General features: G+C 40.7%; 59 protein-coding genes and 2 other annotated features (1 of these 61 running past the window's edge). Of the genes, 52 read left to right on the plus strand and 7 right to left on the minus strand.

The genetic code is table 11. The annotated features are described in order from the left end of the window. The 6 genes from LXM54_RS00005 to minD form a co-directional block, all read left to right on the plus strand. The coding region (locus LXM54_RS00005; RefSeq protein WP_325169551.1) for a JAB domain-containing protein at window positions 1–141 on the plus strand (141 nt) is incomplete at its 5' end. Between the two features lie 154 nt (window positions 142–295). Continuing rightward, the gene (locus LXM54_RS00010; protein WP_233313003.1) at window positions 296–1,318 is read left to right on the plus strand and encodes a rod shape-determining protein; all 1,023 of its coding nucleotides are present in this window, start codon (window positions 296–298) and stop codon (window positions 1,316–1,318) included. Window positions 1,319–1,339: 21 nt separating this feature from the next. Next, window positions 1,340–2,218, plus strand: coding sequence for a rod shape-determining protein MreC (mreC, locus tag LXM54_RS00015; protein ID WP_233313004.1), 879 nt, complete (start codon window positions 1,340–1,342; stop codon window positions 2,216–2,218). Continuing rightward, window positions 2,215–2,727, plus strand: a complete 513-nt coding sequence (gene mreD / locus LXM54_RS00020) for a rod shape-determining protein MreD (RefSeq protein WP_233313005.1) — start codon at window positions 2,215–2,217, stop codon at window positions 2,725–2,727. Before mreC ends, mreD begins: the two co-directional genes overlap by 4 nt. A 232-nt stretch (window positions 2,728–2,959) precedes the next feature. Beyond that, window positions 2,960–3,646, plus strand: a complete 687-nt coding sequence (gene minC / locus LXM54_RS00025; protein ID WP_233313006.1) for a septum site-determining protein MinC — start codon at window positions 2,960–2,962, stop codon at window positions 3,644–3,646. Continuing rightward, complete coding sequence (gene minD, locus LXM54_RS00030) at window positions 3,639–4,442, plus strand: septum site-determining protein MinD (RefSeq protein WP_233313007.1); 804 nt, start codon at window positions 3,639–3,641, stop codon at window positions 4,440–4,442. The genes minC and minD overlap by 8 nt, the downstream gene beginning before the upstream one ends. A 72-nt stretch (window positions 4,443–4,514) precedes the next feature. Here the strand turns inward: minD and LXM54_RS00035 are convergent, their stop codons facing one another. The 3 genes from LXM54_RS00035 to LXM54_RS00045 all read right to left on the minus strand — a co-directional run bounded on the left by LXM54_RS00035 (window position 4,515) and on the right by LXM54_RS00045 (window position 5,990). Continuing rightward, on the minus strand, window positions 4,515–4,829 hold the full coding sequence (locus LXM54_RS00035; RefSeq protein WP_233313008.1) for a DUF3892 domain-containing protein: 315 nt from the start codon (window positions 4,827–4,829) through the stop codon (window positions 4,515–4,517). A 101-nt stretch (window positions 4,830–4,930) separates the two neighbouring features. Next, window positions 4,931–5,302 carry an iron chaperone gene (locus tag LXM54_RS00040; protein WP_233313009.1) on the minus strand — a complete coding sequence of 124 codons (372 nt, stop codon included), beginning with the start codon at window positions 5,300–5,302 and terminating at the stop codon, window positions 4,931–4,933. Between the two features lie 76 nt (window positions 5,303–5,378). After that, window positions 5,379–5,990: a DedA family protein gene (locus tag LXM54_RS00045; protein WP_233313010.1), complete on the minus strand. Its 612-nt coding sequence runs from the start codon at window positions 5,988–5,990 to the stop codon at window positions 5,379–5,381. A 242-nt stretch (window positions 5,991–6,232) separates the two neighbouring features. Here LXM54_RS00045 and LXM54_RS00050 point away from each other — a divergent pair, with 242 nt between their 5' ends. The 10 genes from LXM54_RS00050 (at window position 6,233) to pheA (ending at window position 14,156) form a co-directional block, all read left to right on the plus strand. After that, window positions 6,233–7,009: a M23 family metallopeptidase gene (locus tag LXM54_RS00050; protein ID WP_233313011.1), complete on the plus strand. Its 777-nt coding sequence runs from the start codon at window positions 6,233–6,235 to the stop codon at window positions 7,007–7,009. Continuing rightward, entirely contained in the window at window positions 7,002–7,862 is an 861-nt protein-coding gene (locus tag LXM54_RS00055; RefSeq protein ID WP_233313012.1) for a M50 family metallopeptidase, read from the plus strand. Before LXM54_RS00050 ends, LXM54_RS00055 begins: the two co-directional genes overlap by 8 nt. 8 nt (window positions 7,863–7,870) lie before the next feature. Continuing rightward, on the plus strand, window positions 7,871–9,412 hold the full coding sequence (locus tag LXM54_RS00060) for an Rne/Rng family ribonuclease (protein WP_233313013.1): 1,542 nt from the start codon (window positions 7,871–7,873) through the stop codon (window positions 9,410–9,412). A 75-nt stretch (window positions 9,413–9,487) separates the two neighbouring features. After that, window positions 9,488–9,570 (plus strand) — a sequence feature (ribosomal protein L21 leader region). Window positions 9,571–9,585: 15 nt separating this feature from the next. Beyond that, window positions 9,586–9,894, plus strand: a complete 309-nt coding sequence (gene rplU, locus LXM54_RS00065; protein ID WP_127737291.1) for a 50S ribosomal protein L21 — start codon at window positions 9,586–9,588, stop codon at window positions 9,892–9,894. A gap of 9 nt (window positions 9,895–9,903) precedes the next feature. Beyond that, a complete protein-coding gene (locus LXM54_RS00070; protein WP_233313014.1) occupies window positions 9,904–10,236 on the plus strand; it encodes a ribosomal-processing cysteine protease Prp in 333 nt (110 codons plus the stop codon). Between the two features lie 16 nt (window positions 10,237–10,252). Further along, complete coding sequence (gene rpmA / locus LXM54_RS00075; protein ID WP_016201696.1) at window positions 10,253–10,543, plus strand: 50S ribosomal protein L27; 291 nt, start codon at window positions 10,253–10,255, stop codon at window positions 10,541–10,543. Between the two features lie 213 nt (window positions 10,544–10,756). Next, window positions 10,757–11,299 carry a Spo0B C-terminal domain-containing protein gene (locus tag LXM54_RS00080; protein ID WP_233313015.1) on the plus strand — a complete coding sequence of 181 codons (543 nt, stop codon included), beginning with the start codon at window positions 10,757–10,759 and terminating at the stop codon, window positions 11,297–11,299. A 64-nt stretch (window positions 11,300–11,363) separates the two neighbouring features. After that, window positions 11,364–12,653: a GTPase ObgE gene (obgE, locus tag LXM54_RS00085; protein WP_233313016.1), complete on the plus strand. Its 1,290-nt coding sequence runs from the start codon at window positions 11,364–11,366 to the stop codon at window positions 12,651–12,653. 93 nt (window positions 12,654–12,746) lie between these two features. Then, on the plus strand, window positions 12,747–13,202 hold the full coding sequence (locus tag LXM54_RS00090; protein ID WP_127737300.1) for an ACT domain-containing protein: 456 nt from the start codon (window positions 12,747–12,749) through the stop codon (window positions 13,200–13,202). Window positions 13,203–13,298: 96 nt separating this feature from the next. Next, on the plus strand, window positions 13,299–14,156 hold the full coding sequence (pheA, locus tag LXM54_RS00095) for a prephenate dehydratase (RefSeq protein ID WP_233313017.1): 858 nt from the start codon (window positions 13,299–13,301) through the stop codon (window positions 14,154–14,156). A 36-nt stretch (window positions 14,157–14,192) separates the two neighbouring features. Here the strand turns inward: pheA and LXM54_RS00100 are convergent, their stop codons facing one another. Next, window positions 14,193–14,726, minus strand: coding sequence for a transcription repressor NadR (locus LXM54_RS00100; RefSeq protein WP_233313018.1), 534 nt, complete (start codon window positions 14,724–14,726; stop codon window positions 14,193–14,195). Between the two features lie 297 nt (window positions 14,727–15,023). On the opposite strand from LXM54_RS00100, the gene safA reads away from it, so the two are divergent. The 10 genes from safA (at window position 15,024) to yajC (ending at window position 24,875) form a co-directional block, all read left to right on the plus strand. Next, entirely contained in the window at window positions 15,024–16,925 is a 1,902-nt protein-coding gene (gene safA, locus LXM54_RS00105; RefSeq protein WP_233313019.1) for a SafA/ExsA family spore coat assembly protein, read from the plus strand. Next, window positions 16,915–17,895 carry a phosphotransferase gene (locus LXM54_RS00110; protein WP_233313020.1) on the plus strand — a complete coding sequence of 327 codons (981 nt, stop codon included), beginning with the start codon at window positions 16,915–16,917 and terminating at the stop codon, window positions 17,893–17,895. Before safA ends, LXM54_RS00110 begins: the two co-directional genes overlap by 11 nt. A 122-nt stretch (window positions 17,896–18,017) precedes the next feature. Then, window positions 18,018–18,638 (plus strand): YhcN/YlaJ family sporulation lipoprotein, encoded by a 621-nt coding sequence (locus tag LXM54_RS00115; RefSeq protein WP_233313021.1) that lies wholly within the window; start codon window positions 18,018–18,020, stop codon window positions 18,636–18,638. 244 nt (window positions 18,639–18,882) lie between these two features. Beyond that, on the plus strand, window positions 18,883–19,788 hold the full coding sequence (locus LXM54_RS00120; RefSeq protein ID WP_233313022.1) for an NAD-dependent epimerase/dehydratase family protein: 906 nt from the start codon (window positions 18,883–18,885) through the stop codon (window positions 19,786–19,788). Between the two features lie 104 nt (window positions 19,789–19,892). Next, a complete protein-coding gene (locus LXM54_RS00125; RefSeq protein ID WP_233313023.1) occupies window positions 19,893–20,399 on the plus strand; it encodes an intercompartmental signaling factor BofC in 507 nt (168 codons plus the stop codon). A gap of 219 nt (window positions 20,400–20,618) precedes the next feature. Next, window positions 20,619–21,227 (plus strand): Holliday junction branch migration protein RuvA, encoded by a 609-nt coding sequence (gene ruvA, locus LXM54_RS00130; protein WP_233313024.1) that lies wholly within the window; start codon window positions 20,619–20,621, stop codon window positions 21,225–21,227. A 35-nt stretch (window positions 21,228–21,262) separates the two neighbouring features. After that, complete coding sequence (ruvB, locus tag LXM54_RS00135) at window positions 21,263–22,261, plus strand: Holliday junction branch migration DNA helicase RuvB (RefSeq protein ID WP_233314697.1); 999 nt, start codon at window positions 21,263–21,265, stop codon at window positions 22,259–22,261. Between the two features lie 77 nt (window positions 22,262–22,338). Next, window positions 22,339–23,367 (plus strand): tRNA preQ1(34) S-adenosylmethionine ribosyltransferase-isomerase QueA, encoded by a 1,029-nt coding sequence (gene queA / locus LXM54_RS00140; protein WP_233313025.1) that lies wholly within the window; start codon window positions 22,339–22,341, stop codon window positions 23,365–23,367. A gap of 55 nt (window positions 23,368–23,422) precedes the next feature. Then, window positions 23,423–24,562, plus strand: coding sequence for a tRNA guanosine(34) transglycosylase Tgt (gene tgt, locus LXM54_RS00145; protein WP_233313026.1), 1,140 nt, complete (start codon window positions 23,423–23,425; stop codon window positions 24,560–24,562). A 28-nt stretch (window positions 24,563–24,590) separates the two neighbouring features. Next, window positions 24,591–24,875, plus strand: a complete 285-nt coding sequence (gene yajC / locus LXM54_RS00150; protein WP_233313027.1) for a preprotein translocase subunit YajC — start codon at window positions 24,591–24,593, stop codon at window positions 24,873–24,875. A gap of 59 nt (window positions 24,876–24,934) precedes the next feature. Here the strand turns inward: yajC and LXM54_RS00155 are convergent, their stop codons facing one another. Next, entirely contained in the window at window positions 24,935–25,312 is a 378-nt protein-coding gene (locus tag LXM54_RS00155; RefSeq protein ID WP_233314698.1) for a TIGR04086 family membrane protein, read from the minus strand. Between the two features lie 188 nt (window positions 25,313–25,500). On the opposite strand from LXM54_RS00155, the gene LXM54_RS00160 reads away from it, so the two are divergent. After that, window positions 25,501–26,145 (plus strand): DUF421 domain-containing protein, encoded by a 645-nt coding sequence (locus LXM54_RS00160; RefSeq protein ID WP_233313028.1) that lies wholly within the window; start codon window positions 25,501–25,503, stop codon window positions 26,143–26,145. Between the two features lie 21 nt (window positions 26,146–26,166). On the opposite strand, the gene spoVB is transcribed toward LXM54_RS00160, so the two are convergent. Continuing rightward, window positions 26,167–27,717 (minus strand): stage V sporulation protein B, encoded by a 1,551-nt coding sequence (gene spoVB, locus LXM54_RS00165; RefSeq protein ID WP_233313029.1) that lies wholly within the window; start codon window positions 27,715–27,717, stop codon window positions 26,167–26,169. A gap of 206 nt (window positions 27,718–27,923) precedes the next feature. Here spoVB and LXM54_RS00170 point away from each other — a divergent pair, with 206 nt between their 5' ends. The 7 genes from LXM54_RS00170 to dtd all read left to right on the plus strand — a co-directional run bounded on the left by LXM54_RS00170 (window position 27,924) and on the right by dtd (window position 37,081). Beyond that, on the plus strand, window positions 27,924–28,223 hold the full coding sequence (locus LXM54_RS00170) for a post-transcriptional regulator (protein ID WP_233313030.1): 300 nt from the start codon (window positions 27,924–27,926) through the stop codon (window positions 28,221–28,223). A gap of 250 nt (window positions 28,224–28,473) precedes the next feature. Continuing rightward, window positions 28,474–30,720, plus strand: a complete 2,247-nt coding sequence (gene secDF, locus LXM54_RS00175; RefSeq protein WP_233313031.1) for a protein translocase subunit SecDF — start codon at window positions 28,474–28,476, stop codon at window positions 30,718–30,720. Between the two features lie 104 nt (window positions 30,721–30,824). Next, window positions 30,825–31,148, plus strand: a complete 324-nt coding sequence (locus tag LXM54_RS00180) for a LapA family protein (RefSeq protein WP_233313032.1) — start codon at window positions 30,825–30,827, stop codon at window positions 31,146–31,148. A gap of 132 nt (window positions 31,149–31,280) precedes the next feature. Further along, window positions 31,281–33,644: a single-stranded-DNA-specific exonuclease RecJ gene (gene recJ, locus LXM54_RS00185; protein ID WP_233313033.1), complete on the plus strand. Its 2,364-nt coding sequence runs from the start codon at window positions 31,281–31,283 to the stop codon at window positions 33,642–33,644. Further along, the gene (locus LXM54_RS00190) at window positions 33,635–34,147 is read left to right on the plus strand and encodes an adenine phosphoribosyltransferase (protein WP_233313034.1); all 513 of its coding nucleotides are present in this window, start codon (window positions 33,635–33,637) and stop codon (window positions 34,145–34,147) included. The genes recJ and LXM54_RS00190 overlap by 10 nt, the downstream gene beginning before the upstream one ends. Window positions 34,148–34,433: 286 nt before the next feature. Continuing rightward, entirely contained in the window at window positions 34,434–36,629 is a 2,196-nt protein-coding gene (locus LXM54_RS00195) for a RelA/SpoT family protein (RefSeq protein WP_233313035.1), read from the plus strand. A gap of 11 nt (window positions 36,630–36,640) precedes the next feature. Continuing rightward, window positions 36,641–37,081 (plus strand): D-aminoacyl-tRNA deacylase, encoded by a 441-nt coding sequence (gene dtd / locus LXM54_RS00200; protein ID WP_233313036.1) that lies wholly within the window; start codon window positions 36,641–36,643, stop codon window positions 37,079–37,081. A 31-nt stretch (window positions 37,082–37,112) separates the two neighbouring features. Here dtd and LXM54_RS00205 read toward each other — a convergent pair whose 3' ends face one another. After that, entirely contained in the window at window positions 37,113–38,648 is a 1,536-nt protein-coding gene (locus LXM54_RS00205; RefSeq protein WP_233313037.1) for an N-acetylmuramoyl-L-alanine amidase, read from the minus strand. Window positions 38,649–38,844: 196 nt separating this feature from the next. Between LXM54_RS00205 and LXM54_RS00210 the strand changes: the two genes are divergently transcribed. The 18 genes from LXM54_RS00210 to recD2 all read left to right on the plus strand — a co-directional run. Then, window positions 38,845–39,021 carry a hypothetical protein gene (locus LXM54_RS00210; RefSeq protein ID WP_233313038.1) on the plus strand — a complete coding sequence of 59 codons (177 nt, stop codon included), beginning with the start codon at window positions 38,845–38,847 and terminating at the stop codon, window positions 39,019–39,021. Window positions 39,022–39,082: 61 nt separating this feature from the next. Beyond that, window positions 39,083–39,332 (plus strand) — a binding site (T-box leader). Between the two features lie 99 nt (window positions 39,333–39,431). Beyond that, window positions 39,432–40,706, plus strand: a complete 1,275-nt coding sequence (gene hisS, locus LXM54_RS00215; RefSeq protein ID WP_233313039.1) for a histidine--tRNA ligase — start codon at window positions 39,432–39,434, stop codon at window positions 40,704–40,706. A 35-nt stretch (window positions 40,707–40,741) separates the two neighbouring features. Continuing rightward, complete coding sequence (gene aspS, locus LXM54_RS00220; RefSeq protein ID WP_233313040.1) at window positions 40,742–42,520, plus strand: aspartate--tRNA ligase; 1,779 nt, start codon at window positions 40,742–40,744, stop codon at window positions 42,518–42,520. 176 nt (window positions 42,521–42,696) lie between these two features. Continuing rightward, window positions 42,697–43,458, plus strand: a complete 762-nt coding sequence (locus LXM54_RS00225; RefSeq protein WP_233313041.1) for a tRNA threonylcarbamoyladenosine dehydratase — start codon at window positions 42,697–42,699, stop codon at window positions 43,456–43,458. A gap of 147 nt (window positions 43,459–43,605) precedes the next feature. Continuing rightward, on the plus strand, window positions 43,606–44,370 hold the full coding sequence (locus LXM54_RS00230; RefSeq protein ID WP_233313042.1) for a hypothetical protein: 765 nt from the start codon (window positions 43,606–43,608) through the stop codon (window positions 44,368–44,370). A 5-nt stretch (window positions 44,371–44,375) separates the two neighbouring features. Beyond that, window positions 44,376–44,762, plus strand: coding sequence for a GntR family transcriptional regulator (locus LXM54_RS00235; RefSeq protein ID WP_233313043.1), 387 nt, complete (start codon window positions 44,376–44,378; stop codon window positions 44,760–44,762). Next, window positions 44,755–45,450 carry an ABC transporter ATP-binding protein gene (locus LXM54_RS00240; protein ID WP_233313044.1) on the plus strand — a complete coding sequence of 232 codons (696 nt, stop codon included), beginning with the start codon at window positions 44,755–44,757 and terminating at the stop codon, window positions 45,448–45,450. Before LXM54_RS00235 ends, LXM54_RS00240 begins: the two co-directional genes overlap by 8 nt. A gap of 15 nt (window positions 45,451–45,465) precedes the next feature. Continuing rightward, window positions 45,466–46,383 (plus strand): ABC transporter ATP-binding protein, encoded by a 918-nt coding sequence (locus tag LXM54_RS00245; RefSeq protein ID WP_233313045.1) that lies wholly within the window; start codon window positions 45,466–45,468, stop codon window positions 46,381–46,383. Next, window positions 46,383–47,336, plus strand: coding sequence for an ABC transporter permease (locus tag LXM54_RS00250; protein WP_233313046.1), 954 nt, complete (start codon window positions 46,383–46,385; stop codon window positions 47,334–47,336). Before LXM54_RS00245 ends, LXM54_RS00250 begins: the two co-directional genes overlap by 1 nt. 125 nt (window positions 47,337–47,461) lie before the next feature. Then, a complete protein-coding gene (locus LXM54_RS00255) occupies window positions 47,462–48,757 on the plus strand; it encodes a replication-associated recombination protein A (RefSeq protein ID WP_233313047.1) in 1,296 nt (431 codons plus the stop codon). A gap of 41 nt (window positions 48,758–48,798) precedes the next feature. Then, window positions 48,799–49,914 (plus strand): o-succinylbenzoate synthase, encoded by a 1,116-nt coding sequence (gene menC / locus LXM54_RS00260; protein ID WP_233313048.1) that lies wholly within the window; start codon window positions 48,799–48,801, stop codon window positions 49,912–49,914. Window positions 49,915–50,020: 106 nt separating this feature from the next. Further along, window positions 50,021–51,175 carry a M20 peptidase aminoacylase family protein gene (locus LXM54_RS00265; RefSeq protein WP_233313049.1) on the plus strand — a complete coding sequence of 385 codons (1,155 nt, stop codon included), beginning with the start codon at window positions 50,021–50,023 and terminating at the stop codon, window positions 51,173–51,175. 265 nt (window positions 51,176–51,440) lie between these two features. Next, entirely contained in the window at window positions 51,441–52,127 is a 687-nt protein-coding gene (locus tag LXM54_RS00270; protein ID WP_233313050.1) for a YczE/YyaS/YitT family protein, read from the plus strand. Continuing rightward, window positions 52,124–52,543: a cysteine metabolism transcriptional regulator CymR gene (cymR, locus tag LXM54_RS00275; protein WP_233313051.1), complete on the plus strand. Its 420-nt coding sequence runs from the start codon at window positions 52,124–52,126 to the stop codon at window positions 52,541–52,543. Before LXM54_RS00270 ends, cymR begins: the two co-directional genes overlap by 4 nt. A gap of 89 nt (window positions 52,544–52,632) precedes the next feature. After that, the gene (locus LXM54_RS00280; protein ID WP_233313052.1) at window positions 52,633–53,787 is read left to right on the plus strand and encodes a cysteine desulfurase family protein; all 1,155 of its coding nucleotides are present in this window, start codon (window positions 52,633–52,635) and stop codon (window positions 53,785–53,787) included. 58 nt (window positions 53,788–53,845) lie between these two features. Then, window positions 53,846–54,961 carry a tRNA 2-thiouridine(34) synthase MnmA gene (gene mnmA / locus LXM54_RS00285; RefSeq protein WP_233313053.1) on the plus strand — a complete coding sequence of 372 codons (1,116 nt, stop codon included), beginning with the start codon at window positions 53,846–53,848 and terminating at the stop codon, window positions 54,959–54,961. Window positions 54,962–55,106: 145 nt separating this feature from the next. Further along, the gene (locus LXM54_RS00290) at window positions 55,107–55,754 is read left to right on the plus strand and encodes a tetratricopeptide repeat protein (RefSeq protein ID WP_233313054.1); all 648 of its coding nucleotides are present in this window, start codon (window positions 55,107–55,109) and stop codon (window positions 55,752–55,754) included. A gap of 38 nt (window positions 55,755–55,792) precedes the next feature. After that, window positions 55,793–57,671, plus strand: the 5' portion of a protein-coding gene (recD2, locus tag LXM54_RS00295) for an SF1B family DNA helicase RecD2 (protein WP_233313055.1). The gene runs 536 nt beyond the window's last position; only the first 1,879 of its 2,415 coding nucleotides appear in the window; it begins with the start codon at window positions 55,793–55,795; its stop codon lies beyond the right edge, outside the window.

A 57,671-nucleotide genomic window follows, 5' to 3' on the forward strand; every position in this document is an offset into this window, starting at 1 on the left:
AAAGTTTCTCCAAGCAGGGAGGATGTGGAGGTAACAAGGAGACTGGCGGAAAGCGGAAAAATCATCGGGATAGATTTGCTCGATCATATCATTATTGGGGAAAATAAATTTGTTAGTCTAAAGGAAAAAGGATATATATGAGACTGTTCTTTTATCCATATTTAAGATATAATATTGTTTATGATTTTTTTGCCTAAATATGTCTGAATATGACAAAAAATATATGATTATGATAACAAGGAGAAAATCTACCTGCTTAAAAAATAGCATTTAGTTTCAGAAAGGGAGATACAATATGTTTGGAATTGGAACAAGAGACCTTGGAATTGATTTAGGAACAGCGAACACATTAGTTTATGTAAAAGGGAAGGGGATTGTTGTAAGAGAGCCATCTGTTGTCGCACTGCAAACAGATACGAAAAGCATCGTTGCAGTCGGAAATGATGCAAAGAACATGATCGGAAGAACACCTGGAAATGTGGTTGCACTTCGACCAATGAAAGATGGAGTTATTGCTGATTACGAAACAACAGCTACAATGATGAAGTACTATATTAAACAAGCTACAAAAAACAAAGGGTATTTCTCTGGAAAACCTTATGTGATGGTTTGTGTGCCTTCAGGCATCACAGCAGTAGAAGAAAGGGCTGTTATCGACGCGACACGCCAAGCGGGAGCCCGAGATGCATATACAATCGAAGAGCCGTTTGCAGCAGCGATTGGAGCTAACCTTCCTGTATGGGAGCCGACAGGTAGCATGGTTGTTGACATTGGTGGAGGTACAACCGAAGTGGCAATCATTTCATTGGGTGGTATCGTAACAAGCCAATCAATCCGTATCGCCGGTGATGAAATGGACGATGCTATTGTGAATTATATCCGCAAAACATATAACTTGATGATCGGTGAAAGAACATCAGAAAGCATCAAAGTGGAAATCGGCAGTGCAGGCAGCCCGGGAGAAATGGAAAACATGGATATCCGCGGCCGAGACTTGCTGACAGGTCTTCCAAAAACAATCAAAATCACGGCAGAAGAAATTGCGATTGCCTTAAAAGACACAGTTGCAGCAATTGTGGACGCAGTGAAGGTAACATTGGAGAAAACTCCTCCAGAACTTGCAGCTGATATTATGGACAGAGGTATCGTCCTTACTGGAGGCGGTGCGCTTCTTCGCAACTTGGATAAGATTATCAGTGAAGAGACAAAAATGCCTGTCGTTATTGCAGAGGATCCACTAGATTGTGTGGCAACCGGAACTGGAAAAGCCCTTGATCACATCCATCTGTTCAAAAACAAAGCAAAAGATTCACGATAATTCCTTTAGAGGTGTTTTGTCATGCCACAGTTTTTTATGAATAAACGATTGATTATTTTGCTTGTTAGCATTATTATTCTCGTGGCATTGATAGGGTTTTCTTTGAGCCGTTCAAAGCTTACCTGGCCGGAACAGTTTATTAAAGACACGACCGGCTGGGTGCAAACCCTAGTTTCAAGGCCTGTCCACTATGTGGCAGGTGTCATTGATAATGTAAAAGACTTGCAAGATACATATCAAGAAAACAAAGAATTAAAAGCAAAGATAGAAGAGTATGGAGTTTTAAAAGCACAGGTGCAGGGTTTGCAAAAGGATAATGAAGAATTGCAGAAGATTGTCGACGAATATCCTTCTTTAAATGACAGTGGTTACCTAAAGGCAACAATCGTCAGCAGAGACCCTTACCAATGGAATGAACTGATTACGATTAACAGAGGGAAAAACGATGGCGTGGAAGCCGATATGGCTGTCATCACATCTGCAGGTTTAATCGGAAAGGTGAAATCTGTCAGTGCTAATACAGCCACTGTCCAGCTGTTAAGTTCGGAAGACCCTTCAAACAGAATCTCTGCCTATATACAAAAGGATGAGAACACAAAAGATAAAAATAAAAAAACATCTGTATTTGGATTAATCGAAGATTATGATAAAGAATCGAAAAACCTTATTATGACATGGGAGGAAGTTCCCGACGGTCTGAAAGTGAAAAAGGGACAAATCGTCTCCACATCAGGTCTTGGCGGAGTATTCCCACCTGATTTAGCAATCGGGAAAGTAGTCAAGGTTGAATCGGACGAATACGGGTTAGCGAAAAAGGCTTATATTGAGCCGTCAGCAGATTTTTATGATATTGAACATGTTCTTGTCGTAAAACGGGAGAGCGGCGAGGAAGACAAATGAGGAAGTTTCGGATCGGATGTCTAATTGCGTTAATGTTCATCCTCGAGAGCATCTTTGTCGAGCTGCTGCCTGGGGAAATTTTATCAAATAAAATTTTAGTGCCGCACTTTTTAATTATTACTATTTTCTTTTTCTCCATTTATGCAAACCGCAACTTGGCCATCATCTATGCATTTGTTTTTGGGTTGCTAGTAGATGTTGTGTATACGGAAGTACTTGGAATCTATTTTTTTGTATTTCCATTCACCATCTATTTGCTCAGCAAAATAATGAAGGTGCTGCATGCCAATTTGCTAGTGGTTTCCGTGATATCTTTATTGGGTATCAGCATATTAGAACTGATTGTATATGAAATGAACTTTCTTATTCATTTGACAAGCATGGAATTTGCTGACTTTCTTAAATTACGCCTTGTCCCAACGTTATTATTAAACGCGATTTTTCTTGTGATTGCAGCATACCCATATAAGCGTATTTTTGAAAAGTATGCTGGGGAAAGCAATGATTAATATTGCATGTTAATGGTACGGAAATAACCCTTTTTCATAAAGCGTTTTTTTGCTTTATGGGAAGGGATTTTTCTAGTATTGCCATCATTTAATGCCTATTTTTCAATTCTTCCTCACCATAAAAGAGGATTTTTATAATGTTTTGTCGAATATATAGCAGGAACAAGACTAATTTTTTTAGATAGACTTAATAAGGATCATTCCTTTTTCTAGCAGAGGTGAACATCTTGAAATGAAAAGAAAGCAGTTAGTAACCATTAAGGGGACAAAAAATGGCTTAAGCCTTCATCTCCATGATAACTGTTCCTATGAAGACATGATGAGGGAGCTTGATGGCAAGCTTCGTGAAAGCTCAAACATGCACGGGGAAAAGCAGAACATTACGGTTAATGTAGAGCTTGGCAATAGATACATAACAGAGGATCAGAAAGAAGAGCTGATTGAGGCGATTCAATCGAAGAAAAATCTCTCTGTCCAAGATATAAACAGCAATATTATCACAAAATCGGAAGCGGAAAAAATGGTTGAAGAGTCGGACATTGTATCCGTTGCCAGCATTGTCCGGTCGGGGCAAGTTTTGGAGGTTCCAGGTGATTTACTGCTGATAGGTGATGTCAATCCTGGCGGGAAAGTAGTAGCAGGAGGCAATATTTATATTATGGGAAGCTTGAAAGGTGTGGCACATGCAGGTGTCAATGGTAATGAGAAAGCGATTGTCGCAGCATCTGTCATGAGGCCCACACAGCTGCGAATTCATAACTTAATTACCCGTGCTCCTGATGAGTATCCTGCTGGTGAAAAGCGGGATATGGAATGCGCTTATGTCGATAACAGTGAAATAATGATTGATAGATTACAAGTGTTGACACACCTAAGGCCGAATTTGACAAAATTGGAAGGGGGACAAAATAATGGGTGAAGCTATCGTTGTAACGTCTGGAAAGGGTGGAGTCGGAAAAACCACCACATCAGCTAATATAGGAACTGCTCTTGCATTGCAAGGAAAAAGAGTGTGTTTAATAGATACAGATATAGGTCTTCGCAATCTTGATGTTGTAATGGGATTGGAAAATAGAATTATTTATGACTTGGTGGATGTTGTGGAGGAAAGATGCAAAATTCATCAAGCGCTGGTTAAAGATAAAAGATTTGATGATTTGCTTTATTTGCTTCCTGCTGCGCAAACAAGTGATAAAACAGCAGTTCAGCCAAAGCAAATGAAGGAGCTTGTCCTTAAATTAAAGCAGGATTATGATTATATAATCATCGATTGTCCGGCAGGGATTGAACAAGGCTATAAAAATGCCGTTGCAGGTGCGGATAAAGCGATCGTTGTTACAACACCGGAAGTATCGTCTGTCCGTGACGCTGACAGGGTTATTGGCCTTTTAGAAAAAGAAGATCATATTGAAAGACCGATGCTTGTTATTAACCGTATTAGAAATCATATGATGAAAAGCGGTGACATGCTTGACATCGATGAAGTAACTTCACATCTTTCCATTGATTTGCTTGGAATAGTAGCAGATGATGATGAAGTCATTAAAGCTTCAAACAGCGGCGAGCCAATCGCACTTAATCCGAACAGCAAATCATCCCTTGCATACCGCAGTATCGCAAGAAGAATTTTAGGGGAAACTGTACCGCTTCAGCACTTAGAAGAAGAATCAAAAGGTGTATTTGCCCGCATTAAAATGTTCTTTGGCGCAAAATAATAAGCTTGCCGACAAACTTAGTTTGTCGGCAGTTTTTTTATTTAGACAATAGCAACTTACAATCATCAGCTGTTAAAAGGAAGGTAACTGATCTAAATTATTTTCCTTAATACCATCAGGTTCACTGCGTATAATATCCCTGCCATACTTATGAAACACGTCGACATGAGCTAACTTTCCTGCTTTTGCTTCATCCAGAGCAGTAAGGTAATCTAATTCTCTTCCGCTGCTTGTTTTAAAAGCGATAATATCATCATCGTCATTCTTCCGAACAGCTACTATTTGTTCTACTCCCGCATTAATCTCTTCAACAACTTCTAATTGGGCTTGTTCTTCTCCTTGGTGTTTATATTCTTTATAAATTTGTTGAAAGTCTTTATTATCCATTAACCCACCTCCAAAACATTCTATTATTATGACCTTCAAGCTATCGTTTTATGAATCCGAATAAGAGCAAAATAAAAACAGCTTTACTCAAAGCTGTTTCATTATTTCCGCCAAAAAGTTGTGCAGTCCGCTTTATCAGCAATATTAAATTCAATTAGTTTTTCAAGCAATGAGTAATCAACTGGACTATCCCACTTCATGCGTATTAATTGGTTTGTGTGATCATAGCCAGACTCTTTAATGTCGTTTGTAAACCGCTCGATAACAACCTTTTCAGGAGCTACCGCCATATGATGCTTTGCAATGCTGAAGCCGATTATAAATGTTTCATGATCCGTAAACATCGGCTGCTTCCATGCTACTTTGGGCACTAAATTTGGATATTTTTCTCCTACCCAATTTAATACTTCTTCTGTGCGCTCCCGATGCTGCGGGTTATCAATATTTGCTAAATATTCGGCGAAAACCTCCATGCTATTCCTCCTCTAAAGTATGTAATTAAATGGATGAATCTTGCCCCCTATTATTACTCAGGGGGCTGTTGCTTTCTTATGATTTTACAAGGCGTTTGCGAATATACAAGAATAGGAAAGCAATGATGGCAATCGCAATAATGGCATAAATGATGTTCGAGTAAATGTCCATATAGCCGACAATTGTTTCCCATGAATCACCTACAGCAGCTCCGATTCTAATCAGCACAAAGTTCCATATCAGTGTACCGAGGGAAGTCAATACAAGGAAGATGGCGAAGTTCATTTTTGCCATTCCTGCCGGCAAAGAAATCAAGCTTCTAATCAGCGGGATAAAACGGCAGAAAAAGACAGTCCAATACCCGTATTTTTCAAACCAGCCGTTTGCTTTATGTACGTCTTCTTTTGTCAGTCTTATAATATGTCCCCATTTATCTACTATACTCTCTATCTTTTCCATGTTTAATAGTGTTCCAACCCAATAAAGAATAACAGCACCAAGCACGGAACCGATTGTGGAGACTGCAACAACTCCTAATACTGTCATATCTGTATAGGTTGTCATGAAACCACCGAATGTCAGAATAATTTCGGACGGAATTGGAGGAAAGATATTTTCCAAAGTTATTAGTAATAGTATCCCGATGTAACCAAATTCCTCCATTGTGTGTGTAATCCAATTGTCCATGAAAGACCTCCTTCTAATTAACGATTATGTAAATTGACGTAAGACATTTACGAATCGCTTGCCTTAGCCATTGAATTCCATAAACAGTTACATTAATAATAACAAAATTGCTTGTGATAATGCCAACATTAACAGATAACTTCATGATTTTAGCTATAGAAAATTATGATTGTCCTGTCATACTCTGTTCAGCCTTTTCATAGAATGGGAGTATTAGGACAAGTGTTAGGGAGGAGAGATTTGTGAGTTCACGGGCAGATGAAATCCGAAGAAGAATCGAAAAGAGAAAGAAAGAACGAGAGAGAATGCAGAAAAATGTGGAGAGAAGGGTTCTTTGGAATGATGAGGAGGAATCTGGCGACCACAATACTTTCTATTTTGAAAACGATAAAAAAGAGGATGATTTTCATCCGCTGTTTCGGAAGGACTTATTTTTATTAAAAATCCTCGGTGCTGCTGTCCTGTTTTTAATAGTGGCAATTGTCGTGAGGAATCAATCTCCTGCCTTTCAAAAAGCTGAAACATCAATAAGGCAGGCAATGAATCAGGAGTTTAATTTTGCGTTTGTTTCTAATTGGTATGAGGATCAGTTTGGAAAGCCGCTTGCTTTTTTACCGTCAACTGCAGAGGATGACTCAACCGGAGAAGAACAATTACAGCAGTATGCCTTGTCGGCGTCTGGGAAAATCCTAGAGGACTTTGCTGACACAGGGCAGAGAGTGGCAATTGAAACAGGCATTGACACAAGCGTTCAGGCTTTGAATGAAGGAACAGTTACTTTTATCGGCGAGAAAGAGGGGTTCGGAAACACCGTGGTTATACAGCATAGTGACAAAAGTGAGTCATGGTATGGAAACTTAGAAGAAGTTGATGTGAATATTTATCAATCTGTCAAAAAGGGGAGCAAGGTTGGGTTAGCTTCCGGGTATGGAACAAATGAGACATTAGGCTTGTTCTACTTTGCGATTAAAAAAGACAATGATTTTATCGATCCTATACAGGTGATTGAGTTTGAATAAGTACCTCCGAGTATTTCAATCCATTTATATACATCCATTCTTATGGGCTGTTATTGGCATAGGCGTCATAACTGCCCATTTTTATGAATTATGTTTGCTGCTGTTCATCATTTTAGTTCATGAACTAGGACACGCAATGGCGGCTGCATCCTTCTCTTGGAGAATTAAACGGATTGCCCTGCTCCCCTTTGGCGGTGTGGCAGAAATGGATGAGCATGGAAACAGACCGTTGAAGGAGGAAGCAATCGTTACAGCAGCAGGTCCAATCCAGCATATATGGATGGTAGGTTTAGGTTATTTGCTTCATGAACAAGGCTTAATGTCTGAATATCTTTTTGACAGCTTTCTAGAATTTAACTTGATGATTTTCTGTTTTAATTTGCTGCCGATCTGGCCTTTGGACGGAGGGAAAATCCTGTTTTTGTTCTTATCTTTAAAGAAGTCATTTCCTGCTGCTCATAAATGGACGCTGCTTTTATCTCTTGCAGGCACTATGCTGTTTTTAGTTTGCGTCCTTTTATTTATGCCCGTCAATCTTAATGCCTGGATCATCCTTTTGTTTCTGTGGTTTTCTATTTTTTATGAATGGAAGCAAAGACGCTATATATTCTTGCGGTTTCTGCTGGAGAGATATTATGGCAAGACAAATGAACTTAGAAAGCTAATGCCGATAGAGGTGAAGGAAGAGGAGCTAGTATTTCATGTGCTAGAACGGTTCCATCGCGGCTGCAAGCATCCGATTATTCTGAAAAAAGGCAAGGTGAGTCACTCCTTAGATGAGAATGAAGTGCTTCATGCTTATTTTGCAGAAAAGCTAGTTACGGCAAAAATCGGGGATTTGCTCTACCGGTAAATAAAGAGATGTCTGGTACAATCCAGACATCTCTTTATGCTGCTTCCTTTCATCTAGCTATTTCAGGTACAATAGAAGAATCATGGAAAAAAAGGATGAATGTATTGAAAAAGGTGTTAGTGAATATGAAAACGAGGGAAAAGCGATTTGCTTATCTCCTTGATACTAGACTAGAAAGATTGTATATTCAGCAGCCCCAGCAAAAGTCAGCTGTTGGCAATATTTATGCGGGCTTCGTAACAAAGGTTATACCTGGCATGAATGCTGCATTTGTCGATATTGGAGAAGAAAAAAATTGCTATTTGCAAAAGGATAAGCTCAGCTCCTATTCTGCGGACGATAGGGCATTAGAAGATAAAAAAGGCAGGAGCATCTCCGCATATGTGAAACAGGGTGAAAAGCTGCTCGTTCAAGTTGTCAAAGATGCGACTGGTACGAAGGGGCCGAAGCTGACAGGCATCATTGAACTGCAGAAGGAAAACCTTGTTTATATGCCGCAAGGACGTTACATAGCTGTTTCAAAAAAAATCGCTGACCCCAAAAAGCAAAAGCAAATGCGGGCAATTGGCAAAAAACTGACATCAGCACCAGAAGGTCTCATTTTCCGAACAAGTGCTGCTGATATGCTAGAAGACCAGCTTGCAGCAGAAGTTGATAGTCTACGACAGGAGCATCTCCGCTTAATGCAGAAAGCTGCCAGCACAAAAAGGCCGGCATTGCTGTTAGAAAAGGATGATTTTACTAAAGAGCTGTTTCGGATTTTTGAGCAGATGGAATCTGGAGAGGTGTTTGTAGATGTTCCAGAAGAAGCAAAAGCATGGAGCACTGCATTTCCCCACTTAAAGTTCCACTATCATGCTGATAAAGAAAGTTTATTTTCTGCCTTTCACGTGGACAAAGATATTCAAGATGCCCTGAAGAGAGTTGTATGGCTTGATAAAGGTGCCTATCTTATTATTGATGAAACAGAGGCAGCGACAGTTATAGATGTCAATACAGGTAAATTTGAAGGTAAGCATGATTTAGAGCAGACGGCTTTTGAGGCAAACCGTTTTGCTGCAATAGAAGCGGCGAGACAGCTGAAAATCAGGGATCTTTCAGGGATTATCTTAATAGATTTTATTGATATGCCAAAGGAAAACCAAAAGAAAATTGAAGAAATCATCAAAAATGAGCTGCAGAAGGATAGCAGACAAACGCGTGTGGTCGGCTTTACAGAGCTTGGCATACTACAAATCACCCGCAAAAAAACAATCATTCCATTAGCGGAAGCAGTTAAGACTAAATGTCCAGTCTGTGATGGTACAGGCTCTGTCATGAGTGCAGAAAGTGTGGCATTTAAGCTTGAGCGTGAATTATGGGAATATCAAAGAAGTGACCATGAAATGGTTGAGATTCAAGCAGGAGCCGAGGTTATCAACGTGTTTGCAGGAGAGAACAATGTCCATTTAAAGCGTTTGGAAGAAGCAATCGGCCTTCATATACACTTGGTCGAAGAAGCCTTCGCTCTTCCTCATTATCATATTAAGTATATCGGTCCCAAAAAATAGAGAGCTAGAAACAAAAACGATTGATTGACAGTATCCAAAAATCATGATAGTATTTTAATGTTGTTTGTAGCACCCGCTACGCTACAACCGCTCGGAACAGGTATACATAAGACTTTGTTCATACAAAGCGCCTGTGATTGGCGAGTCTTAGTCTAACAAGGAGGTGCAGTTTAATGTACGCAATTATTGAAACAGGCGGAAAGCAAATCAAAGTTGAAGAAGGTCAAGCTATCTACATTGAGAAATTAAACAGTGAAGCTGGTGAGACAGTTACTTTCGACCGTGTTCTTTTCGTTGGCGGAGAAAATGTAAAAGTAGGAAGCCCAGTTGTTGAAGGAGCTACTGTTACAGCTAAAGTTGAAAAACAAGGCCGTCAAAAGAAAATCATCGTTTTCAAATACAAAGCGAAGAAAAACTATCATAAAAAGCAAGGTCATCGTCAACCGTACACTAAAGTTGTTATCGAAAAAATCAACGCGTAAGGTGTTTGTATGATCGATATTACGATTAACAAAACAGATTCAGGCTTGATTGAATCATTTACGATAAGCGGTCATGCCTTGTTTGCTAATCACGGGAATGATATTGTCTGCGCTGGAGTCTCAGCTGTCTCCATTGGAGCGATTAATGCTGTAATCTCCATTACAGGCATTACACCTGATATTGAGCAAGGCAAAGATGGGGGATTTTTGAGCTGCAGCATACCTGCACATATCGCGGAAGATACCCGAGAAAGAATTCAGCTTCTTTTAGAGGGTATGGTTGTTTCCTTAGAAACGATTGAACGTGATTATGGCAAGCATGTTGCTATCAAATATAATTAAATAGGAGGTGGAACGAATGTTAAGATTAGATCTTCAGTTTTTTGCATCGAAAAAAGGGGTAGGTTCTACAAAGAACGGTCGTGACTCCATTTCTAAACGTTTAGGTGCTAAACGTGCAGACGGTCAATTAGTAACTGGTGGAAGCATTCTTTACCGTCAACGCGGTACAAAAATCTATCCAGGAGTAAACGTTGGTCGTGGTGGCGATGATACACTATTCGCAAAAGTTGACGGAATCGTTAAATTTGAGCGTCTTGGTCGTGATCGCAAACAAGTTAGCGTATACCCAGTAGCACAAGAAGCATAAGTTTCTTATGAAAAGGCTGGCTCTTTTGGAGTCAGTCTTTTATTTTTTCATTCTATTTCAGCACTTAGACAGACAGCATTTATGCTCTCTGTCTAAGTGCTGAAAGAAAAGATTTGCATTTTTTTGCTATATTTTTACGTGTCGTTTCATTTTTTGTTATACTTACATACGAGAAAGTCTTCTGACACTAAATAACCGTGTAGGAGTACGATAATGAACAAAGACTGGGAAAGAATCGAATTTTTGAGACATGTACGCCATGATTGGCTGAATAAAATCCAATTGATTAAAGGAAATATGGCATTAAACAAAAAAGACCGCGTGGAAGAGATTATTGATGATATTATTTTGGAAGCGCAGCAGGAAGCAAAATTGTCCAATTTGGATATCCCTGCTTTTGCGACAAAAATACTGACTTCCAATTGGGAAAACTATTCATTCCGTCTGGAATACGAAGTGCTGAATGATGAAAAGTGTCGATACATAGAAGACTTGGCATTGACTGGCTGGACAAGCCGATTTTTTTCCATTTTGGATGGCAGCATTAAAAAATATCACGATAATCACCTTTCTGTGTCAATTGAGCCCCAATTGGCGGAAACCCGATTGTTTTTTGATTTTAGCGGAATAATAGAAGAGAAACAGCAGCTTATCCATTTTTTACAGGAAGAGCTGCAAGATGGTTTTTACGTGCAAAACAGTGAAATTTCAGATGAGGAATTAACGATAGAGCTGCTAATAAAGCAGCATCCATAAAATTCCCTACATTACTTGTATTTCGATTCATAGGCATACTGCCTAACTAGGAGGAAGTTGTAAAATGTTTGTTGATCAGGTCAAGATATACGTGAAAGGCGGAGACGGCGGAAATGGAATGGTTGCCTTTCGCAGAGAGAAATATGTTCCTAAAGGCGGACCAGCTGGCGGAGACGGCGGTAACGGCGCAGATGTAATTTTTGAAGTGGAAGAAGGCTTGCGTACATTGATGGATTTCCGTTATAAGCGCCACTTTAAGGCACCCCGCGGAGAGCATGGAATGAGCAAAAACCAGCACGGCAAAAACTCTAAGGATATGATTGTTAAGGTTCCACCGGGCACAGTCGTTGCTGATGCGGAAACAGGAGAAACAATTGCTGATTTGACGAAGCACGGCCAGCAGGCTGTAATTGCCCGCGGCGGACGCGGCGGACGAGGTAACTCACGCTTTGCAAGCCCGTCAAATCCAGCTCCAGAGCTTTCTGAAAACGGCGAGCCGGGACAAGAGCGTGAAGTTACATTAGAGCTTAAAGTATTGGCAGACGTAGGGCTTGTTGGCTTTCCAAGTGTCGGAAAATCAACATTGCTTTCTGTTGTGTCTGCAGCAAAGCCGAAAATCGCTGATTATCATTTCACGACAATCGTCCCAAATTTAGGGATGGTAGAAACAGAAGATAGCAGAAGCTTTGTTATGGCTGATTTGCCAGGACTGATTGAAGGTGCACACTCTGGTGTCGGCCTAGGTCACCAGTTCTTGCGCCATATTGAGCGCACAAGAGTTATTGTCCATGTTGTCGACATGGCGGCAATTGAAGGCAGAGATCCTTTCGAAGATTATATTACGATCAATAAGGAGCTCCAGGAATACAATATGCGTCTTTTAGAAAGACCGCAAATTATTGTAGCTAATAAAATGGACATGCCGGATGCAGAAGAGAACTTGAAGGTCTTCAAGGAAAAACTCGAAGAGGATTATCCAATCTTCCCAGTATCTGCCTTAACGAGAACAGGTTTACGTGATTTGCTGTTTGCAGTAGCTGATAAGTTAGAGCACACACCAGAATTTCCGCTTGAGGAAGTCGAGGAAGAGGCTGGAGTTCACCGCGTATTGTATAAGCATGAAGCAGATGAGCGTCAGTTCTTTATTTCTAGAGACTCTGACGGAAGCTTTGTCCTTACTGGGGAAGGAATTGAAAAGCTGTTCAAGATGACTGACTTCTCTAGAGATGAATCTGTGAACAGATTTGCTCGCCAGTTGAGAGGTATGGGTGTGGATGAAGAGCTAAGACAGCGCGGTGCTAAGGATGGAGACATCGTTAAATTAATGGATTATGAATTCGAGTTCATTGATTAATTTTTCCTTTAAGTTATGTAATAAACTAAATTTGCTGACTCCATGGGAATCTTCCCATGGAGGTTTCCCTTTAGCTTAAGAGAGGTTGAGCGAATGAAACAGAATAAGTTGGACCAGCGTTTTTTTCTTGTCCGTGAGGATGTTCTTTCAGAGGCGATGAAGAAAACATTGGAAGCAAAGGAATTGCTGGAACGGGGCAAGGCAGAATCTGTTTTTGATGCAGTTCAAAAAGTCGATTTAAGCAGAAGTGCCTTTTATAAGTACAGAGATACAATTTTCCCCTTTCATACAGTCGTGAAGGAACGTCTGATTACGTTATTCTTTTATATTGAGGATCGTTCAGGTACGCTTTCTAAACTGTTGAATGTTGTTGCATCAGGAGGATGCAATGTATTGACAATCCATCAGACTATACCGCTGCAGGGACGGGCAAATGTGACCCTTTCCTTAAATACAGCTGAAATGGAAATATCCATTGATGCATTACTCGAAAGACTGCGAATGCTTGAGTTTGTCGAGAAAGTGGAAGTTTTAAGCTCAGGAGCATAATCTGCTCCCTTTTTCTTTTTTGAAAAAAGATGCATTTATACAATGAGAATTCAGAATTATACATAAATAGTGCTTTTAAGTTGGAGGAGAAGGAAATTGAAAGTAGGGTATCTAGGACCGAAAGCAACATTTACGAATATAGCAGTAAATAAAATGTTTCCAAATGCAGAGAAGCTTCCGTATATGACAATCCCGAATTGTATGGATGCTGTAATGAAAGGCGAAGTAGAGGCTGCTCTTGTGCCTGTTGAGAACACATTAGAAGGCTCTGTTAATATCACGCTGGATTATTTAATTCATGAGGTGGACATTCCGATTAAAGGAGAAATTACTGTTCCAATTAAACAGCATTTAATGGTGCATCCAAACTTTAAAGACCGTTGGAAAGATGCAGAGGTTGTATTCAGTCACTCCCATGCGATTGCCCAATGTCACCGGTTTTTGCATGCTGAATGGAATGGAATCAGATGTGAAAATACAACATCAACAGCAGCCGCAGCTCAATACATAAAGGAAAATCCCAACCTCGCTGCTGCATCAATCGGCAATGAATTGACTGCAGCTGAATATGGACTTGAAATAGTCAAACGGAATATCCATGATTTTGATAATAACCATACACGCTTTATCATTATTTCCAAAAAGGATACTGCCTTTCAACCGGTTGACTGCATTCATCTTGGCTATAAAACTAGCTTAATGGTCTCCCTTCCTGCCGATGAGTCTGGTGCTTTGCATCAAGTCTTGTCTGCATTCGCATGGCGCAAGCTGAACTTAGTTAAGATTGAATCAAGACCTACTAAGACTGGTCTTGGCAATTACTTCTTTATTATTGACATTGATCGGGAGCTTGATGATGTCCTCATCCCTGGTGCAATGTCCGAACTAGAAGCGATTGGCTGTGATGTAAAGCTGCTCGGATCATACCCGTTTTATGCAGGAGCAAAAAGTTAAGGAGCCCAAAATTGTTGGGCTCCCTTTTTAAATAAATTAGTCTTCTAGTCCAATTAAGAACCCGGCATTTCGCAATGCAGTTTCGGCATCAATAAGCGCCTCTTTAGAAGGAGCTGTTAATGTGTGTAAATGAATGCCGGACGTCAGCTGTGATAGATAGACAGCATTTGTGCTTTTAATCTTTTTCATAAATTGCTGTACTTCCTTCCGGTTTGACACAAGGATGGAGGCAGTTAAATCACCGTAAACAGGATGTTCGATTTTAACATCTTTTACTGTTACTCCAAAATCCACTATGATATTTAACTCTTCCTCTGTTTTTTCGGGAGGGTGGTTGCAGGCAATGATTTTTTCATGCAGCTCTGGTTTAGATTGCTGCAAATACAAATATCCTTGACTAGTGGCGATAATCGGTTCATTTTTTGCCTTCAGCAAGGTAATATCTCCGACAATAATCTGTCTGCTGACACTTGTCAGCCGTGACAGCTCGCTGCCTGTAAAAGGACGGTTATTTTCTTTAAGCAAGGATAGTATAAAGCTTCTTCTTTCCTCTCCAAGCATTTTTTCCATGTAATTCCTCCTTCATAATCTTTCTTAAATGGATATAAGCTTGCTATATATCGTTTTAAGGCATTTTAAATGATATTTTCAGGTATCTTGTCCTATTTTACCAAACTATTTGCTGTGACCGCCATCAATATCAATTTTTCCTTATAAACACTGATAATGCGGCAATATACTGTCAGGAACATTTCTAAAGACAGCACATAATTACTGAGAAAAGCGCATAAATTTTTCTGAAGAACAATAACACTTTTTCCGCGACAACATAGACTATATGGACATATGCATAGGAGGGAATCTATAGTGAAGATCCATATCGTACAAAAGGGGGATACTCTTTGGGAAATCGCCAAGAAGTATGGCGTTAACTTTGAAGAGTTAAAAATGTTAAATTCCCAGCTAAGTAATCCAGATATGATTATGCCCGGTATGAAAGTTAAAGTTCCGACTGCTGGAGGCAGTATAAAAAAAGAAGCGCCAATAGCAGGTATGAAGAAGGAGCAGCCAATCATAAAGGAACAGCCAATCATAAAGGAACAACCGATAGTGAAAGAGCAGCCAATCATAAAAGAACAGCCAATCATAAAAGAACAGCCTAAAAAAGAAATGCCGAAAAAAGAAAAACCGAAGGAAAAGCCGTATACTCCAAAAATGCCTACACCAATTATTCCAGAAATTGATATTCACAATTATTATTCCATGAATATGACAAATATTGATGTAGAAGTGGATATTGAAGAAAAACCTGTCCCGCCAAAGCCTGTAAATATTGTACCTGTAAAGGAAGAACCAAAGGCAGAGGTCTGTCCGCCGATTATTCCATATCAGCCATATTGTTATGAAATATCGCCAATGATGCCAGGTTCAGGCTTCCCGCCAGGTGTATGCATTCCAGAAGGAGTTCCGATGGATTATTATCCTGTCCAACATGCTAGCATGCCAGGGGCGATGCCGATGCAGGGAATCAAACATAAATGGGAAGAATCTTCATCTTCTTATGCGTCGCCATTCACACCAGCAGCACAACCGTTTCAACATGCAAATATTGGCACAAATCCAGTAGCTGGTCATAAAGAGATGCCAGTCCAGCAGCCGTTTCAACATGGACTTCAGCCAATGCACCATAATCACATGCACTCTTCTTATGATATGCATGAATCGTCTTCTGATTATGCAAATGTTGCTCCAGCATCATACCAAGCACCGGTTCAGCTTCCATATCAGGAGGATTGCGGCTGTGGCGGGCCTGCTGTGCCATACCCAGGTCAAGTTTATGGCAGTGACCAATTCGCTCCTGGTACAGCAGGAATGCAGCAAGGCTTTAATCCAGGAATGGGAATGGGTGGCGAAATGGCATTCGGAGGAATGCCAGGAACGCAACAAGGCTTCGATCCAGGAATGATGGGAGGCCAGCCACCATTTGGAGGAATGCCGGGCGGAGATCAATTCGCTGAAATGCCAGGAATGCAGCAAGGCTTTAACCCAGGAATGATGGGAGGCCAGCCGCCATTTGGAGGAATGCCGGGCGGAGACCAATTCGGAGGAATGCCAGGAACGCAGCAAGGCTTTAACCCAGGAATGATGGGAGGCCAGCCGCCATTTTCGGGAATGCCTGGCGGAGACCAATTCGGAGGAATGCCAGGAGGGCAGCAAGGCTTCAACCCAGGAATGATGGGAGGCCAGCCGCCATTTTCGGGAATGCCTGGCGGAGACCAATTCGGAGGAATGCCAGGAGGGCAGCAAGGCTTTAACCCAGGAATGATGGGAGGCCAGCCGCCATTTTCGGGAATGCCGGGTGGAGACCAATTCGGAGGAATGCCAGGAATGCAGCAAGGCTTCAACCCAGAAATGGGCGGCTTACCAATGACAGGAGGTCCAGGTTATCCATTTGGAGGTACAATGCCTGGTGGCTTTATGCAAGAACCACCATACCCCCAAGGTGCGCTAGGAAACGTGCCAATGCAAAACACTATGGGTGAGATGGGCACTGGAATGCCTGGGATGCAAGGAATGCCAAGCGGAACTGCAGGAGCTCGTGACGTAATGGGATCTCCTATATTTGGACCAGGCGGCAATGCTCCAATCTTTGCACCTCCATTTCAAGGAAATGGTCAGCCCCCATTAGTTCATCCGTATGGAATTAATGAGGTAACTCCATTTGGCATGCCTCGTTATTTAGACGAAAGCAGCGATTATGAAAATTAATAGTAGAGGAGACGATGATTCAGTCTATCGTCTCCTCGCTTTATTACAAAATAAGCTGCCTTATCCAGTAAAGGATTTGAAACGCATCCGCAAACAAGTATATTTGGTAGTGACAGATTATGCTTGGCTAATCCTTAAAGAGTTCCCAAGCTATAAAAAACTAAAAATCCAAGAGGCATTTACAAACTCGCTTCACTATGAAGGATTTCATGCAACCTATCGCTTCTTCTCTTTTGAACAAGATCCTATTATTATTGATAACCGAATATATGGCTGCATTGAATACATACCTGGAAGCCTTAAGCCTTTCTCCTATATGGATAAAGACAGCAGAAACGAGGCTTTATCGTTAATGGGCCATTATTATAATTGCACAGAAAGGCTAGTCGATACTTATCGATATATTTTGCCTGACTTTGATATTTTTGAAAAGTGGTCAGAAAGAGGTAACCAGTTTAAGCTAAACTTGCCTGTTGCCGCCCAATTTTTAAAAGGAGACATTCTCCAAGAATTAAATGGTTGGATAGATTGGTCTCTATATCATTTGGAAAGAGAAAGAGACAATATTAAAAACCAAAAAAAAGTGATTTTGCATGGAGATGTTGCACATCATAACTTTCACCGCGGCCTTAATGGAGAGCTGTATTTAATTGACTTTGACCTTATTAGTATTGGACCTAAAAGCATGGATTATTTACAATATGCCAATCGGATTTTGCCGCTAATTGGGTGGTCACATCATCAGCTTCAAAAAATAAGCTTGCTTCAGCCATTTTTAAATGAAAGATCCTTTTTAATTGGGCTTGCTTTTCCTACAGATGTACTGCGGGAATGGAACAGGATTATTAGACAAAACAAGCTTAATAATGAGCTGGCCAGAAACCATGTAGTAGAGCTTACAGAGCAGCAATTCTCCAAAAGAAGAAAATTTGTGCAAAAAATGATGAAGTTAGCAGACCGCTTTCAATAGCTTTCCCTATCTTGATTAAACGAAAATGCCTATACTTAACAGCATGAAAGGTTCCTGATTCGCAGAAAATAATTTTGAGCTTTATTTGCTCAAAATGAATTGTGAAAGGGAGTATGCGAAGGATGAAGTGGATGAAAGCGGCAGCTCCATTTACGCTGTCTCTCATGCTGTTGACAGGGTGCGCCAATACGGACCAGGATTTAAATAATAGTGAAAATGATATACCCCTAGGCTATTACTCAAACGAAAGACATGAAAAGGAGAGTACAGGGAATGCAAGGGTGTTAGGCAATCAAGATAATGACGGACCTTTGACAGAGGCAATGGACCACACCTTTGGATTAGAAGGGCAGCAAAACCGTGCTAATGCGAGCAATATAAATGATCAAACATCGCTTGGCAATAACGAGGAAAGCTACAATACAGAACTTGCAGACAAGATTAACAATGCTGCCTTAAAAGTAAAAAATGTAAAAGATGTTCGAACTGTTGTTTATAATGATAATGTGTTAGTGGCATTAGAAGTAAATAACAGAAAAACAATCACTACTACTAAAGCAGATGTCAGAAAAAATATAGGCAGTTATATAAAGGGAAAAGAAACATCCATTGTAACAGATAAAGGGATTTTTCTTAATATAGATAGTATTAATAAAGGAATTCGCAAACGTCTTCCTGAAAAAACGATAGACAGGAATAAACGTAATATTATTAAAAAAGCAGATCCAACAAGCAATTTATAAATAAAAAGCTGATTTTAAAAGAAGTTTCTTTTAAAGTCAGCTTTTTTTGTGAAAGTGAGATTTATTAATAAATGTTCTTAATTAATAACATTTTACAGGCAAAAGAGGCAATTGAATCTTATAATTGTTCGATATAATGAAAAAATACAAAGATTTTCCTTTCCATAATGAAATGTTTGCTTTATAATGAAAGAAACATTCGTTATAGAGAACAATTGAAGAACGTAAGGTGGAGGGACAAATCGTGAAGGTACTTGTGACTGGGGGAGCCAGCAATAGCATGGCATTTGAAGTGATCATGAAGCTTATAAAAAAGGGGATAGATGTAGTAATTGCCGATAACTGTGAATGGAAGTTCACATCTCCGTTCCACAGTAATATTACTTATTATCATACAGCGCTTGATAAGGAGCTTTTAACACCTATTTTACAAAAGGAAAAGGTAGAAGTTGCACTACATTTCAAAAGTGAACCTATCACATCAAATAAAATAAAAGACTCCTTCGACCAGTCGGAAGAGAATATTCACACAACGATGCATGTACTCGAAGCTTGTGCGGAAGCTAAAGTGAAAAAGGTGATTTTTCCTAGTACGATCTCTGTTTATGGCAATCAATCAGATGTGGCTGTGGAAGATTCATTTTTAGACCCTATTCTTTTTGAAGGCCTTTCGAAAAAAGTGGAAGAGAAATATGTCATGCATTATCACAAGCTTTACGGCTTGGACTTTTCTATTTTAAGGTTCGCTGATATATATGGAATAGATAATGGCGGATATATAGCAGAAAATATCGAGAGAGCAATAGATGGACATGCACCCCTTATCAATGGAACAGGACAAGAACTGCGAAACTTTCTTTATATCGATGATGCTGTCGATGCTATTTTAGCTGCTTTAACTAGTGGAGATAATCAGGTCATAAATATTGCAGCAGACTCTATGCACAGTTTGGAAGAAGCGGCGGTTTGTGTAAGTGAGACGGTTGGAACGTTAGAGCCGGTTTATGATAGAGAAGAGGAGACATTAGTTTCCACTTGCCCTGTATCGACTCATAAAGCAAAAGAACTATTAGGCTGGGAAGCAAAAATCCCGCTGTGGGAAGGGCTGCAAAAAACCTTAGAGAAAACCGAGGTAAGAAAGCATTTTTAAAGTTTGTTATTTTGTAAAGAAATTTATTCGCATGTTTTTAGATAATATGGTGAGACTAATAGGGAATTTAAGTTTGTTCTAGTAAGTTAAAGAGGTGGTTCATAATGAAAACCAGATTCCTTTTATTGTTCTCTATTCTTCTTATCATTCTATTATCTGCATCTCCCGGGTGGGGAAATGGAGCTCATGCACAGTCTCCGAAGAAGTTTTCTGTTATGTTGCAGAGAGTATATTTGGACGGGGAAGTTAGTGAAGAGTGTGTAGAGGAAACAATATGGTCGATGGAAGATTTCTGGTCTAAATATGAGAATTGGCAGCTGGTGAATATGGATAGTCACCAATTTGTCTTTAGACAGGAAATGGACGATATTTCTCCATTGCTTAAAGCGAATGGCTATTTCGGAGTATCAGCAGAAGGCGTTTTAGGCGTTTATAATGGTAAGCCGAATAAGTCGAATATTATTCAATCCTTCTTCCAAATAGATTTGGAGAAGCTGGAATCAAAGCAGCAAAAAAATCTGCAAAATGGGATTCCGATTAAGAATAAAAACCGCTATGTGGAAGTGCTTGAGACATTTAAAAATCTTGATACAAACAATCAAGCAAATTAACAATGGATAGTCAAACAGGCTAATCGAAAGAATGGGGAAACTTTCGATTGCCTAAAAAGTCTTATTAGGAGCCTTTAAAACCATTATTTTTAAAAGTGGTTTTTTTGTGTTTTATAAAAGCTATTTTTTTGGAATTTTACGAAAATATCTTATATGGTAGTTTTTCTTTATTGTATGCTAAAATAGTCTTTATAGCTTTAATAAGGGAGCGAAAAGGATTTGTACGAATATATTAAAGGGAAAATAGAGTATATTGGACCTGAATACATAGTGGTTGAAAATAATGAAATCGGTTATCAAATTAAGACTCCGAACCCATTCTCTTTTTCTTCCTTATCAAACCAGAAAATCACTGTTTATACGTATCATTATGTAAGAGAAGATATTATAAGCTTATATGGTTTCCGGTCAAAGGATGAAAAGACATTATTTATAAAGCTGCTTAATGTTTCTGGTATCGGACCAAAGGGCGCTCTTGCTATTCTGGCTTCAGGACAGCCGGATCAAGTAATTTCTGCTATTGAAAATGAGGATGAGGCATTTCTTGTGAAGTTTCCTGGTGTCGGCAAAAAGACAGCAAGACAAATGATTCTTGACTTAAAAGGGAAGCTGTCAGATATCATGCCGGATTTCTTTCCAGACTTGTTCAATGTGGAAGAAGTGGAACAGAAAAAAGCTGGCGAGTCTCTTCTTGATGAAGCACTGCTTGCATTGTCTGCGCTCGGATACACGGACAGAGAGGTTAAAAGAGTTATACCACAATTGAAAAAAGAACAGCTTACAACAGACGAATATATCAAACTGGCGTTAAAGCTGCTGCTTAAGTAATCGGAGATATCTTTTAAGGAGAGGAGTGGAATATGTTGGATGATCGCATCGTATCTGGAGAAGCCGATTCATTAGAAGTTTCCTTTGAACAAAGTTTGCGTCCCCTTCAATTAAAAGAGTATATCGGTCAGGATAAAGTCAAAGATAATTTGGAAGTGTTTATTAAAGCTGCTAAATTTAGGGAAGAAGCCCTTGACCATGTCCTTTTATATGGACCGCCAGGCTTAGGGAAAACAACATTGGCAACAATTATCGCTAATGAAATGGGCGTTAATATCAGGACGACTGCCGGACCGGCAATTGAAAGGCCGGGTGATTTGGCCGCCATCCTCACCGCCCTTGAGCCTGGAGATGTTCTTTTTATTGATGAAATACATCGGCTTCCCCGAGCTATCGAAGAGGTACTTTATCCAGCCATGGAAGATTACTGCCTCGATATTGTGATTGGAAAAGGGCCTAGTGCAAGATCTGTGCGCCTTGATCTGCCGCCGTTTACACTAGTTGGTGCAACGACAAGAGCTGGCTCCGTATCTGCGCCGCTGCGAGACCGTTTCGGCGTCTTGAGCAGGCTTGAGTATTATCAAGAGGAACAGCTGAAAAGTATTGTCGTTCGTACGGCACAAGTGCTCCAAGTAGATATACATGACGGGGCTGCATGGGAAATCGCGCGAAGGTCGAGAGGAACACCGAGGATTGCAAACCGATTGCTGAGAAGGGTCAGAGACTTTGCTCAAGTAAAAGGTGATGGAAGTATTACGGAAAAACTTGCCCATGATTCTTTAGAACTTTTGCAAGTCGACCGTTTAGGTTTAGACCATATTGACCATAAATTATTAATAGGTATGATTCATAAATTTAGAGGCGGTCCTGTCGGTTTAGAGACAATTGCAGCGACGATCGGGGAAGAGGCGCACACGATTGAGGATGTGTATGAACCGTATTTACTGCAGATTGGTTTTCTGCAGCGGACACCTCGAGGCCGTGTCGTTACCGATTTAGCCTATGAGCATTTAAATATTACCAAAGAAGTATAACGAATCATGGCACGCTCATTATAGCCATGATTCCAGTTTGAATACAATAGTTTTTAAAAGAGAAAAGGTGAAGTATAGTGAAAGTAGATTTATTTGATTTTCATCTGCCAGAAGAATTGATTGCACAAGTGCCTTTAAAGGATAGGACTAGCAGCAGGCTAATGGTGGTAGATAAGGAAACAGGAAGCTTAGAACACCGTACATTCAAGGATATTATTGAATACATAAACCCAGGAGATTGCCTTGTTCTTAATGACACGAGAGTCTTGCCTGCAAGACTGCACGGAGAAAAGGAAGATACAGGTGCGCATATTGAGGTCCTTCTTCTTAAACAGCAAGAAGGAGAGCAATGGGAAACATTAGTGAAGCCTGCAAAGCGTGTTAAGAAGGGGACAGTTATCTCCTTTGGCGACGGTAAGCTGAGGGCTGTTTGTAAAGAAGAGCTTGAACATGGTGGCAGAATTCTTGAGTTTGTTTATGATGGAATCTTTTACGAAATTCTCGATGAGCTTGGCGAAATGCCGCTGCCTCCATACATAAAAGAAACGCTGGACGATCAAGACAGATATCAAACGGTATATGCTAAGGAAAGAGGATCGGCTGCTGCACCAACTGCCGGCCTTCATTTCACAGAGGAGCTGCTAGAGGAGCTTAAGCAAAAAGGAGTTCATATTGCATTTATCACATTGCATGTTGGTCTTGGCACATTCCGTCCAGTGAATGTGGAAGATATTGATAAACATGAAATGCATGCAGAGTTCTATCAGATTACTGCAGGCACCGCTAAGCTGCTAAATAAGGTGCGGGAAAGTGGCGGGCGTATTTTGTCTGTCGGCACAACTTCCACACGCACATTAGAGACAATTGCCACAGCAAATGACGGTCAATTTGTGGAAAGCAGCGGCTGGACAAGCATTTTTATATACCCAGGATATGAGTTCAAAGGGATTGACGGCATGATCACTAATTTCCATTTGCCAAAATCGACGCTTATCATGCTAGTAAGCGCACTTGCCGGCAGGGAACATATTCTTCATGCATATGAGACTGCTGTTAAAGAACACTACCGCTTCTTCAGCTTTGGAGATGCTATGTTCATCCGCTAAAAAGCAGCAGCTGCAAATTCTTATTGGTGGATTTTTAAATAAAGGAGATTTTACATTGACTGCAATACGTTATGAATTAATTAAGACGTGTAAACAAACAGGAGCAAGGCTTGGTATCGTGCACACTCCGCACGGTTCCTTTGAAACTCCTACATTTATGCCTGTCGGTACATTGGCGACAGTAAAAACGATGGCGCCAGAAGACTTGAAGACTATGGGTGCAAATATTATCTTGAGCAATACGTATCATTTATGGCTCCGCCCTGGTCATGAAATTGTGAAAGAGGCGGGAGGCCTGCACAAATTCATGAATTGGGACAAAGCGATTTTGACTGATTCAGGCGGTTTCCAAGTGTTCTCATTAAGTGATTTCCGCAAAATTGAGGAAGAGGGAGTTCATTTTAGAAATCACCTAAATGGAGATAAGCTGTTCCTTTCACCTGAAAAAGCGATGGAAATCCAAAATGCGTTAGGTTCAGACATTATGATGGCATTTGATGAATGTCCGCCATATCCTGCAGAGTATGACTATATGAAAGCATCGGTAGAGCGTACATCAAGATGGGCTGAGCGTTGTTTGAAAGCACATGGCAGACCAGAGGACCAAGGCTTGTTCGGAATCATCCAAGGTGGAGAATATGAAGAGCTGCGCAAACAGAGTGCAAGAGATCTTGTATCTTTAGACTTCCCAGGCTATGCAGTCGGCGGCCTTTCTGTCGGCGAGCCGAAGGATGTTATGAACCGAGTGCTTGAGTTCACAACACCATTAATGCCGGATAATAAGCCGCGTTACTTAATGGGTGTTGGTTCACCTGATTCCTTAATAGATGGGGCAATCAGAGGGATTGATATGTTTGACTGTGTTCTTCCGACACGCATTGCCCGCAACGGCACATGCATGACAAGCGAGGGCAGACTTGTAGTGAAAAACGCAAAATATGCTAGAGATTTCGGGCCGCTTGACCCGGAATGCGACTGCTATACATGCAAAAACTACAGCCGAGCTTACATCCGTCATTTAATCAGATGTGATGAAACTTTCGGAATAAGACTTACATCTTACCATAATCTCTATTTTCTGTTAAACTTAATGGAGAATGTCAGACAAGCGATTCGTGAAGATCGATTGGGGGACTTCAAAGAAGAGTTTTTCGAGCGCTACGGCTTCAATAAGCCAAATGCTAGAAACTTTTAAATAGAGAATTTGAAAGGAGGGGAAATGAATGCAAAACATTATGGGGCTACTACCATTTATTTTAATGTTTGTTCTATTCTACTTTTTGCTTATCCGTCCGCAGCAAAAGCGTCAAAAAGCGGTAAGGCAAATGCAGAGTGATTTGAAAAAAGGGGACAAGATTGTCACGATTGGCGGACTTCATGGCACAGTCGATGCAATCGATGAAGGCACTGTTGTTCTTAAGTCTCCAGACGGAAGCCGTCTGACTTTTGACCGCAATGCAGTTCGTGAAGTTCTGGAATCTTCCAGCACTGTCCTGGACAAAGCATAATACAAAAAGCTGGAAGCAAGTTTTGCTGCCAGCTTTTTTTAATGTAAAGTTATTCTCCATTAAGATTTCGAAAGATTAACTCCTAATATGCCGCCCATCATCGCGATCAGCGTATAGCAAACATGGTAAATGAACTGCTCGAAAGTAAAGAGCTGATCCAAGCCTAAAAAGCTGAACAAGAACACTATCAGGAAATAAATCAAGCCTGTTATCCCCCCGAGAAACCAGCCCTTTTGCTTACCTTTCCCACCAGATATAAACCCTCCTGCAAACAAAGTAATAAACGACACAGCAGTGATTATGTATTGCAAGGATGCTTCCTGAAGGGAAGTGAATCTCAGCAGCAAGGAAAAGACAATGCTGCTTGTAATAAATAGGGTAAAGATCGCTATCAGGCCATATAATACAGCACTGCCGACATTTTTGCTTTCTTCGATCTTGAACCTCTCCTTTCAACCATTTTCTTTTTTAATGAGACAATCTTGGAGTTTCATACTAGTACAAGCATATTCGCCAACTGTCCTAAATAGAATCATGAATTTGATTACTTCGCATAAAAATCATCGGCGAGAAGAAACTAAAAAGGTTGTTTATTCGAAAAGAAATACTTTTGGGAGGGAATATAATGGAGGAGTATATTGTCATTCTGCTGAGGACTCTATTGCTTTATGCCATCATCGTTCTCGTTTTCCGCATGATGGGTAAACGGGAAATAGGGGAGTTAAGCATTCTTGACTTAGTTGTATATATTATGATTGCAGAAATTGCTGTTGCTGCGATTGAAGATATTAAAACAGAGCTAGTTCCTACTATTTTGCCAATATTTATTCTGCTTCTGATTCAGATTGGTCTGGCAGCTCTTTCCCTTAAAAGTAAAAAAATTAGAGATTTGATTGACGGGAAACCAACCATCATTATCAATAAAGGGAAAATTGATGAAAAAGCAATGCGTTCCCAGCGCTACAATATGGACGATTTACTCCTGCAGCTTCGCGAGAAGGATGTTCGTAATGTTGCTGATGTTGAATTTGCGATATTAGAAACGTCTGGAAAGCTGTCTGTTTTCGAAAAGGAGCCGAACAAATCAGGCGTTACCATTCCTTTAATAATCGATGGGGTCATTCAAGAGGCAAGTCTTAAAGAAATTGGAAAAAGTCATGGCTGGTTACAGCAGGAGCTGAAGAAACAGGGGCATCTAAAGATAGATAAGATATCCTTCTGCAGTTTCCAGGATGATAAATTTTATATTGATTATTTTGACGAAAAATGAGGCAGAGTCAAGACTCTATCCTCATTTTCCTGTCAATATGGGACCGATCCACGGAATCCGTCTAATATCTTCTTTTTTAATGAGCTTAAAAACAAAAAGCAAAATCAGGTACAACAAGCTAATGATAATTGTATCTGCTGCCACCATTAACACAAGGCTGTCTATCCAGCTTAAGTTAGCCAGAAATGCTCCAGCATAGCCGGAAATAAAGATGACAGCAAGCATTTTGGCGTAATCTTTTACATAAATAGAAAATCCTATAGATTTAGTTATAGTAGCGAAATGAAGCAATGTTGTGAGAACAAAGCCGACTATTAAAGCAATGGCTACCCCGTAAATACCGAACTCCGGCCTGCTGGCAAGAAGGAGAATAACGGCTGTTTTCACAGCTGCTCCGATAAAACTGTTTATCATCGCAGCCCTTGCCAAGTTAAGCGCCTGCAGTGCTGCTTGAAGCGGTCCTTGATAGTAGTTCAAGATAAAAAATGGTGCCATCAGCAAAATAAAGGTTGTCCCCTTTGTGCTGCCATACATGACGGTCATTAAAGGCTCTGCCAATGCATACAGCACAATCACAGCAAGTCCGCCTGTCATGAACGTGAACCTTAACGCTTGCTGCAGCAAATAATCTATCGTTTGCTTTTGATTGCTGGCATTGGCTTCACTTATGGCAGGAACAAGCGATGTGGACAGTGATTGTGTGAAAAACGAAGGAAGCATCAAAAGAGGCAGTGCAAATCCTGTTAACACTCCGTATTGCTTCGTAGCATTGACGGCAGTAAGCCCAGCGATAGCCAAGCTTTGTGCCACCACAATAGGCTCTAAAAACCATGCAATACTCCCAATCATTCTGCTTCCTGTAGTAGGAAGGGCAATTTGCATAAGCTCGTTAAAGGTGGTTTTCCCTTTCACTATATACTGCAAGAATTTGTTTCGAAGGGAAAAGCTCTTTTTCCATTTGAAAGAGGCGAGCAAGTAAAGAAGAGAAGCCAATTCTCCAATAACCCCAGCGAGCATCGCTCCTGCAGCAGCATATTCAATTCCCATAGGCAAGAATGCTTTCGTAAGAACAGCTATTAACGTGATGCGGATAACTTGTTCAATTACCTGTGAAACAGCTGCCGGCTTCATCGTTTGTTTCCCTTGGAAATATCCTCTTAGAACAGAAGAGACAGCGATGACAGGAATAATCGGTGCGATGGCCATCATTGGCACTAGTGTTCTTCTGTCATTAAATAATGTTTCAGCCAAATATGGAGCAAGCAAATATAAAAGCGGTGTAAAAACCAATGCAAGTCCAAGTGTCGTTGATAAAGAAACGACAAGTATGGATTTGACTTTGCGCTGATTCCCTTCCGCATATGCTTCTGCCACGTTTTTTGAAATGGCGACAGGCAGTCCAAGTTGAGTGATGGTCACGACTAAAATGAGTGTGGGATATACCATCATGTACAGCCCGACTCCATCTTCCCCTATAAATCGGGCAATAACGATGCGATTGATAAAACCTAAAACTCTAGTGATCAGTCCTGCTGCTAGCAGTATAATGGTGCCTTTCAAAAACTTAGACATTCTATTTCCCTGCCTTCTCAAATAACGAATAATGCTATACAATTAACTATATGCATTCATGTGGACAAAGCATGACAAGTATATAAAGGAATTTGAAAAGAAGCAGAGATTGGATCGAAAAGGAACTATTGCCTTTCATCATGAAAAACGTAAGAGGTTTATGATAAGAGGAAAAGGACCATCATGTTAAAGGAGCTGTTTGAAAGATGCCATCTGAGCATTTGTATGATCATTTTCGCCATCAAGTGAAGCCAGCGCTGAAGAGCAAGCTGGAGGAATTTCATCTACTGGGCTATGACACTATAGATGAGAACGAACTATGGTTCTTCTTAACGAAGAAAAAGTGGAAGAAAACCTCAACGGACTACAGGATTGCAGAAATTGTTCAAGATGTAATGAATGTTAAAGTATTAGACTTCATGAATTTTGCCACAGTGGAAGCCTACAAGGCAGACGACTATTTCTCTGTGCTTTCAGAGGAGGAAAAAAAGGAGCTGCTAAAATAACCTTTACATACAGAGCATTTGTGAATTTTTTGTGAAGAAGTTCGATAATTTTTAGTACAAATTGACAGCACTCATAAACTGTTTCATAATGTTTTATTATAGAAAGAAAATGTTTAATTAACGAAGAATTCATGAACAAATTCTGTAATGAATAGTGCTTGCCGTCCTGTCAAGCTGTCAGGATGGCTTAAGCTTGTCAATAGGTGTAATCATATGTACGCCTTTTTAGAACGAGGAGGAAAAATACATAATGGTAAAGCGGAGCAGAATAGTTGCCTTCCTATTAATTGTAGTTGTCTTTGCAGGATTGATGGGAGGAACAACAAATAATATTTTAAAGGATATTAAACTTGGTCTTGATCTCCAAGGTGGTTTTGAGGTTCTTTATAAAGTAGAACCAATAGATGGGAAAAAGATTAATACGGATATTCTTAACAGTACGGCTCAAGCCTTAGATAAGCGAATCAACGTGCTCGGTGTCAGCGAACCAAGCATTCAAATCGAAGGAAAGGACCGCATCCGTGTACAGCTAGCAGGCATAACTGATCAGAATAAGGCACGGGAATTGCTGTCGACAGAAGCGAACCTGTCGTTCCGTGATGTTAACGATAAAAAGCTGATGGATGGTTCTGACCTAGTGCAAGGCGGAGCTGAACAGGTATTTGATGAATATGGTAAACCTAGTGTTTCCTTAAAGCTGAAGAATGCTGAGAAATTTAAGGACGTAACGACAGAAGTGCTTGGAAATCCGCTTGTCATCTGGCTCGATTATGAAGAAGGCGATTCCTATGCGGAAGAAGCAACTAAAGCTGATCCTAAATTCCTGTCTAACCCAATGGTAAGCAGTGTATTGAACACAGATACCGTTTCGATTACAGGGAACTTTACGATTGAAGAAGCGAAGACATTGGCTGAGCTTCTGGATGCGGGAGCTCTTCCTGTTAAGCTGACTGAGGTTTATTCAACAAGCGTTGGAGCCCAGTTTGGTGACCAGGCTCTTAAAGAAACAGTATTTGCCGGCATTGTTGGTGTTGGACTTGTGTTCTTATTTATGCTGTTCTACTACCGTTTGCCAGGCTTAATTGCAGTCATCACCCTGTCTATATTCGTATACTTAAATCTGCTTGTTATTGATTTAATTAACGGGGTACTGACACTGCCGGGAATTGCCGCCCTAATACTTGGTGTCGGTATGGCGGTTGACGCCAATATCATCACATATGAACGGATTAAGGATGAACTTAAAGTAGGGAAAACACTGAAATCGGCTTACCAAGCTGGTAACAAAAACTCAATATCCACCATTATTGATGCTAACCTTACAACGATTCTTGCGTCCGTTATCTTATTTGCATATGGTACAAGCTCTGTTAGAGGATTTGCGACATTGCTGATTGTCAGTATTCTAGTGAGCTTTATCACGGCAGTATATGGGACAAGATTGTTGCTTGGGCTTATTGTTAACAGCAAAGCATTCAACAAGAGACCGTCATGGTTTGGTGTCAATAAGAAGGATATTAAGCATATTGGCGAAAACTACGATACACTTACATTGCCGACGAAATTTGACCGTATTGACTTTGTAAAATACAAAAACGTATTCTTTGGAATATCAAGCGTGCTTGTTGTTGTAGGTATCATTGTTATTGCTGTGTTTAGACTTAACCTTGGCATCGACTTTGCAGCGGGTTCACGGGTGGAAATAAGCTCTGAGAAACCATTGACAACAGAAGCGGTTCAAGCAGATATGGATGCTCTCGGCATTACAGCAGATGATATCACTATTTCTGGTGAAAATAATGACAGAGCTGCAATCCGCATAAAAGGGGATATGAGTCAAAGCAAAGTCGCAGAACTGAAAACGACTCTGCATGATAAATACGGCTCCGATCCGAATGTCAGCACCGTATCACCTACAGTCGGAAAAGAGCTGGCCAAAAATGCGTTCTATGCCATCATTTTAGCATCACTAGGGATAATACTTTATGTAACAATCCGTTTTGAAATATATATGGCATTAGCAGCTATTATCGCCCTGCTTCATGATGCATTCTTTATTATTGTCATCTTCAGCTTTACAAGGCTTGAAGTTGATATTACATTTATCGCGGCAGTACTTACGATTGTCGGGTATTCTATTAACGACACGATTGTTACGTTCGACCGTATCCGCGAAAACCTTGTGAAAAAGAAAAGAATTACGACTGCGAAGGAAATCAAAGATATTATCAATACAAGTATCCGCCAAACATTTACACGCTCCCTCAATACAGTTCTCACAGTTGTTATCTGTGTAATTGCTTTGTTGATTTTTGGAAGCGAGTCAATCCGAAACTTCTCATTAGCTTTATTGATTGGTTTAATTGGCGGTGCATACTCTTCTATCTTTATCGCATCCCAGTTATGGTTTGTATGGAAGAAAAAAGAGCTTAAGAAAAAAGGCGTTCTGATTACGGTTAAAGAAAAACGTGTAAGTTCAGATGAGCCGCAAGTATAAGTTTGATTTAAGACAGGTCCTTGATTGAAGGACCTGTCTTTTTAGTTTAATACCTGCATATTATGGGAAAGTTATAGGGAAGGACTTAGTATTGGAGGTAGCTTATGAAAATCCAATGGAACTTATTATTTGGCATTGTTTTTGCACTTATAGTAGCTGTTTTTGCTGTGATAAATGTTGATTCTGTTACAGTGAACTATTTATTTGGAACAGGAGAATGGCCGCTCATTCTCGTAATTCTAATCTCCGTATTGCTGGGAGGACTTATGATAGGCTCTGCTGGCTTGATAAAAATTTATTCGTTGCAGAGAAAATGGAAGGCTGCAGTTAAGGAAAACGAGTCACTTCAATTGCGGCTGCAAGAGCTTGAACCAGTACAAGCTGGTGAGGCAGAACCAGTAGAGACAATAACTGCTCCAACAAAATAATTTCACACACAAAAAAGCTTATGCTCAGCAATGGCATAAGCTTTTTTGTGTGTAATCAAAGTCTGTTTCTTCCACTATCAAACATTGAAAGGATTAACTCATACTTGTATAATGATAGATTGAGGTGATAAGATGCTTCATCCTAAATCTAGATGGATTACAGAAAAGAAAAATAATGATAATGCTGCAATACTTGCAGACCAGTTAAAAATCACACCTCTTGTAGCAAGTTTACTCGTAAACAGAGGGTATGATAGCCTTGAAAAGGCAAAAGCATTTTTATACAGCATAGATGAGTTTCATGACCCATTTTTAATGAAGGGCATGGATATAGCAGTAAACCGCATAAAGCATGCCATCGATAAACAAGAGCCAATCCTTATATTTGGCGACTATGACGCAGATGGTGTAACAAGCACCACTGTTATGATGAAAACATTGGAGGATCTAGGCGCCGATGTTCAATTTTATATACCCAATCGTTTTACAGAAGGCTATGGACCGAATGAAGGGGCATTTCGATATGCAGCAAGCATCGGCATTAAGCTGATTGTTACAGTGGATACGGGAATAGCTGCTGTCAAGGAAGCAGATGTGGCGAAAGAGCTAGGGATAGACTATATCGTGACAGACCACCATGAGCCTGGATTAGTTCTTCCAGATGCGCTAGCAATCATTCATCCAAGATTGGATGGGAGCGAGTATCCTTTCCATGAGCTTGCCGGAGTCGGTGTTGCTTTAAAAGTTGCGCATGCGCTATACGGCGAACTCCCAGAGCATCTTCTGCAATTTGCTGCAATTGGGACAATTGCCGACCTTGTATCACTGACAGGGGAAAACCGGATTATCGCCAAACTTGGAATCAAGAAGTTGAAGCAGACTGCTAACATCGGCTTACAGGCATTACTGAAGCAGATGAAGACAGAAGCAAGCGGGATAGATGAGGAAACAATCGGATTTATGATTGCCCCTAGGATAAATGCTGTTGGCCGGCTCGACAGTGCTGACCCTGCCGTTGAACTGCTCTTAACAGATGACCCAGACCTTGCTGCATCTCTTGCAGAAGAGATGGAAGCGATAAATAAAGAACGGCAGGCAATCGTTAACCAAATTACGGAGGAAGCGATTGAACAAGTTGAGACGCTGTATCCGTTGGCCGAAAACCGGGTGATTATCGTCGGTAAAGAGGGATGGAATCCGGGAGTAGTCGGTATTGTGGCTTCAAGGCTAGTCGAGAAATTTTACAGACCTACCATTGTTCTCGGCTTTGATCAGGAAAAAGGTATTGCAAAGGGGTCGGCACGCAGTATTGCCGGATTTGATTTATACCAGAATCTGTCTACATGCAGAGAGATACTTCCCCATTTCGGCGGACATCCGATGGCAGCAGGGATGACACTTGCATTGGAGGATGTGGATCAGCTTCGTCAGCGCTTGAACCAACTCGCTTTTGACAAGCTTGTTCCTGAAGATTTAGTTCCATTAACAGCCGTTGATATGGAGATTGACCTTAAAGATGCGCATTTACAAGCCATTGAGGAAATGCAGCTGCTTGCGCCATTTGGTGTCGATAATGCTAAGCCGCGGATTGTGATGGATTCTGTTGAGATAAGCACTATAAGGAAGATTGGAGCTAACCAGAATCATTTGAAGGTGCAATTTCAGCAGGAAGACACAAGCCTTGATGGAATTGGGTTTGGGATTGGCGAGCTTTATGACCATATATCGCCAAGTGCAAAGGTGTCTGTACTAGGACAGCTTTCTATCAATGAATGGAATAATATAAAAAAGCCGCAAATATTTATTCAGGATATTGCTGTAAAGCATTGGCAGCTTTTCGATTACCGAGGTATTAGAAATTTGGAGAAGCTCGCATCTGCCATACCAGGGAACAGTGCAACATGGATTTTCTTTCACAAGGATTCGGCAACACCTGAGGCTCTTAATTCTATTTCTGATTATAAAATTATTGAAAATCTTGATGATGCAGCATCCTTCCAAACCGAAAATCGCATACTAGTACTGGCAGACTTTCCGCATAGCAAAGATATCGTTCAACAATTGTTAGCTAGTACTGCCCCTGAACGAATATATGCAAGCTTTTTTAAGCAGGACAGCGACTTTTTCAGCACGATGCCGACAAGGGATCACTTTAAATGGTACTACGCTTTTCTTGCAAAGCAAAATGGCTTTGACCTTAAAAAGTACGGCGGAGAGCTTGCGAAACGCCAAGGCTGGAGCAAAGAAACAATTGTTTTTATGTCAAAGGTGTTTTTTGAGCTGAATTTTGTTACAATGAAGGATGGGTTTATTACGCTGAATAAGAATAGCAATAGAAGAGATTTAACAGAGTCTCCTTCTTTTCAACAGAAACAAGCACAATTTTCGCTCGAAAATGAATTAATATACTCGTCTTATGAGCAGTTAAAGAATTGGTTTGATCTTATTCTTCAGAAATCCGTTAAGAATGAGGAGGAAGTGCAAGAATGGATTTAAAACAGTATGTAACAATTGTGGAAGATTGGCCAAAACCGGGCATTCGTTTCAAAGATATTACCACACTTATGGATAATGGTGATGCATATAAATACGCAACAGATAAAATTGTTGAGTACGCTAAAGAAAAGGAAATCGATATTGTTGTCGGACCAGAAGCTCGCGGCTTTATCATCGGCTGTCCTGTTGCTTATTCATTAGGAGTAGGCTTTGCGCCAGTTCGTAAAGAAGGAAAGCTGCCAAGAGAAACAATCAAGGTTTCTTACGGCTTGGAGTACGGCAAGGATGTGCTGACAATCCATAAGGATGCAATTAAGCCTGGCCAAAGAGTCCTAATTACTGATGACTTGCTTGCAACAGGCGGCACAATTGAGGCTACAATCAAGCTTGTAGAAGAATTGGGCGGTGTAGTAGCTGGGATTGCCTTCTTGATTGAATTGTCTTACCTAGAAGGACGCAAAAACCTTGATGGCTATGATATTTTGACATTGATGGAATATTAATAACGAAGAAGAGCGCTGTGATAGCGCTCTTTTTTTTTGCAATAAAAAAGCATCGGGAACTTTCGACTGTTTTCGACAAAAATTCTAATGTTTTGCAAAAAAATTACATGGATTCTCTTTACATTCTCTCTCTTTTTTTTAATAATAGAAATAATCATTCTAAAATTGTTTTAATTCTATTAAAAATTGCATGATGCAATATAAGGAAAAACATATAGCGGGATAGATAAATAGTCGAACTTATGATAAATTCTAATAATACACTCGGAATATGAAAGGTGATTACATGGCGAATGATCAAGTGTTAACCGCCGAACAAGTCATCGATAAGACTAAAGGATATTTAAACGAAGAGCATACAAAATTCATACAAAAAGCCTATGATTTTGCCCAAAATGCTCATCGTGAACAATATAGAAAATCTGGGGAGCCATATATAATCCACCCTATTCAAGTGGCAGGGATTCTTGCTGATTTGCAGATGGATCCGGCTACTGTTGCTGCAGGTTTTCTCCATGATGTTGTTGAAGATACCGATATCACATTAGAGGATATTAGTGACAGCTTTAGCAATGAAGTGGCCATGCTCGTTGACGGCGTTACGAAACTAGGGAAAATCAAATACAAATCCCATGAAGAACAACAAGCAGAGAACCATCGCAAAATGTTTGTCGCAATGGCGCAGGATATACGAGTCATACTGATTAAGCTTGCCGACAGACTTCATAACATGCGAACGCTAAAGCATCTTCCTGCAGAGAAGCAGCGCCGCATTTCAAATGAAACGCTTGAGATTTTCGCTCCATTAGCCCACAGACTAGGGATATCTACAATTAAATGGGAGCTTGAAGATACAGCTCTACGTTATATGAATCCACAGCAATATTATCGAATTGTTAACTTAATGAAGAAAAAGCGCGCTGAGCGTGAACAATATTTAGAAGAAGTTGTTTCCGAAATACGGGAAGGCACGGATGAAGTAAAAATTCAATCTGACATTTCGGGACGTCCAAAGCATATATACAGCATTTACCGCAAGATGGTGCTACAAAACAAGCAGTTCAACGAGATTTATGATCTTTTGGCAGTGCGCATTGTGGTAAACAGCATCAAAGACTGCTATGCCGTGCTTGGAATTATTCATACACGCTGGAAGCCGATGCCAGGACGCTTCAAAGACTATATCGCGATGCCTAAAGCTAATATGTACCAATCCTTGCATACAACAGTGATTGGGCCGAAGGGTGACCCGCTGGAAGTGCAAATACGCACAACAGAAATGCATCGAATTGCAGAGTTCGGGATTGCCGCACACTGGGCATATAAAGAAGGAAAAACAGTTGATGAAGGCTCCTCCTTTGAAGAGAAGCTGTCATGGTTTAGAGAAATTCTCGACTTCCAGGAAGACAGTATTAATGCCGAGGAGTTTATGGAAAGTCTGAAAATCGATTTGTTTTCCGATATGGTATTTGTGTTTACCCCAAAAGGCGATGTATTTGAGTTGCCTTCAGGCTCCGTTCCGATTGACTTTGCTTATCGAATTCACTCGGAAATCGGTAATAAAACAATTGGTGCCAAGGTTAACGGCAAGATGGTTACACTTGATTATAAGTTAAAGACTGGCGATATCGTCGAAATTCATACAAGCAAGCATTCATATGGTCCTAGCCAAGACTGGATCAAGATTGCACAAACCTCACAAGCAAAAAATAAAATCAGGCAGTTCTTCAAAAAGCAGCGCAAAGAGGAGAACGTGGAAAAAGGCAAGGAGCTTGTCGAGAAAGAAATCCGCAATATGGAGTTTGATCTGAAGGAAATTCTTACCCCTGATAATATTAAGACAGTGCTTGAGAAGTTCAATTTTGTTGGTGAAGAGGATATGTATGCTGCTGTCGGTTACAATGGCATAACAGCCCTTCAAGTCGCCAACCGCCTTACAGAGAAATGGCGCAAGAAGCGTGATGCGGAGCAGTCTGCAACAATATCTAATGCTGTTGCTGAATTAAAGTCATTTCCTAGTGCGAAAAAACGTGCTTCTGGAGTGCGGGTAACCGGAATTGACAACCTGCTAATCAGGCTGTCACGCTGCTGTAACCCAGTGCCAGGCGATGAGATTGTCGGCTTCATTACAAAAGGACGAGGCGTTTCTGTTCACCGCTCAGATTGTACTAATATCGATACCGAGGATGCAAAAGCAAGACTGATTCCTGTTGAATGGGAAACAGCGCTGAATGATCGGAAAGAATATAATGTGGAAATTGAGATAAGCGGATATGACAGAAGAGGCCTTTTAAATGAGGTTCTTCAGGCAGTTAACGAATCGCAAACGAATATTTCTGCTGTTTCAGGCAAATCTGACCGCAATAAAATGGCAACCATCACGATGTCTATTCTCATTCTGAATGTCAATCACCTCCATAAAGTGGTGGAGCGGATTAAGCAGATACCTGATGTCTATTCTGTACGTAGAATCATGAACTAAGGAGAAACGGTATGCGTATTGTGTTGCAAAGAGTGAAAGAAGCAAAAGTGGAAGTCGACGGGAAAACCGTTGGACAAATTGATAAGGGCTATATGCTCCTCGTTGGCGTCACACATGATGACACAGCAGAGGATGCAGCCAAGCTTGTAGATAAAATTGCTCATCTGCGAATTTTTGATGATGAGGATGGGAAAATGAATCACAGCATAATGGAGGTTGAAGGCGCTATTTTGTCTGTTTCCCAGTTTACTCTGTATGGAGATACGCGAAAAGGGAGACGGCCGAACTTTATGAATGCCGCTAAACCGGATTATGCAGTAAATCTATACGATCAATTTAATCTTATGCTGAGGGAAAAGGGCTTGCATGTGGAGACAGGTGTTTTCGGTGCCATGATGGATGTCTCATTGGTGAATGATGGCCCTGTTACTCTTATACTCGAAAGCAAATAAAAGAACCGTTCCGATTGGAACGGTTCTTTTATTATTGGAAATAGCTTTCGAGCCCTTCATAAATGGCTGCGGAAACTGTCTCCTGGTATTTTTGGGACGAAACAAGCGCCTCTTCTTGCTGGTTGCTTAAATAACCAAGCTCTAAAAGCGTTGCTGGTTGTGTGTTTTCTCTAAGAACAAAATAATCGTTCTTCCTTACACCTCTGTCCTTTAATTGGGTTGCTTCAATAATGTTTTCATGCAGACTGTTGGCAAGCTCCTTTTGGGAAGAGCTGTAATAATAGCTTGTCATCCCTCGGACGCTGCTGTCCTTTATGCTGTCATAATGGATGCTGATAAAGGCGTCAGCTTTATAGAAGCTGCTCATATTGACACGGTCCTGCAACGAGATAAAAAAGTCATTCTGTCTTGTCATCACCACATTGCTGCCAGCAGCCTGCAGTTTTTCAGCAAGAAGGTTAGCTGTTCGGATTGTCAGCGTTTTTTCCAATGTGCCGACAGCTCCGATCGTTCCGCTGTCTTTACCGCCATGACCAGGATCGATGACAATTGTTTTTCCTTTTAAGTCGCCTGTTTTGTTACTGTCTTGTGAGGAAGGTGCTGTTTGCTTTTCAGCAGATTCTGACACTATCCAGCTGGCTACATAGCCGGCTTGACCGTCTGTCAGCTCAATTTTATACCAGTCGCCAATCTCTTCTGTTGCTTTAAAGGAATCCCCTTCACTTGCAATACTTAAGACTGAGGCTTGTACGGATGCTTCACTCCGAATGTTTGTCCCATCATGAAGAATAGTAACAGATGCATCAATTGGTTTTGCAGAAATGTTTTCTACCTCGCTGTCCTCAGTCAGCAAGGTTTTAGACACCCAGCCAGTATTGCCTGAAAATTGGATTTTAGCCCAATCTCCATCCTCTGCTACTATATGTATTACCGTTCCTTTTGCCAGCTTGCCAATGACTACTCCATTCAAAGAAGCTGTGTCACGAACGTTTATATCATCGTCAGCTACAATCGCAGTTTGGCCGTCTGTTTGTGAGACGTCCGTTGTGTCTGAAGTGTTTTGCGCGCCGCCGATAATATATTGGCTGTTAACCCAGCCTGTTCCGAGCGCTGTTTGGATTTCAGCCCAGTCTCCTTCATTTGAAAGAATGGTGACAGGAGTATCTTTGCTGAGTGTTGTGATAACCTGATACTCGGTTCCAGGTCCTTTGCGCAGTCTTAATCCATTTTCAGAAATGGTTCCTTCTGAAGCTGTGACGCTGTCTGTTTGCGTATTGGGAGCATCATTACTCGAACCTTCAGACTTTGTTACTAAGTAGGCTGCCACCCAGCCGGCTTGACCATTTCCTAAATCGATTTCCAGCCAGTCCCCATTGTCAGTCAGCACTTTATAGCTTGTGCCTATTTCCATTTTCCCAATAATTGAATCATCAAGGCTAGGACCTTCTCTTATATTAAGGACTGTCGTCGATTGCACAGATAGACTGCTTTCCGCTTTAGCTTGGATTGCAGGAATCAGCATTAGCATCATAATGGGAATTATCCATATATGCTGTTTCTTTATCATTTGATAGCTTCTCCTCCCTTCCTTGAAAGAGCATAGTTAGTTGCATTTTAATACATTTCTCTTTCAAGATACAATCTCCTTTGATAACTTTTCTCTTTTTCTTTTCAATTTTAGACAATAAATATAACATATGATGAAAAATTTTTTAACTCATGGGGATAATAATAGAAATTAACAAGAAAAAAGGGTGAAAACAATGAGATTTGGTGAAAAAAGCATAAAAACCCATGATGTAAGCTCGAAATTACTCGGTGTGGACTTTCATGATTTTATCGAAAAGGAAGCTAACTCGACAGCTGTTGAGCTTGCTTCAGAGTTTGGGTTATCTGTAGGCGAAGCAAGAAAACTGAAAAAGCAGGTTGGGAGATATTAAAGGGCTATTGACAATCAATTCATCTCTTATTATTATTAATAAAATAATAAGGGATAAATTAAAAAAGCCAATGAGGGAGAAAAGTAGTTAGGATACACATGAAAAGAGAGGAAATGCCAAAGGCTGGAAGCATTTCTGCATGATGACTTAATGAACGAACACTCCGTAGGTTTTCTTCTGAACATGTTTTTTAACATTACTAGGTATGAAACGTTAGCAGGCGTTAACTGCAAAGTGGAAGATGCATTTCTTTAAAGATGCATTTCTTCAATTAGGGTGGCACCACGGGATTCCAAAATCTCGTCCCTTGTATATTTCTTGATATACAAGGGGCGGGATTTTTTTGTTTGCTTTTTTAAAATTGCCCATCCCTAATTCCGATACATAAGCCAATACAGGAGGATAATAATATGCAAATAAATATTCCAAGAGGAACGCAAGATATTCTGCCAGGCACAGTGGAAAAATGGCAATATATTGAAACACGTATTAAAGAGCTTTGCGACAGATTCCAATATAACGAAATAAGAACACCTATCTTTGAGCATACAGAGCTGTTTTTGCGCAGTGTTGGAGATACAACAGATATTGTCACAAAGGAAATGTACACATTTGAAGACAGAGGAGAAAGAAGCCTGACACTCAGACCAGAGGGTACTGCTTCTGTCGTTCGTTCTTTTGTAGAAAATAAAATGTTCGGGTTGCCATCACAGCCAGTTAAGCTTTTCTATTTAGGACAAATGTTCCGTTATGAGCGTCCACAAGCAGGCCGTTTTCGCCAATTCGTCCAGTTTGGTGTAGAGGCAATCGGCAGCAAGGATCCTGCGATTGATGCGGAAGTAATGGCACTTGCCTATAGTGTATATGAATCACTTGGGCTTTCAAAGCTGAAGCTCGTTGTAAACAGTCTTGGTGATAAAGAAAGCAGACTTGCACACAGAGATGCACTAATCGGCCACTTTAAGCCAAGCATCGGCGAATTCTGCAGTGATTGCCAAAGCCGTCTCGAAAAAAATCCAATGAGAATTTTGGATTGTAAGAAAGATCATGATCACCCGTTAATGAAGTCGGCACCGTCAATCCTAGACTACTTGAATGAAGAGTCTAAACAATACTTTGAGAAAGTGAAAGCATATTTAACTGCCTTAAATATTCCTTTCGTAGTCGATTCAAATCTAGTAAGAGGCTTGGATTACTATAATCACACTGCATTTGAAATCATGAGTGAGGCAGAAGGATTTGGAGCCATTACGACACTTTGCGGAGGCGGTCGTTATAATGGGCTTACAGAAGAGCTTGGCGGACCGGAAGCACCTGGTATCGGGTTTGCGATGAGCTTGGAAAGATTGCTTGCAGCCTTAACAGCAGAAGGAATCGAATTGCCTGTTGAGAAGAAAATCGATTGTTATCTTGTTGCATTGGGAGAAGAAGCAAAGGATTATACGGTCGGACTTTTAAATGATTTGCGCAGAGCAGGCTTATCTGCTGAAAGAGATTATATGGACAGAAAAGTAAAAGCTCAATTTAAAGCTGCCGATCGCCTTCAAGCTAAATTTGTCGCTATTTTAGGCGAGGATGAGCTGAAGGAAAACAAGATTAATGTGAAGAGTCAGGAAACTGGTGAACAAAAACAAGTGAAGCTGGAAAAATTAGCGGCAGCGCTGCAAGATTTTCAAAGCTATTAAAAATAAATAGTAGGGAACTAAAAGGAGGATGAAATATGTTTGGAAGAACGTATTTTTGTGGTGAAGTAACAGAAAAGGCTATTGGCGAAAAAGTCAGCTTAAAGGGCTGGGTTCAAAAACGCCGTGATTTGGGAGGACTTATTTTCATTGATTTGCGTGACCGTACTGGCATTGTTCAAGTCGTGTTTAATCCAGAAATAAATAAAGAAGCAATTGAAATTGCAGAAAAAGTAAGAAATGAATTTGTTCTAGATATTAAAGGAACGGTTGTGGCAAGGCAGGAAGGAACAATCAATGAAAACCTGCAAACAGGTAAAATTGAGATTGTTGTAGACGAAATTATCATTCTGAACGAAGCAAAAACACCGCCGTTTGCTATCTCTGATAAAACAGACGTAGCAGAAGATGTTCGCTTAAAATATCGCTATTTAGATTTCAGAAGACCAGTTATGTTTGAAACATTAAAAATGCGTCATCAAGTAACAAAGATTATGAGAGATTATTTAGACAGCGAAGGCTTCTTGGATATCGAAACACCAATCCTTACAAAAAGCACGCCTGAAGGAGCAAGGGATTATCTTGTGCCAAGCCGTGTTCATCCAAATGAATTTTATGCATTGCCGCAGTCTCCGCAGCTTTTCAAACAGCTGCTGATGGTAGGCGGAATTGAGCGCTATTACCAAATTGCCCGCTGCTTCCGTGATGAAGACTTGCGTGCAGACCGTCAGCCTGAATTTACACAGCTTGATATTGAAACAAGCTTCTTAAGTCAGGAAGACATCATGAAAATGATGGAAAACATGATGGTGACAATTATGCGTGAAGTGAAAGGAATCGATGTTCCTTCACCATTCCCAAGAATGCCTTATGATGAAGCAATGGCACGCTACGGATCGGATAAGCCAGACACAAGATTTGAAATGGAGCTTACAGATCTGTCTGAAATTGTTAAAGACTCCAGCTTTAAAGTGTTTGCAGCTGCTGTTGAATCAGGCGGCCAAGTAAAAGCAATTAATGTGAAGCAAGCAAATGATAAATATTCTCGTAAAGATATTGATGCTTTGACAGAATTCGTGAAAGTTTATGGCGCGAAAGGCTTAGCATGGTTGAAGGCAGAAGAGGATGGATTAAAAGGTCCGATAGCAAAATTCATCTCAGAGGAAGAGCAAAAAGCGTTTGAAGCAGCACTTGCTATTGAACCAGGTGATCTGCTGCTGTTTGTTGCAGATAAAGCAAGCGTTGTTGCAGACTCATTAGGTGCACTTCGCCTTAAATTAGCAAAAGAGTTGAACTTAATAGACCCAGAGAAATTCAACTTCCTATGGGTGACAGACTGGCCGTTGTTTGAATTTGATGAAGAAGAGAACCGTTTCTATGCAGCTCACCATCCGTTCACAATGCCAAAACGAGAAGATATTGAACTGCTTGATTCCAATCCTAAGGCAGTTAAAGCACAAGCGTATGATATTGTATTGAATGGTTATGAGCTTGGCGGAGGATCACTTCGTATTTTCGAAAAAGATATTCAGGAAAAAATGTTCGGACGGCTTGGTTTCTCTAAAGAAGAAGCTTATGAGCAATTTGGTTTCCTGCTGGAAGCATTCGAATATGGAACACCTCCGCATGGCGGAATTGCAATCGGCTTAGACAGACTGATTATGCTTCTGTCTGGCAGAACAAACCTGCGTGATACAATCGCATTCCCGAAAACAGCAAGTGCAAGCTGTCTGTTGACAGATGCACCAGGCGAGGTTTCTCAAAGCCAGCTTGATGATTTGCATCTAGCACTTAAATCACCGAAAAAAAATGACTGATAAAAGAGGGCTGTCTAAAAGTGACAGCCTTTTTTTCCTGTCAACAGTCCTGAGGACAAGGGCTAGAACCTGTCAATAATTTATGTTATAGTACAAAAGGGTTTAAGAGTATAATACTAGAAAACATATGTATAATTCCTATTAACGTAAATCTAATAATGGAGTTGAAGAAATAGATGTTGCACCAGTTTTCAAGAAATGAATTAGCGATCGGTACAGATGGATTAGAAAAGTTAAAAAACAGCACGGTGGCAGTGCTAGGAATTGGCGGGGTCGGCTCCTTTTCTGCTGAAGCTCTGGCTCGTTCAGGAGTCGGAAAATTAATATTGATTGACAAGGATGATGTTGATATTACCAACGTCAATCGCCAAGTGATTGCATTATTGTCAACTGTCGGTCGTCCGAAAGTTGATATCATGAAAGAGCGCATTGCAGATATCAATCCAGATTGTGAAGTAATCGCACTGAAAATGTTTTATACAGAAGAAACTTATGAGGAAATCTTTGCATACGGCTTGGACTATGTTGTGGATGCATCTGATACTATTTCCTATAAAATTCACTTAATGAAGGAATGTTTACAAAGAAATATTCCTATTATTTCAAGTATGGGTGCAGCGAATAAGATGGATCCGACTCGTTTCCAAATTGCTGATATCAGCAAAACACATACAGATCCAATTGCTAAAGTTATTCGTCTTCGTCTGCGAAAAGAGGGAATCCGTAAAGGAATTAAAGTAGTCTTTTCAGATGAAAGCCCGATCGTAATCAGAGAAGATGTCCGCAAAGTGGTTGGGAAAGAAGATGCGCCGATTCGCAAGGCAAAAATGCCGCCTTCTTCCAATGCCTTTGTTCCATCTGTTGCCGGTTTAATTATGGCAAGCCATGTGGTAAAGGAATTACTGGGGGACATTAAAATTAAGCGTGTAAATGACTAATATAAACGAAAGATCCTAGGCTATCGGCCTAGGATCTTTTTTTAGAGTAAAAATACTGGTTTAAATTTACAAATAACCTATTGCAGGCATTGGTGTATTAGTGTACTATCTACTTAGTACACTAATATAAAGTTTTGGAGGAAGAATATGAAAGCATTTAAAGGCTTGTTGAGGAAGGACTTAAAAATAACCATCGGCTATTTTTATACGATATTAATTTTTATGGCAATCGCCTATGCGGCTGGCTGGTTCCTTTCTGGTTATTACAGCACTAGCATGCTGGCAGGAACCATTTCGATTGCTTTAATTATTGCCCATGTTATTTATTTACCAGGGTCTTTGCTGACATCACTTAATTTGGAAGGCAAAACGCAATTGTGGCTCCATAATCCAGCAAGCAGTGTGCAATTATTGCTGTCAAAGCTTACGGCCTGTTCGATATTATCGTTATGCTCCGCTGTCCTTATAACCATTATTACCATTTTAAGTCTTTTGCCGATAGCAGAATTTCAAGAAATGTTTACTGCATTTGATATTGTATTTATGGCTGCGGCAATATGGTTAATCTCTTTTTACTTGAGCATCTGGGTCATCTTTTATTGGACTGTCTACCACAGTTTAGGAGCCATCCTATGGTTGAAGAAATTTCGCTGGATTATCCTCATTGCCTTTTTCTATGGATGGGAACTGTTAAAAGAACAGTTTGGGAAAATCAGCTTTATTAAAGATTTAAAAGAAATAGGGATGTTTAATTTAGGTAGAGCTTTTCAGATGGAAACAGGTATGAATTCCTTTCAAGCTACCTTTGAAGCAACAGACATTTCCGTGTTTGTCCTAGCAGGCTATTGTCTGACAGCTCTTGTTATTTTTTGGGTTTCGTCTTGGCTGTTAGATAAGAAAGTAGAGGTGTAAGCTGCATGGCAGATGACTACAAGCAATCACGGCCGATTTATATGCAAATTGTTGATCGGATTATGCGGCAGATTGCAAGACAGGAATTAAAGGTTGGCCAAAAGCTGCCTTCTGTACGGGAAATGGCCATTGATTCAGGAGTGAACCCAAACACAATTCAAAGAACCTATAGTGAATTGGAGAGGATGAATATCGTGGAAACGAGAAGAGGGCAAGGGACATTCATTACCGAAAAGAAGGAAGTGCTAGAGGAAGTGAAGAAAAAATTGCAGCTTGAACTTGTTGGCAGGTTTGTCGAGAGTATGAAGGAACTCGGAATATCAGAAGAGGAAATGATTGCAGAACTAAAAGCTGCATTTAAGCAGGGGGAGGAGGCTGAAAAGATTGATTAAATTAGAGAAAGTTACAAAAAAGTATGGCAAAGAAACAGCTTTAGAAGATGTTGATTTCTCTTTTCTGCCAGGGAAAATCTACGGCTTAGTCGGTGCTAATGGCAGCGGAAAATCAACAACCTTAAAACTTATTGCAGGACTCGTTCAGCCTTCCTCTGGAACTGTCACTGTAAATGGCAAACAGGTTAATCGAAAAATAGCAGCAGATGTATCGTATTTGACGGAATTAGATATGTTCTACGATGGTTTTACTGTTGCTGACATGATCAGCTTTTCTGCCTCGCAGTTTCAGGATTTAAACCTTGAGACGGCAACGGAGCTACTTCATTTCATGGAGCTTGATAAGGCCAAGAAAATTAAAGAGTTGTCAAAGGGCAACAGAGGAAGATTGAAGCTGGTTCTCTCTTTAAGCAGGCAGGTTCCAGTTCTGTTGCTGGATGAGCCGTTTTCCGGACTAGACCCGATGGTAAGAGATTCGATCGTTAAGGGGTTGCTCCATTATATTGATTTTGAAAAGCAGACAGTTATTATTGCTACACATGAGATTGCTGAAATAGAGCCAATTTTGGATGATGTTGTTGTTATCAATAAGGGACATTTAGCGGCGCATTTTCATGTTGACCAGCTGAAAGAAGAGCAAGGGTTGTCTATTGTGGAGTGGATGAAGAACAATATCAAACATTCATAAAAAAGGGGAGATAAAATGGGAAGCATTGTTGAACTGAAAAATGTTTCAAAGGTGATTAAAGGCAGGAAAATCATTGATAATTTAAGCTTTAATGTAGAAGCAGGTGAAGTGTTTGGATTTCTTGGCCCAAATGGTGCCGGAAAAACAACGACCATTCGAATGATTGTTGGCCTAATAAACATTTCAGCCGGTGATATTTTAATAAGCGGAAAAAGCATTACCAAGGAATTTGAAAAGGCTGTGCAGCATGTCGGTGCAATCGTAGAAAACCCAGAAATGTATAAATTCCTGTCAGGTTACGATAATCTAGTCCATTATGCTCGGATGACAAGAGGAGTAAGCAAGGAGAAGATTAATGAGGTGGTTGAGCTTGTCGGCCTGACAGATAGAATACGTGACAAGGTTAAAACCTATTCTCTTGGGATGAGACAGAGACTTGGACTTGCTCAAAGCTTATTGCATGATCCAAAAGTTCTAATATTGGATGAGCCGACAAACGGCTTAGATCCAGCAGGAATAAGAGAAATTCGCGACCATTTAAGAATGCTCGCCAGAGACAGAGGGATGGCCGTAATAGTTTCCAGCCATCTGTTGTCGGAAATGGAAATGATGTGTGACCGGATTGGTATTATCCAGCAAGGCAAACTGGTGGATGTCCAATTGGTGAAGGACTTTGTCAACAACACAGAAAAGCTCTATGAAGTGGAAATAGACCGTAGCGACGAAGCTTTAAGTGTTGTACGTGAGTATATGCCTGGCATAGAGGTGTCCAAAAGTGCTGCAGGCATAGAAATCCCAGTAACGAAAGAGCAGATTCCAGCATTGGTAAAACTTCTTTCGGGTCAGGATTTCTCCATTTATGGAATTAAAGAAGTTTCTAAGACACTCGAAGACAGATTCTTAGAAGTAACAAATGAGAAGGGGGAATTGTAATGCTGCAGCTGTTGCAAAATGAATGGATGAAGATATGGAAGCGTGCAGCCACACACGTAATGGTTGTCCTTTTGCTTCTAAGTGTAATCGCTATTGGAGCCATTACGAAATATCAGGAAAATGGATTATCTGTTCCTGACAATGAAAATTGGCGCCAAGGTTTAGAGATGGAAAACAAGGAATATCAAAAACAGCTCGATGAAGGAACAGTCTCCCCTGATTTAATTGAATATACAAGGTCACAGATTGCCATTAATGAATATCGATTAGAGCATGATATTACTACAAATGTGGATTACTCTGTGTGGGATTTTATATCAGATAGTTCAGAACTCATCTCCTTTGCCGGCTTGTTTACCATTATCATTGCAGCTGGCATAGTTGCAAACGAGTTTGCATGGGGTACGGTAAAGCTGTTGCTAATACGCCCGATTGGAAGAGCCAAAATACTGCTTTCTAAGTATTTGTCCGTAATATTGTTTGGGGTATGTTTAATTTTGGTTCTATTTGGTTTTGCTTTATTGCTGGGCGCCATATTGTTCGGATTCCCAGAGAGCAGCACTCCCTATTTAAATTATCATGACGGAAAAGTGACAGAACAAAGTATGATTCTCCATCTGTTAATAACATATGGACTGAATTCAATCGATCTGCTGATGATTACGACAATGGCGTTTATGATTTCGAGTGTATTCCGCAACAGTTCACTTGCTGTTGGAATCTCGATATTCTTAATGTTTATGGGCGGCACAGTGACCTACATGCTGTCGACAAAGTTTGAATGGGCAAAATATATTTTATTTGCTAATACAGATTTGACTCAGTATTTTGAAGGTACTCCATTAATGGAAGGCATGACATTACCATTTTCAATTGTAATGCTGTGTGTTTATTTCCTGATTTTTCACTTGCTTGCCTTTTTCGTATTCAAGAAAAGAGATGTTGCGGCATAAGTTAGTTTTTTGCGGATGGAATATAACCATCCGCTTTTTGGTGTTTCATCTAAACTTTTTCGTTTATGGGGTAAGTTGCGATATAATAGTTTTTAAAGAAGTGCGAGTAAAGAGGTGTACATATAGTGAATGGAGAACCACTAGCCTATCGAATGCGGCCGACTACCATTGATGAAGTAGTCGGGCAAAAGGATATAATCGGCAAACAAACAGGCTTATATAAAATGATTAAAAATGGTCATGTTCCGTCCATGCTTTTATATGGGGAGCCAGGCATAGGAAAGACATCCATTGCCTTTGCGATTGCCGGTACGACGAATTTGCCGTTTATTGCCTTAAATGCGACAACAGCAGGCAAAAAGGATGTGGAGGCAGTCGTGGATGAAGCGAGATTAACAGGGAAAGTGCTGCTGTTTCTCGACGAAATTCACCGCTTCAACAAAGCACAGCAAGACTATTTGCTTCCCCATGTGGAAAGAGGGGATATCGTTTTAATCGGTGCAACTACTGAAAACCCGTATCATGATGTGAATCCTGCCATCAGAAGCCGCTGCGGGCAGATTAAGCAGCTTAAAAGATTGACAGATGTTGATATTGAGGAGCTACTTACTAGGGCTATTAAAGAAGAACGGGGTCTAGGCACCCTGTCGATAAAGATAAGCGATGAACAAATAAAAAAAATTGCCCAAGGAACGAATGGAGATGCTCGGAAATCCTTAACCCTTTTAGAGTCTATTGTCTATTCCTCTGATAAAGAAGAAGATACATTTGTTGTAACAGATGAAACAGTCGCACAAATGATTGAAAGAGTCGGAGTTTATGGAGATAAGAAGGGGTCTCATTTCTATAACCTTCTTTCCAGCCTGCAAAAGAGCATTCGCGGAAGCGATGTTGACGCAGCTCTTTATTATCTTGCTCATTTGCTCGAAACAGGTGATCTTGTTGCTGTTAACAGAAGACTGCTTGTAATTGCCTATGAAGATGTCGGTCTTGCGAAAACATCTGTAGGCAATAATGTACTTGCAGCCGTTACAGCAAGTGAGCGGCTTGGATTGCCTGAAGCAAGAATTCCTTTATCTGTTGCTGTTGTAGAAATGTGTTTATCTTCTAAATCAAATGCAGCCTATAAGGCCCTCGATGCAGCAATCGCTGATGTTAGGAGTGGCCATGTTGGGGATATTCCGATGCATCTCCGCGACGGCCATTATGCTGGAAGCAAAGCGCTCGGCCATGTTGGCTATGTGTATCCTCATGATTATCCAATCGGCACATTCGGCGGCTGGGTCAATCAAGAATATTTGCCAGAAAAGCTTAAAGGAACGCAATACTATCAGCCAACTGAGGCGGGAGAAGAGAAAAAGCTTAAGGCTATTTACGAACGGCTGGCAGGATTCCGGACAGAAAACGAGAAAAAACAATAAAGCTTTACCGAATTTAACGATTAAGGGACGTGTAGTTAGTTTTGAAGATTGAAAGAATCGAGCTTCTTCATCTAAAGATGCCGTTGCTGCATCCATTTGTAACAAGTATCGGGAGTTTAATGGAAAAGGACTTCCTGATTATTAAAATGTTCAGCGGCGGGCATGTAGGCTACGGAGAGTCCGTTGCTATGCCCAATCCAGGCTACAGTGAAGAAACTACAGGCACTTCTGTGCATATAATAGAAGAATTTTTAATTCCTCTTTTGTTTAATAGCACCATTAACCATCCAGACGACGTTTCTAATATATTCGCACCAATCAGAAGAAATAATATGGCAAAAGCAGCATTAGAAGGAGCTGTTTGGGATCTTTACAGCAAAAAAAATGGAGTGTCCCTTGCCCATGCACTTGGCGGGACGAGAAAAAGCATTGATGTTGGCGTAAGCATTGGAATAGAGAAGTCGCTAGACGAGCTACTCTTGAAAATCGAAAGATATTTGGCAGATGGCTATAAAAAAATAAAAGTTAAAATAAAGCCAGGCTATGATTTGGAGCCATTGGCGAAAATCAGGGAGAAGTTCGGATTTGGGATTCCTCTTATGGCCGATGCGAATTCAGCATATTCCCTGCAAGATTTGACACATTTAAAAAAATTAGATGCATTCAAGCTGATGATGATTGAACAGCCTTTAGCCTTTGACGACATGATTGACCATGCTGTTCTGCAAAAGGAGCTAAGCACTCCGATTTGTCTGGATGAAAGTATCCATTCAGCTGAGGATGCCCGCAAGGCAATCGAGCTTGGCAGCTGCAGAATTATCAATTTGAAAATTGGCCGCGTCGGCGGTTTGACAGAAGCAAAGAAAATTCATGATTTATGTGATAATTATAATGTTCCTGTCTGGTGCGGAGGAATGCTTGAAGCTGGTGTTGGCAGGGCTCATAATATTGCTATAACCTCGCTTGCGAACTTTACAATTGCCGGTGACACTTCTGCTTCTGATCGCTATTGGAAGGAAGACATTATCCAGCCTGAGGTGATTATGTCTGCTCCAGGAAAAATAGCAGTCCCGACAAAGCCAGGCATCGGTTATGAGCTGAACGAGCAAGTGATTGAAAAATACTTATTAGGAAAAAAGACATTCACAATTAATTAATCAACATACAGCACAATCTCTTGCAATGCTAAGATTGTGCTCCTATGATTTGAAAACACAGAACATTCGGTATATTGGTTGGTAAACAGGGAGCGGAGGACGAACAGTGAAGGATAGAGTAATAGATTGGGTGAACAAAAAAGAAGTAGAAATAAAAGCGATGTATCATTATTTGCATGAACATGCAGAGATTAGCTGGGAGGAACATCATACAACAGCTTTTATATGCAAACAGCTTGATTTGCTAGATATACCTTATAAAACTTTTTCGGACCAAACAGGAGCAGTCGGCTATTGGGGCAATAACAGGACCGGACCAACTATCGGTGTGCGCACAGATATAGATGCATTATGGCAAAATGTCGACGGTGTATGGAAGGCAAATCATTCATGCGGCCATGATGCCCATATGACAATTGTACTCTTTACACTCAAATGCCTAAAAGAGCTTGGGGTACAACCGAGAGGAATGATTAAAAGTTTTTTTCAGCCTGCAGAAGAAACAGGCGGCGGTGCCCTTTCTTTTATCAATAAAAATTTATTAGATGATGTGGACTATTTACTTGGGCTTCATTTGCGGCCGATTCAGGAAATGAGGCATAATGAAGCATCTCCAGCTATCTATCACGGAGCAGCAGCGTCATTTAAAGGGCGGGTTTTTGGCTTGCAGGCACATGCCGCCCGTCATCATTTAGGAATAAATGTTATAGACAGTATTACGGCTATTAATACGGCAATCCGCGCTATACCGCTTAATCCTATCATACCTGCATCAGCAAAGATGACCTTCATTCAAGGCGGAGGGAAAAGCTTTAATATCATTCCTGATTATGCAGAATTCGGCATTGATGCGCGAGCACAAACGAATGAAGCAATGAATGACCTTATCGATAAACTAAAGAGGAGCATCTATCACGCTGGAGAAGCAAATGGAGCTAAAGTAGAGTTAGAGCTCTTGTCTGAGATGCCTGCAGCACAGAAGGATAATGCGATGGAAGAAGCAGTAGCAGGCAGCATTAAAGAAGTGCTTGGTAAAAAAGGACTTGTTCCGCCACCAGTCACACCAGGAGGCGAGGACTTCCATTTTTATGCAAAAAAATTAAAAAACCTACATTCGACAATGATCGGCTTAGGTACAGACCTAAAACCTGGCCTGCACCATCCAAAAATGTCATTTGAACTGGATAGTTTGCTAAATGGCATTAAAATTATGGCATTGTCTGTCATGAGACTGAATGAGTTTACTGCAGATGAAAATTAATGCAATGGCAGCTTTTTAAAAAAGCTGCCTGTTTGTCATGGAAATAACAAAAATACAGCCTTTAATACGAAATTTTACGTAAGCAACCACTTAAAAACCAAAAAAAAGACCAGAAATATGATATCCTATTGAATAGATAGGATATATCATATTCATAATGAAAGTATTAGTGTTGAAGCAAGCGGCGTGAAGAGGGAATATGTTATAATGCATATTGTTCAATTTGCTGCGGATATTTGTAAACATGTAAAGGTGGATATAAAGAATGGAAGCCACATTGAAGATGAGACAGCTTACATGGCGAACGGTAATATTCATTGTCGGCCTGCTTATCATGTCATTTGGAATTGTTCTTTTGATAGAAGCAGACTTAGGTTCTGCTCCGTGGGATGTACTGAATATCGGCTTGTACTACCAACTTGGTTTGACAATTGGGAGCTGGACGATCATTGTCGGCTTTTTTGTCCTTTTTGTAAGTGCAATCCTTTCCAAGTCAATCCCGCAGATCGGTGCATTTCTCAATATGCTGTTAGTAGGTATTTTTATTGATTTATTTTTAATGATGCCATTTATTAAGACACCTCCCACATTACTTGGCAGGGAAGTAATGTTTTTATTTGGTCTTGTTATCATGGCTTATGGAATGGGCTTTTATATCTCTGCGAACCTGGGAGCGGGGCCAAGAGACAGTTTGATGCTTGTATTATCACAAAAGCTTGGCTTAAGTATTTCTAAAACCAGGTTTATCATGGAGGCGGCTGTTCTGTTTTCAGGCTGGCTTATGGGCGGACCTGTATTTTGGGGAACGGTCGCATATGCGGTTATCATCGGTAAAATCGCTGGTTTCAGTATTCCGCAATGCCAGAAATGGACGGAATTGCTGCTGGCAAATGTGAAAAAATCACATCATCGACATAAAAAAATAGCTAATAATAGGAGTGCTGGTTTATGAAAATCTCAACAAAAGGCCGCTACGGCTTAACAATTATGATGGAATTAGCAAAAAAACATGGAGACGGTCCGATTTCCCTTAAGTCAATTGCACAGACAAATGACTTGTCAGAGCATTATTTAGAGCAGCTTGTAGCACCGCTCCGCAACGCAGGATTTGTCCGAAGCATCAGAGGAGCATACGGCGGCTATGTTCTTGGTGACGACCCGAAAAACATCACTGCAGGTGATATCATCCGCACTTTAGAAGGACCAATCAGTCCTGTTGAGGGGATTGAAAACGAGGAGCCTGCTAAAAAAGCTCTATGGATGAAAATCCGTGATGCAGTTAAAGAAGTGCTTGATTCCACAACAATTGAGGACTTGGCGAACCATAAAGAGGAAAATGATACAGATTCATACATGTTCTATATTTAATCGTTGAAACAAATAATTGGAAAGAATGTGCCTATCCTATTACTATAAGATAGTTGCTATTTAGAATAAAACTTTAGTAGGTGAAGAAGTTGGAACATATATATGTGGATCATGCGGCAACGTCGCCGATGCATCCTAAGGTTATCGAAAGAATGCATGAAGTGATGCAATCGATTTATGGAAATCCTTCAAGCATTCACACATTTGGAAGACAGGCCCGAAAGATTATTGATAATGCCAGAGCCAGCCTTGCATCAAGCATAGGAGCGCAAGAGTCGGAAATCATTATCACAAGCGGCGGGACAGAAGCGGATAACCACGCAATATTTGGAGTGGCTGAAAGCTATCAACATCTTGGGAAACATATCATAACAACAGAAATTGAACATCACGCAGTTTTGCATGCATGTGAGGAGCTGGCGAAAAAAGGTTTTGATGTTACCTATCTTCCTGTTAATGAATTTGGTGTGATTGATCTTGATGTGTTGAAAAAGGAATTGCGAGACGATACTATACTTGTGACAATTATGTATGGAAACAATGAAGTTGGCGCAATCCAGCCTATTGCTGAAATAGGAGAAGTCCTAAAAGACCATCAGGCCCTTTTCCATACAGATGCTGTCCAAGCTTACGGTATGGAGGAAATTGATGTGAAGAAGCAGCATATCAATCTTCTGTCCGTTTCTTCTCATAAAATCAATGGCCCTAAAGGAATTGGTTTCCTTTATATTGAAAATGGCATTCAGCTTTCACCACGCTTATTTGGCGGTGAACAGGAAAGAAAGCGTAGAGCTGGTACGGAAAATGTTCCAGCAGTAGCAGGCTTTCAACTGGCCGCAGAAATCGCCATTTCTGAGAGACAGGAAAAAAAGCAAAAGTATGAAAGCTTTAAAAAAACGCTTGTTCAAACATTGGAAGAAAATAAAATTGAGTTTGTGCAAAACGGATTAGTTGAAAATATGCTGCCACATGTTTTAAACTTAAGCTTTCCTGGAACAAATGTAGAGGCACTGCTCGTAAATCTAGATTTGGCAGGCATTGCTGCTTCAAGCGGTTCTGCTTGTACAGCAGGCTCTATCGATCCTTCCCATGTACTCGTAAGCATGTTTGGCGAGAACTCAGAAAGGACGAAGAACTCTATTCGATTTAGCTTCGGGTTATACAATACAGAAGAACAGATCAAAAAGGTCGGATCTGAGCTGTCTAAAATCGTGCAAAGATTAACAGGCAATAAGCTTATCTGACTAGCTTGAACTGTATTCTTCCAAATAGATAGGACTATGGAATACAGGGGGGAATGAAATGGAAAAAGCACCAAAAGATACACGCGTAGTTGTCGGCATGTCAGGTGGAGTCGATTCCTCTGTTGCTGCACTGCTTTTAAAAGAGCAAGGCTATGACGTTATCGGCATATTTATGAAAAACTGGGATGATACAGACGAATTCGGCGTCTGCACAGCAACAGAGGACTATGAGGATGTTATCCGTGTCTGCAATCAACTGGGTATCCCTTATTATGCGGTCAATTTTGAAAAGCAATATTGGGATAAAGTATTCACTTACTTCCTTGATGAATATAAGGCAGGAAGAACGCCAAACCCTGACGTTATGTGCAACAAAGAAATCAAGTTCAAGGCGTTTTTAGAGCATGCAATGAGTCTTGGCGCAGATTATTTGGCTACAGGGCATTATGCGCAAGTTGTCAGAGAAGATGGCAAAGTCCGCATGCTGCGCGGCAAGGACGAAAATAAAGATCAAACGTATTTCCTTAACCAATTGACAGAAGAGCAGTTAAGCAAGGTTATGTTCCCAATTGGCGGGATGGAAAAATCAAAGGTGCGGGAGCTGGCTGCTAAAGCGAACTTAGCGACGGCAACGAAAAAGGACAGCACAGGTATCTGCTTTATCGGCGAACGGAACTTTAAGGAGTTCTTGAGCGGTTACTTGCCTGCACAAAAAGGAAATATGGAAACATTCGATGGCAAGGTTGTTGGTAAACACGATGGTTTAATGTACTATACAATCGGGCAAAGACACGGTCTTGGCATCGGCGGAAGCGGTGATCCTTGGTTCGTTATCGGCAAAGACTTGCAAAGAAATGTGCTGTATGTAGGTCAAGGGTTCCATCATGATATGCTTTACTCTGACAGCATTATTGCTGATAATGTGAGCTGGGTTTCTAATGATTCAACTCCAAAAACATTCGAATGTACAGCTAAATTCCGCTATCGTCAACCAGATAATAAAGTGACAGTGGAACTGCTCGATGATTCGAAAGTGAAAGTAACTTTCCATGAACCAATTCGTGCAGTTACGCCAGGACAAGCAGTTGTCTTCTATCAAGGAGAAGAATGCCTTGGCGGCGGAACAATAGATAAAGTGTACCGCAACAACGAGCAATTAACATATGTAGGCTGATAAAAAAAGAGAAACTTGCTGCTTTTCCTTTGGAATTAAGCAGCTGTTTCTCTTTTTTTTAAGAAAGAAATGCAGAGTGAATTGGAAGATTTCCATTAGGCTAAAATATGCTATACTTTTAGTGAGAAACGGAGTGTGTTTATAAGTGGAGACAAATCAATTAGGAATTAAATATATGCAAGAAGGCAAATTTGAAGAAGCAGCAAAAGTGTTTATGGAAGAAATTGAAAAGAACCCTGCTAACGCAGTATCATATGTTAACTTTGGAAATGTGCTGTCAGCGTTGGGTGATTTAAGCAGAGCTGTTTCCTTCTATGAAAAAGCGATAGAAATTGATCCAGATATGGCCGCAGCTTACTATAGTGCAGGAACAGTCTATTTTGAACAGGAGGAGCTTGAGTCTGCTAAAGCGATGTTCGAGACAGCACTTGAGAAAGGACTCGAATCGAGTGACAACTATTTCATGCTGGGCATGACATATATTGGGTTGGAAAAATCGATTCTTGCTATTCCCTTTCTGCATCGTGCCGTTGAGCTGAACAGTGAGGATGCAGAAGCATTGTTCCAGCTTGGTTTATGCCTTGCGCAAGGGGAATATATTGATGAAGCAATGGAGAAATTTACAAGCTGCATTGAGTTAGACCCAGAGCATGCAGATGCTTATTATAATCTTGGTGTTGCATATGGATTTAAGGAACAGGAAGAAAAAGCGCTTGAGATGTTTAACAAAGCATTGGAAATTCAGCCTGATCATCAGCTGGCTCAAATGGGAAAACAAATTCTCGGAGGCTGATGGTATTTTAAAAAATTTAAAAGAGGGGGGAGAAAAAATTGGAAGAGCAAAATTCACTGGATCTTTTCGAGGAGCAGGGTAAGTATGTGAAGGGGCGCCATCTTGTCACGATATTTCACAACGAAGATAATCTTTATACCGTGCTCAGGATAAGGGTAGATGAAACGAATGACAGCTATGAAGATAAGGAAGCCGTTGTCACAGGATATTTGCCGAAGATGCATGAAAATGATACATATACATTCTTTGGTGAATTTAAAGACCATCCCCGCTTTGGACTCCAATTCCAGGTCTCCTCTTTCCGAAAAGAGATGCCGCAGACAAAACAAGGGGTTATCACCTATCTGTCTAGTGAGCTATTTAAAGGAATCGGCCAGAAAACAGCAGAGAACATCGTGGACACTTTAGGGGAAAATGCCATCTCTAAAATTTTGAATGAACCATCTTTGCTTGATACTGTTCCCAAACTTCCTCCAGACAAGGCGAAGCTTCTTTATGATACGCTCATGCAGAATCAAGGGCTGGAGCAGGCGATGATATCGTTGAATCAGTATGGTTTCGGGCCGCAGCTATCCATGAAAATTTACCAGACTTATAAGGAAAACACATTGGAGGTTATCCAGTCCAACCCTTATAAGCTTGTAGAGGATGTAGAAGGAATCGGTTTTGGTAAAGCAGATGACTTAGGCTTTCAGATTGGCCTAATTGGCAGCCATCCTGACAGAATTAAAGCAGGCTGCCTCTATGTGCTCGAGCTTGGCAGCAGCCAGGAGGGACATGTCTACCTGGAAGCAGAATATGTGCTGAACAGAGTAAAGGATCTTCTCGAGGAAAATAAACAGGAGCAAGTAGACTTTTCAGCTATTGCAGACCAGCTTGTCTTGCTTCAGGAAGAAAAGAAAATCATCGTCGAAGATAAGAAGATTTTCCTGCCTTCCCTTTATTACTCAGAAAAAGGCCTTGTCCGGCATATTAAAAGAGTGATGGAACAGAAGGAATACGAAGATCAGTTTCCAGAATCGGAATTTTTGCTTGCGCTCGGAAATTTAGAAGACAGGCTTGGAGTTCAATATGCACCATCACAAAGGGAAGCCATCCAAACAGCACTGATGGCGCCGATGCTTATGCTGACAGGCGGACCGGGGACAGGGAAAACCACGGTTATAAAAGGGATTGTAGAGCTTTATGGTGAACTGCATGGCTGCAGCCTTGATCCGAAGGATTACAAAAAGGAAGAGCCTTTTCCTTTTATTTTAGCGGCTCCCACAGGAAGAGCGGCTAAAAGGATGACAGAATCGACTGGTTTACCTGCTGTCACCATTCATCGTCTGTTAGGCTGGAACGGAAGCGGCGGTTTTGACAAGGACGAGGAGAATCCTCTTGAAGGAAAAATCATTATTGTTGATGAAACCTCCATGGTTGATATTTGGCTAGCTTTTCAGCTGTTTAAAGCATTGCCAGCCAATATTCAAGTCATTCTTGTCGGAGATGAAGACCAGCTTCCGTCTGTTGGACCAGGCCAGGTGCTGAAGGATTTGCTGGCATCAAGCTGCATTCCGACAGTCCGGCTTTCTGATATTTACAGGCAGAGTGAAGGTTCTTCTATCATTGAACTTGCTCATGAGATAAAGGACGGCAGATTGCCAAGTAATTTAACTCAGCAGCAAACAGACAGGTCCTTCATTAAATGTGCCTCTGGACAAATAGCACAGGCTATTGAGAAGGTTGTCCTCAACGCGAAGAAAAAGGGCTATGCGCCAATGGATATTCAAGTTCTGGCACCGATGTACAGAGGCCCTGCAGGAATAGACCGGCTCAATGTCATTCTCCAGGAAATATTGAACCCAAATCCAGATGGAACACGTAAGGAATTGAAGTTCGGCGATGTTAAATACCGAATTGGCGATAAGGTGCTGC

It is taken from the genome of Bacillus sp. Au-Bac7, from assembly GCF_021341655.1.
Classification (GTDB): domain Bacteria; phylum Bacillota; class Bacilli; order Bacillales; family Cytobacillaceae; genus Niallia.

Coding starts and splice junctions, on each gene's coding strand:
- rpmA (WP_016201696.1), top strand. CDS start 10,253: ATGTTAAGATTAGATCTTCAGTTTTTTGCATCGAAAAAAGGGGTAGGT.
- dtd (WP_233313036.1), top strand. CDS start 36,641: ATGCGTATTGTGTTGCAAAGAGTGAAAGAAGCAAAAGTGGAAGTCGAC.
- minD (WP_233313007.1), top strand. CDS start 3,639: ATGGGTGAAGCTATCGTTGTAACGTCTGGAAAGGGTGGAGTCGGAAAA.
- secDF (WP_233313031.1), top strand. CDS start 28,474: ATGGTAAAGCGGAGCAGAATAGTTGCCTTCCTATTAATTGTAGTTGTC.
- LXM54_RS00250 (WP_233313046.1), top strand. CDS start 46,383: ATGCTGCAGCTGTTGCAAAATGAATGGATGAAGATATGGAAGCGTGCA.
- LXM54_RS00160 (WP_233313028.1), top strand. CDS start 25,501: ATGGAGGAGTATATTGTCATTCTGCTGAGGACTCTATTGCTTTATGCC.
- LXM54_RS00040 (WP_233313009.1), bottom strand. CDS start 5,302: ATGGAGGTTTTCGCCGAATATTTAGCAAATATTGATAACCCGCAGCAT.
- LXM54_RS00115 (WP_233313021.1), top strand. CDS start 18,018: ATGAAGTGGATGAAAGCGGCAGCTCCATTTACGCTGTCTCTCATGCTG.
- spoVB (WP_233313029.1), bottom strand. CDS start 27,717: ATGTCTAAGTTTTTGAAAGGCACCATTATACTGCTAGCAGCAGGACTG.
- rplU (WP_127737291.1), top strand. CDS start 9,586: ATGTACGCAATTATTGAAACAGGCGGAAAGCAAATCAAAGTTGAAGAA.
- LXM54_RS00110 (WP_233313020.1), top strand. CDS start 16,915: ATGAAAATTAATAGTAGAGGAGACGATGATTCAGTCTATCGTCTCCTC.
- yajC (WP_233313027.1), top strand. CDS start 24,591: ATGCAAAACATTATGGGGCTACTACCATTTATTTTAATGTTTGTTCTA.
- aspS (WP_233313040.1), top strand. CDS start 40,742: ATGTTTGGAAGAACGTATTTTTGTGGTGAAGTAACAGAAAAGGCTATT.
- recJ (WP_233313033.1), top strand. CDS start 31,281: ATGCTTCATCCTAAATCTAGATGGATTACAGAAAAGAAAAATAATGAT.
- LXM54_RS00170 (WP_233313030.1), top strand. CDS start 27,924: ATGCCATCTGAGCATTTGTATGATCATTTTCGCCATCAAGTGAAGCCA.
- obgE (WP_233313016.1), top strand. CDS start 11,364: ATGTTTGTTGATCAGGTCAAGATATACGTGAAAGGCGGAGACGGCGGA.
- cymR (WP_233313051.1), top strand. CDS start 52,124: ATGAAAATCTCAACAAAAGGCCGCTACGGCTTAACAATTATGATGGAA.
- LXM54_RS00210 (WP_233313038.1), top strand. CDS start 38,845: ATGAGATTTGGTGAAAAAAGCATAAAAACCCATGATGTAAGCTCGAAA.
- mnmA (WP_233313053.1), top strand. CDS start 53,846: ATGGAAAAAGCACCAAAAGATACACGCGTAGTTGTCGGCATGTCAGGT.
- LXM54_RS00225 (WP_233313041.1), top strand. CDS start 42,697: ATGTTGCACCAGTTTTCAAGAAATGAATTAGCGATCGGTACAGATGGA.
- minC (WP_233313006.1), top strand. CDS start 2,960: ATGAAAAGAAAGCAGTTAGTAACCATTAAGGGGACAAAAAATGGCTTA.
- LXM54_RS00080 (WP_233313015.1), top strand. CDS start 10,757: ATGAACAAAGACTGGGAAAGAATCGAATTTTTGAGACATGTACGCCAT.
- LXM54_RS00230 (WP_233313042.1), top strand. CDS start 43,606: ATGAAAGCATTTAAAGGCTTGTTGAGGAAGGACTTAAAAATAACCATC.
- mreD (WP_233313005.1), top strand. CDS start 2,215: ATGAGGAAGTTTCGGATCGGATGTCTAATTGCGTTAATGTTCATCCTC.
- LXM54_RS00090 (WP_127737300.1), top strand. CDS start 12,747: ATGAAACAGAATAAGTTGGACCAGCGTTTTTTTCTTGTCCGTGAGGAT.
- LXM54_RS00045 (WP_233313010.1), bottom strand. CDS start 5,990: ATGGACAATTGGATTACACACACAATGGAGGAATTTGGTTACATCGGG.
- mreC (WP_233313004.1), top strand. CDS start 1,340: ATGCCACAGTTTTTTATGAATAAACGATTGATTATTTTGCTTGTTAGC.
- LXM54_RS00035 (WP_233313008.1), bottom strand. CDS start 4,829: ATGGATAATAAAGACTTTCAACAAATTTATAAAGAATATAAACACCAA.
- LXM54_RS00270 (WP_233313050.1), top strand. CDS start 51,441: ATGGAAGCCACATTGAAGATGAGACAGCTTACATGGCGAACGGTAATA.
- LXM54_RS00190 (WP_233313034.1), top strand. CDS start 33,635: ATGGATTTAAAACAGTATGTAACAATTGTGGAAGATTGGCCAAAACCG.
- LXM54_RS00070 (WP_233313014.1), top strand. CDS start 9,904: ATGATCGATATTACGATTAACAAAACAGATTCAGGCTTGATTGAATCA.
- LXM54_RS00125 (WP_233313023.1), top strand. CDS start 19,893: ATGAAAACCAGATTCCTTTTATTGTTCTCTATTCTTCTTATCATTCTA.
- LXM54_RS00010 (WP_233313003.1), top strand. CDS start 296: ATGTTTGGAATTGGAACAAGAGACCTTGGAATTGATTTAGGAACAGCG.
- LXM54_RS00180 (WP_233313032.1), top strand. CDS start 30,825: ATGAAAATCCAATGGAACTTATTATTTGGCATTGTTTTTGCACTTATA.
- LXM54_RS00235 (WP_233313043.1), top strand. CDS start 44,376: ATGGCAGATGACTACAAGCAATCACGGCCGATTTATATGCAAATTGTT.
- LXM54_RS00205 (WP_233313037.1), bottom strand. CDS start 38,648: ATGATAAAGAAACAGCATATATGGATAATTCCCATTATGATGCTAATG.
- LXM54_RS00060 (WP_233313013.1), top strand. CDS start 7,871: ATGTCTGGTACAATCCAGACATCTCTTTATGCTGCTTCCTTTCATCTA.
- hisS (WP_233313039.1), top strand. CDS start 39,432: ATGCAAATAAATATTCCAAGAGGAACGCAAGATATTCTGCCAGGCACA.
- LXM54_RS00195 (WP_233313035.1), top strand. CDS start 34,434: ATGGCGAATGATCAAGTGTTAACCGCCGAACAAGTCATCGATAAGACT.
- LXM54_RS00245 (WP_233313045.1), top strand. CDS start 45,466: ATGGGAAGCATTGTTGAACTGAAAAATGTTTCAAAGGTGATTAAAGGC.
- LXM54_RS00100 (WP_233313018.1), bottom strand. CDS start 14,726: ATGGAAAAAATGCTTGGAGAGGAAAGAAGAAGCTTTATACTATCCTTG.